Source organism: Streptomyces sp. NBRC 110028, from assembly GCF_001417735.1.
Taxonomy (GTDB): domain Bacteria; phylum Actinomycetota; class Actinomycetes; order Streptomycetales; family Streptomycetaceae; genus Streptomyces.
In genome coordinates, this window is the sequence record NZ_BBUZ01000037.1 from 1 (window position 1) to 55,535 (window position 55,535).

59 protein-coding genes and 1 riboswitch (1 of these 60 running past the window's edge) are annotated in these 55,535 nt (G+C 70.5%); of the genes, 34 read left to right on the forward strand and 25 right to left on the reverse strand.

Going from position 1 to position 55,535, the window contains the following annotated elements; translation table 11 throughout:
- The first annotated feature begins 431 nt into the window (after nt 1–431).
- The 4 genes from coxB to ASC60_RS29365 all read left to right on the forward strand — a co-directional run bounded on the left by coxB (nt 432) and on the right by ASC60_RS29365 (nt 4,890).
- The gene (gene coxB / locus ASC60_RS29350; RefSeq protein ID WP_055556191.1) at nt 432–1,394 is read left to right on the forward strand and encodes a cytochrome c oxidase subunit II; all 963 of its coding nucleotides are present in this window, start codon (nt 432–434) and stop codon (nt 1,392–1,394) included.
- Nucleotides 1,391–3,130 (forward strand): cytochrome c oxidase subunit I, encoded by a 1,740-nt coding sequence (gene ctaD / locus ASC60_RS29355; protein WP_055556193.1) that lies wholly within the window; start codon nt 1,391–1,393, stop codon nt 3,128–3,130. Before coxB ends, ctaD begins: the two co-directional genes overlap by 4 nt.
- Nucleotides 3,127–3,525 carry a cytochrome c oxidase subunit 4 gene (locus ASC60_RS29360; protein ID WP_055556195.1) on the forward strand — a complete coding sequence of 133 codons (399 nt, stop codon included), beginning with the start codon at nt 3,127–3,129 and terminating at the stop codon, nt 3,523–3,525. Before ctaD ends, ASC60_RS29360 begins: the two co-directional genes overlap by 4 nt.
- Nucleotides 3,526–3,636: 111 nt before the next feature.
- Complete coding sequence (locus tag ASC60_RS29365; RefSeq protein WP_055556197.1) at nt 3,637–4,890, forward strand: Ig-like domain-containing protein; 1,254 nt, start codon at nt 3,637–3,639, stop codon at nt 4,888–4,890.
- A gap of 25 nt (nt 4,891–4,915) precedes the next feature.
- Here the strand turns inward: ASC60_RS29365 and ASC60_RS29370 are convergent, their stop codons facing one another.
- The gene (locus tag ASC60_RS29370) at nt 4,916–5,317 is read right to left on the reverse strand and encodes a hypothetical protein (RefSeq protein ID WP_055556199.1); all 402 of its coding nucleotides are present in this window, start codon (nt 5,315–5,317) and stop codon (nt 4,916–4,918) included.
- A gap of 211 nt (nt 5,318–5,528) precedes the next feature.
- On the opposite strand from ASC60_RS29370, the gene ASC60_RS29375 reads away from it, so the two are divergent.
- The 6 genes from ASC60_RS29375 (at nt 5,529) to ASC60_RS29400 (ending at nt 13,187) form a co-directional block, all read left to right on the forward strand.
- Nucleotides 5,529–6,149, forward strand: coding sequence for a heme-copper oxidase subunit III (locus ASC60_RS29375; RefSeq protein WP_055556201.1), 621 nt, complete (start codon nt 5,529–5,531; stop codon nt 6,147–6,149).
- Nucleotides 6,150–6,218: 69 nt separating this feature from the next.
- Nucleotides 6,219–7,028 carry a c-type cytochrome gene (locus ASC60_RS29380; RefSeq protein WP_055556203.1) on the forward strand — a complete coding sequence of 270 codons (810 nt, stop codon included), beginning with the start codon at nt 6,219–6,221 and terminating at the stop codon, nt 7,026–7,028.
- Nucleotides 7,025–8,080 (forward strand): ubiquinol-cytochrome c reductase iron-sulfur subunit, encoded by a 1,056-nt coding sequence (locus ASC60_RS29385; RefSeq protein WP_055556205.1) that lies wholly within the window; start codon nt 7,025–7,027, stop codon nt 8,078–8,080. The genes ASC60_RS29380 and ASC60_RS29385 overlap by 4 nt, the downstream gene beginning before the upstream one ends.
- On the forward strand, nt 8,077–9,714 hold the full coding sequence (locus tag ASC60_RS29390; protein ID WP_055556207.1) for a cytochrome bc complex cytochrome b subunit: 1,638 nt from the start codon (nt 8,077–8,079) through the stop codon (nt 9,712–9,714). The genes ASC60_RS29385 and ASC60_RS29390 overlap by 4 nt, the downstream gene beginning before the upstream one ends.
- A gap of 157 nt (nt 9,715–9,871) precedes the next feature.
- Nucleotides 9,872–10,951 (forward strand): anthranilate phosphoribosyltransferase, encoded by a 1,080-nt coding sequence (gene trpD / locus ASC60_RS29395; RefSeq protein WP_055556209.1) that lies wholly within the window; start codon nt 9,872–9,874, stop codon nt 10,949–10,951.
- Between the two features lie 591 nt (nt 10,952–11,542).
- Nucleotides 11,543–11,660: riboswitch (SAM riboswitch) on the forward strand.
- A 153-nt stretch (nt 11,661–11,813) separates the two neighbouring features.
- The gene (locus tag ASC60_RS29400) at nt 11,814–13,187 is read left to right on the forward strand and encodes an aminotransferase class V-fold PLP-dependent enzyme (RefSeq protein WP_055556211.1); all 1,374 of its coding nucleotides are present in this window, start codon (nt 11,814–11,816) and stop codon (nt 13,185–13,187) included.
- 163 nt (nt 13,188–13,350) lie between these two features.
- On the opposite strand, the gene ASC60_RS29405 is transcribed toward ASC60_RS29400, so the two are convergent.
- Complete coding sequence (locus ASC60_RS29405) at nt 13,351–13,632, reverse strand: Lrp/AsnC family transcriptional regulator (protein ID WP_055556213.1); 282 nt, start codon at nt 13,630–13,632, stop codon at nt 13,351–13,353.
- Entirely contained in the window at nt 13,629–14,339 is a 711-nt protein-coding gene (locus tag ASC60_RS29410; protein ID WP_055556215.1) for a rhomboid family intramembrane serine protease, read from the reverse strand. Before ASC60_RS29410 ends, ASC60_RS29405 begins: the two co-directional genes overlap by 4 nt.
- A gap of 141 nt (nt 14,340–14,480) precedes the next feature.
- Between ASC60_RS29410 and ASC60_RS29415 the strand changes: the two genes are divergently transcribed.
- The 6 genes from ASC60_RS29415 to ASC60_RS29440 all read left to right on the forward strand — a co-directional run bounded on the left by ASC60_RS29415 (nt 14,481) and on the right by ASC60_RS29440 (nt 21,346).
- A complete protein-coding gene (locus ASC60_RS29415) occupies nt 14,481–14,726 on the forward strand; it encodes a hypothetical protein (protein ID WP_055556217.1) in 246 nt (81 codons plus the stop codon).
- Between the two features lie 19 nt (nt 14,727–14,745).
- Complete coding sequence (locus tag ASC60_RS29420; protein ID WP_055556218.1) at nt 14,746–16,107, forward strand: NYN domain-containing protein; 1,362 nt, start codon at nt 14,746–14,748, stop codon at nt 16,105–16,107.
- A 262-nt stretch (nt 16,108–16,369) separates the two neighbouring features.
- Nucleotides 16,370–17,395 (forward strand): NlpC/P60 family protein, encoded by a 1,026-nt coding sequence (locus ASC60_RS29425; RefSeq protein ID WP_055556220.1) that lies wholly within the window; start codon nt 16,370–16,372, stop codon nt 17,393–17,395.
- A 179-nt stretch (nt 17,396–17,574) separates the two neighbouring features.
- Nucleotides 17,575–18,693 carry a C40 family peptidase gene (locus ASC60_RS29430; protein WP_055556222.1) on the forward strand — a complete coding sequence of 373 codons (1,119 nt, stop codon included), beginning with the start codon at nt 17,575–17,577 and terminating at the stop codon, nt 18,691–18,693.
- Between the two features lie 81 nt (nt 18,694–18,774).
- A complete protein-coding gene (locus ASC60_RS29435; RefSeq protein WP_055556224.1) occupies nt 18,775–19,998 on the forward strand; it encodes a hypothetical protein in 1,224 nt (407 codons plus the stop codon).
- A gap of 205 nt (nt 19,999–20,203) precedes the next feature.
- A complete protein-coding gene (locus ASC60_RS29440) occupies nt 20,204–21,346 on the forward strand; it encodes a glycosyltransferase family 4 protein (RefSeq protein WP_055556226.1) in 1,143 nt (380 codons plus the stop codon).
- 51 nt (nt 21,347–21,397) lie between these two features.
- Here ASC60_RS29440 and ASC60_RS29445 read toward each other — a convergent pair whose 3' ends face one another.
- Nucleotides 21,398–23,194, reverse strand: a complete 1,797-nt coding sequence (locus ASC60_RS29445; protein ID WP_055556228.1) for a long-chain fatty acid--CoA ligase — start codon at nt 23,192–23,194, stop codon at nt 21,398–21,400.
- A 249-nt stretch (nt 23,195–23,443) separates the two neighbouring features.
- Between ASC60_RS29445 and ASC60_RS29450 the strand changes: the two genes are divergently transcribed.
- The 6 genes from ASC60_RS29450 to ASC60_RS29475 all read left to right on the forward strand — a co-directional run bounded on the left by ASC60_RS29450 (nt 23,444) and on the right by ASC60_RS29475 (nt 28,809).
- The gene (locus tag ASC60_RS29450; protein ID WP_055556230.1) at nt 23,444–24,214 is read left to right on the forward strand and encodes a metallophosphoesterase; all 771 of its coding nucleotides are present in this window, start codon (nt 23,444–23,446) and stop codon (nt 24,212–24,214) included.
- A 66-nt stretch (nt 24,215–24,280) separates the two neighbouring features.
- Entirely contained in the window at nt 24,281–24,718 is a 438-nt protein-coding gene (locus tag ASC60_RS29455) for an SRPBCC family protein (RefSeq protein ID WP_055556232.1), read from the forward strand.
- A gap of 127 nt (nt 24,719–24,845) precedes the next feature.
- Nucleotides 24,846–26,213, forward strand: a complete 1,368-nt coding sequence (locus tag ASC60_RS29460; RefSeq protein ID WP_055556234.1) for an ArsA family ATPase — start codon at nt 24,846–24,848, stop codon at nt 26,211–26,213.
- Between the two features lie 106 nt (nt 26,214–26,319).
- Entirely contained in the window at nt 26,320–26,793 is a 474-nt protein-coding gene (locus tag ASC60_RS29465) for a DUF5304 domain-containing protein (RefSeq protein ID WP_055556236.1), read from the forward strand.
- A gap of 57 nt (nt 26,794–26,850) precedes the next feature.
- A complete protein-coding gene (locus ASC60_RS29470) occupies nt 26,851–27,792 on the forward strand; it encodes an ROK family glucokinase (protein WP_055556238.1) in 942 nt (313 codons plus the stop codon).
- Between the two features lie 171 nt (nt 27,793–27,963).
- A complete protein-coding gene (locus tag ASC60_RS29475) occupies nt 27,964–28,809 on the forward strand; it encodes an endonuclease/exonuclease/phosphatase family protein (protein ID WP_234357192.1) in 846 nt (281 codons plus the stop codon).
- A gap of 17 nt (nt 28,810–28,826) precedes the next feature.
- Here ASC60_RS29475 and ASC60_RS29480 read toward each other — a convergent pair whose 3' ends face one another.
- Nucleotides 28,827–29,501: a hypothetical protein gene (locus ASC60_RS29480; protein ID WP_055556241.1), complete on the reverse strand. Its 675-nt coding sequence runs from the start codon at nt 29,499–29,501 to the stop codon at nt 28,827–28,829.
- Nucleotides 29,494–30,309, reverse strand: a complete 816-nt coding sequence (locus tag ASC60_RS29485; protein ID WP_055556405.1) for a carboxylesterase — start codon at nt 30,307–30,309, stop codon at nt 29,494–29,496. The genes ASC60_RS29480 and ASC60_RS29485 overlap by 8 nt, the downstream gene beginning before the upstream one ends.
- Before the next feature lie 111 nt (nt 30,310–30,420).
- On the opposite strand from ASC60_RS29485, the gene ASC60_RS29490 reads away from it, so the two are divergent.
- The 5 genes from ASC60_RS29490 (at nt 30,421) to ASC60_RS29510 (ending at nt 34,946) form a co-directional block, all read left to right on the forward strand.
- Nucleotides 30,421–31,191 carry a lysophospholipid acyltransferase family protein gene (locus tag ASC60_RS29490; RefSeq protein ID WP_370592977.1) on the forward strand — a complete coding sequence of 257 codons (771 nt, stop codon included), beginning with the start codon at nt 30,421–30,423 and terminating at the stop codon, nt 31,189–31,191.
- A 65-nt stretch (nt 31,192–31,256) separates the two neighbouring features.
- On the forward strand, nt 31,257–32,504 hold the full coding sequence (gene macS, locus ASC60_RS29495) for a MacS family sensor histidine kinase (RefSeq protein ID WP_055556244.1): 1,248 nt from the start codon (nt 31,257–31,259) through the stop codon (nt 32,502–32,504).
- Nucleotides 32,501–33,184, forward strand: a complete 684-nt coding sequence (locus ASC60_RS29500) for a response regulator transcription factor (RefSeq protein ID WP_055556246.1) — start codon at nt 32,501–32,503, stop codon at nt 33,182–33,184. The genes macS and ASC60_RS29500 overlap by 4 nt, the downstream gene beginning before the upstream one ends.
- 154 nt (nt 33,185–33,338) lie before the next feature.
- The gene (locus tag ASC60_RS29505; RefSeq protein WP_055556248.1) at nt 33,339–34,367 is read left to right on the forward strand and encodes a 6-phosphofructokinase; all 1,029 of its coding nucleotides are present in this window, start codon (nt 33,339–33,341) and stop codon (nt 34,365–34,367) included.
- Between the two features lie 192 nt (nt 34,368–34,559).
- Entirely contained in the window at nt 34,560–34,946 is a 387-nt protein-coding gene (locus ASC60_RS29510; protein ID WP_055556250.1) for a DUF4267 domain-containing protein, read from the forward strand.
- A gap of 81 nt (nt 34,947–35,027) precedes the next feature.
- Here ASC60_RS29510 and ASC60_RS29515 read toward each other — a convergent pair whose 3' ends face one another.
- The 4 genes from ASC60_RS29515 to ASC60_RS29525 form a co-directional block, all read right to left on the reverse strand.
- Nucleotides 35,028–36,944: an anthranilate synthase family protein gene (locus tag ASC60_RS29515; RefSeq protein WP_055556252.1), complete on the reverse strand. Its 1,917-nt coding sequence runs from the start codon at nt 36,942–36,944 to the stop codon at nt 35,028–35,030.
- A gap of 101 nt (nt 36,945–37,045) precedes the next feature.
- Entirely contained in the window at nt 37,046–37,102 is a 57-nt protein-coding gene (locus ASC60_RS44200; RefSeq protein ID WP_106516695.1) for a trp operon leader peptide, read from the reverse strand.
- A gap of 141 nt (nt 37,103–37,243) precedes the next feature.
- Nucleotides 37,244–37,777: a hypothetical protein gene (locus ASC60_RS29520; RefSeq protein ID WP_055556254.1), complete on the reverse strand. Its 534-nt coding sequence runs from the start codon at nt 37,775–37,777 to the stop codon at nt 37,244–37,246.
- 177 nt (nt 37,778–37,954) lie between these two features.
- Entirely contained in the window at nt 37,955–38,521 is a 567-nt protein-coding gene (locus tag ASC60_RS29525) for a Uma2 family endonuclease (RefSeq protein ID WP_055556256.1), read from the reverse strand.
- 146 nt (nt 38,522–38,667) lie between these two features.
- Between ASC60_RS29525 and ASC60_RS29530 the strand changes: the two genes are divergently transcribed.
- Nucleotides 38,668–39,174 carry a hypothetical protein gene (locus ASC60_RS29530; RefSeq protein WP_055556257.1) on the forward strand — a complete coding sequence of 169 codons (507 nt, stop codon included), beginning with the start codon at nt 38,668–38,670 and terminating at the stop codon, nt 39,172–39,174.
- Here ASC60_RS29530 and ASC60_RS29535 read toward each other — a convergent pair.
- Complete coding sequence (locus ASC60_RS29535) at nt 39,164–39,355, reverse strand: DUF397 domain-containing protein (RefSeq protein ID WP_055556260.1); 192 nt, start codon at nt 39,353–39,355, stop codon at nt 39,164–39,166. The genes ASC60_RS29530 and ASC60_RS29535 overlap by 11 nt on opposite strands.
- Nucleotides 39,339–40,163: a helix-turn-helix transcriptional regulator gene (locus ASC60_RS29540; RefSeq protein WP_055556407.1), complete on the reverse strand. Its 825-nt coding sequence runs from the start codon at nt 40,161–40,163 to the stop codon at nt 39,339–39,341. Before ASC60_RS29540 ends, ASC60_RS29535 begins: the two co-directional genes overlap by 17 nt.
- Nucleotides 40,164–40,236: 73 nt before the next feature.
- On the opposite strand from ASC60_RS29540, the gene ASC60_RS29545 reads away from it, so the two are divergent.
- From ASC60_RS29545 to ASC60_RS29555, 3 genes are all read left to right on the forward strand, one after another.
- Nucleotides 40,237–40,641 carry an ATP-binding protein gene (locus tag ASC60_RS29545; RefSeq protein WP_055556262.1) on the forward strand — a complete coding sequence of 135 codons (405 nt, stop codon included), beginning with the start codon at nt 40,237–40,239 and terminating at the stop codon, nt 40,639–40,641.
- 65 nt (nt 40,642–40,706) lie between these two features.
- Nucleotides 40,707–42,056 carry a class II 3-deoxy-7-phosphoheptulonate synthase gene (locus ASC60_RS29550; RefSeq protein ID WP_055556264.1) on the forward strand — a complete coding sequence of 450 codons (1,350 nt, stop codon included), beginning with the start codon at nt 40,707–40,709 and terminating at the stop codon, nt 42,054–42,056.
- 121 nt (nt 42,057–42,177) lie between these two features.
- Entirely contained in the window at nt 42,178–42,453 is a 276-nt protein-coding gene (locus tag ASC60_RS29555; RefSeq protein WP_055556266.1) for a bacterioferritin-associated ferredoxin, read from the forward strand.
- A 13-nt stretch (nt 42,454–42,466) separates the two neighbouring features.
- Here ASC60_RS29555 and bfr read toward each other — a convergent pair whose 3' ends face one another.
- Nucleotides 42,467–42,949 (reverse strand): bacterioferritin, encoded by a 483-nt coding sequence (bfr, locus tag ASC60_RS29560; RefSeq protein ID WP_055556268.1) that lies wholly within the window; start codon nt 42,947–42,949, stop codon nt 42,467–42,469.
- Between the two features lie 158 nt (nt 42,950–43,107).
- Between bfr and ASC60_RS29565 the strand changes: the two genes are divergently transcribed.
- Nucleotides 43,108–43,731, forward strand: coding sequence for a sulfite oxidase-like oxidoreductase (locus ASC60_RS29565; protein ID WP_055556270.1), 624 nt, complete (start codon nt 43,108–43,110; stop codon nt 43,729–43,731).
- Nucleotides 43,732–43,744: 13 nt separating this feature from the next.
- On the opposite strand, the gene ASC60_RS29570 is transcribed toward ASC60_RS29565, so the two are convergent.
- On the reverse strand, nt 43,745–44,263 hold the full coding sequence (locus ASC60_RS29570; protein WP_055556271.1) for a phenolic acid decarboxylase: 519 nt from the start codon (nt 44,261–44,263) through the stop codon (nt 43,745–43,747).
- A gap of 99 nt (nt 44,264–44,362) precedes the next feature.
- On the opposite strand from ASC60_RS29570, the gene ASC60_RS29575 reads away from it, so the two are divergent.
- Together ASC60_RS29575 and ASC60_RS29580 are read left to right on the forward strand one after the other, a co-directional pair.
- Entirely contained in the window at nt 44,363–44,806 is a 444-nt protein-coding gene (locus ASC60_RS29575) for a MarR family winged helix-turn-helix transcriptional regulator (RefSeq protein ID WP_055556273.1), read from the forward strand.
- A gap of 120 nt (nt 44,807–44,926) precedes the next feature.
- On the forward strand, nt 44,927–46,165 hold the full coding sequence (locus ASC60_RS29580; RefSeq protein WP_055556409.1) for an RNA-guided endonuclease TnpB family protein: 1,239 nt from the start codon (nt 44,927–44,929) through the stop codon (nt 46,163–46,165).
- Here the strand turns inward: ASC60_RS29580 and ASC60_RS29585 are convergent.
- The 11 genes from ASC60_RS29585 to thiO form a co-directional block, all read right to left on the reverse strand.
- Nucleotides 46,162–46,689, reverse strand: coding sequence for a DUF4396 domain-containing protein (locus tag ASC60_RS29585; protein WP_055556275.1), 528 nt, complete (start codon nt 46,687–46,689; stop codon nt 46,162–46,164). The two genes, ASC60_RS29580 and ASC60_RS29585, sit on opposite strands and share 4 nt — an antisense overlap.
- Before the next feature lie 68 nt (nt 46,690–46,757).
- Nucleotides 46,758–47,627: a deoxyribonuclease IV gene (locus ASC60_RS29590; RefSeq protein WP_055556277.1), complete on the reverse strand. Its 870-nt coding sequence runs from the start codon at nt 47,625–47,627 to the stop codon at nt 46,758–46,760.
- Between the two features lie 35 nt (nt 47,628–47,662).
- Complete coding sequence (locus tag ASC60_RS29595; protein ID WP_159043336.1) at nt 47,663–48,205, reverse strand: hypothetical protein; 543 nt, start codon at nt 48,203–48,205, stop codon at nt 47,663–47,665.
- A complete protein-coding gene (locus ASC60_RS29600; RefSeq protein WP_055556280.1) occupies nt 48,202–50,091 on the reverse strand; it encodes an alpha/beta hydrolase in 1,890 nt (629 codons plus the stop codon). Before ASC60_RS29600 ends, ASC60_RS29595 begins: the two co-directional genes overlap by 4 nt.
- 9 nt (nt 50,092–50,100) lie before the next feature.
- Nucleotides 50,101–50,505, reverse strand: a complete 405-nt coding sequence (locus ASC60_RS29605; RefSeq protein WP_055556282.1) for a hypothetical protein — start codon at nt 50,503–50,505, stop codon at nt 50,101–50,103.
- An 89-nt stretch (nt 50,506–50,594) separates the two neighbouring features.
- Nucleotides 50,595–51,815 carry a cytochrome P450 gene (locus ASC60_RS29610; protein ID WP_055556284.1) on the reverse strand — a complete coding sequence of 407 codons (1,221 nt, stop codon included), beginning with the start codon at nt 51,813–51,815 and terminating at the stop codon, nt 50,595–50,597.
- Nucleotides 51,816–51,909: 94 nt separating this feature from the next.
- Entirely contained in the window at nt 51,910–53,835 is a 1,926-nt protein-coding gene (gene pknB, locus ASC60_RS29615) for a Stk1 family PASTA domain-containing Ser/Thr kinase (RefSeq protein ID WP_055556286.1), read from the reverse strand.
- A gap of 87 nt (nt 53,836–53,922) precedes the next feature.
- Nucleotides 53,923–54,375, reverse strand: coding sequence for an SRPBCC domain-containing protein (locus ASC60_RS29620; protein WP_234357193.1), 453 nt, complete (start codon nt 54,373–54,375; stop codon nt 53,923–53,925).
- 46 nt (nt 54,376–54,421) lie between these two features.
- Nucleotides 54,422–55,264 (reverse strand): thiazole synthase, encoded by an 843-nt coding sequence (locus ASC60_RS29625; RefSeq protein WP_063787231.1) that lies wholly within the window; start codon nt 55,262–55,264, stop codon nt 54,422–54,424.
- A gap of 5 nt (nt 55,265–55,269) precedes the next feature.
- On the reverse strand, nt 55,270–55,470 hold the full coding sequence (gene thiS / locus ASC60_RS29630; RefSeq protein WP_055556290.1) for a sulfur carrier protein ThiS: 201 nt from the start codon (nt 55,468–55,470) through the stop codon (nt 55,270–55,272).
- Nucleotides 55,467–55,535: the final stretch of a glycine oxidase ThiO gene (gene thiO, locus ASC60_RS29635; RefSeq protein ID WP_055556292.1), read on the reverse strand. 1,137 nt of this gene lie beyond the right edge of the window; only the last 69 of its 1,206 coding nucleotides appear in the window; its start codon lies beyond the right edge, outside the window; the stop codon is at nt 55,467–55,469. The genes thiS and thiO overlap by 4 nt, the downstream gene beginning before the upstream one ends.

Genomic DNA, 55,535 nt, shown 5'->3' on the forward strand with positions numbered 1-55,535 from the left:
AGCCGCTGCGCCCGGCGCACGGCTCAGGAGAAAGCCCGCGAAGAAAGTACGCGCCACAAGGACGCGATAGGCGATGCGCACATGGCACGCACGGGCGTACGGCGCCGCCGACGCGAGGCATCACACGAACGGGGCGGTGCCCGCACCACCTGTACCCCGGCCGCCCTCCGGTCACACCCCGCGCCGTCCCCGGGCCCGGAAAACGTTCGCGGAGCAGGTCATTCCGCTGGAATTTCGCGGTGTTCCAGCGGCGATGCCACCCCTTCGGGGAGGGGCCCGGCGCGTTGGGCACCCTCCCCGCGCAGCGCCAAATGGCGTCCAGTAGGGTTTGGTCCGCATAAACATCCAAACCCCTGCCCGCACCGGGCCGGCGACCGACCAGATGACGGCCGCGGCCGACCGCGCGGGCGAGACTCTCGGGAAGGCGCTACGTGAGTCCCAACGGCTCCGACCGCTCGTCGCGGCGCCCGGTGCGGCGGAAGCTGCTGCAGGCGCTTGCCGCGGGCGCGGTCCTGGCGACCGCCACCGGTTGCACATCCAAGGACTTCCCCCGCCTCGGAATGCCCACTCCCGCCACGGAGGAGGCGCCGCGGATCCTCTCCCTGTGGCAGGGCTCGTGGGCGGCCGCACTCGCCGTGGGCGTGCTGGTCTGGGGCCTGATCCTGTGGGCGGTGGTGTTCCACCGCCGGACCAGGACCAAGATCGACGTCCCGGTGCAGACCCGGTACAACATGCCCCTTGAGGCGCTGTACACCGTGGTCCCGATCATCATCGTCTCGGTGTTGTTCTACTTCACCGCGCGCGATGAGAACGCGCTCCTCAAGACCTCCAAGAAGCCCGACCACGTAGTCAACGTCGTTGGCTACCAGTGGAGCTGGGGCTTCAACTACATGGAGAACGTGGACGGGAACCCGGCCAGCCCCAAGGCGACCCCCAAGGAGGTGTCGTCCATCCCGAACAAGATGCTCGACACCGTCCCCAAGGGCGCCGAGGGCGTCTACGACACCGGCACCCCCGGCGAGCGGAATCCGCAGAACGGCAACCCGGGTCCGACCCTGTGGCTGCCCAAGGGTGAGTCCGTCGAGTTCATCCTGACCTCCCGCGATGTCATCCACTCGTTCTGGGTGGTCCCCTTCCTGATGAAGATGGACGTCATCCCGGGCCACGCCAACCGGTTCGAGGTCACCCCGAACCGCGAGGGCACCTTCAAGGGCAAGTGTGCCGAGCTGTGCGGCGTCGACCACTCCCGGATGCTCTTCAACGTCAAGGTCGTTTCCCCGGAGCGCTACCAGCAGCACCTGAAGGACCTGGCGAAGAAGGGCCAGACGGGATACATCCCGGCCGGCATCGCGCAGACGGACCCCGCCAAGAACGCGGAGACCAAGACACAGTGAGCATCCTCAACGAACCCCAGGGTGCCGACGCAACCGCCTCGTACGAGGATGAGTTGCCGGTGCGCCGCAAGCAGCCCGGCAATGTCGTCGTCAAGTGGCTGACCACCACGGACCACAAGACGATCGGCACGCTCTACCTGGTCACGTCGTTCGCGTTCTTCTGCATCGGCGGACTGATGGCGCTCTTCATGCGCGCCGAGCTGGCTCGTCCCGGCACCCAGATCATGTCGAACGAGCAGTTCAACCAGGCGTTCACCATGCATGGCACGATCATGCTGCTGATGTTCGCCACCCCGCTCTTCGCGGGCTTCACGAACTGGATCATGCCGCTGCAGATCGGCGCGCCCGATGTGGCGTTCCCGCGGCTGAACATGTTCGCGTACTGGCTGTACCTCTTCGGCTCGCTCATCGCGGTGGGTGGCTTCCTGACCCCGCAGGGCGCGGCCGACTTCGGCTGGTTCGCGTACTCGCCGCTGTCGGACGCGGTCCGCTCGCCGGGCGTCGGTGCCGACATGTGGATCATGGGTCTGGCCTTCTCCGGCTTCGGCACGATCCTCGGTGCGGTCAACTTCATCACCACGATCATCTGCATGCGCGCTCCGGGCATGACCATGTTCCGCATGCCGATCTTCACCTGGAACGTGCTGCTGACCGCGGTGCTGGTCCTGCTGGCCTTCCCGGTGCTGGCCGCCGCGCTGTTCGCCCTGGAGGCGGACCGTAAATTCGGGGCGCATGTCTTCGACGCGGCCAATGGCGGGGCGTTGTTGTGGCAACACCTCTTCTGGTTCTTCGGACACCCAGAGGTGTACATCATCGCGCTGCCGTTCTTCGGGATCATTTCCGAGGTCATCCCGGTCTTCTCGCGCAAGCCGATGTTCGGTTACTTCACCCTGATCGCCGCGACGATCTCCATCGCGGGTCTGTCGGTGACCGTGTGGGCGCACCACATGTACGTCACCGGCGGGGTGCTGCTGCCGTTCTTCTCCTTCATGACGTTCCTGATCGCGGTTCCGACCGGTATCAAGTTCTTCAACTGGATCGGCACGATGTGGAAGGGCTCGCTGAGCTTCGAAACCCCGATGCTCTGGGCGATCGGCTTCCTCATCACCTTCACCTTCGGTGGACTCACCGGCGTCATCCTGGCGTCGCCGCCGATGGACTTCCACGTGTCCGACTCGTACTTCGTGGTGGCCCACTTCCACTACGTGGTCTTCGGCACCGTGGTCTTCGCGATGTTCTCCGGCTTCCACTTCTGGTGGCCGAAGATGACCGGCAAGATGCTGGACGAGAAGCTCGGCAAGATCACCTTCTGGACGCTGTTCATCGGCTTCCACGGCACCTTCCTGGTGCAGCACTGGCTGGGTGCCGAGGGCATGCCGCGCCGGTACGCCGACTACCTGGCGGCCGACGGCTTCACCGCGCTGAACACGATCTCCACGATCAGCTCGTTCCTGCTCGGCCTGTCGATCCTGCCGTTCCTCTACAACGTCTGGAAGACGGCCAAGTACGGCAAGAAGGTCGAGGTCGACGACCCGTGGGGCTACGGCCGCTCGCTGGAGTGGGCCACCTCCTGCCCGCCGCCGCGGCACAACTTCCTCACCCTGCCGCGGATCCGTTCCGAATCCCCGGCGTTCGACCTGCACCACCCCGAGATCGCGGCGCTCGACCAGCTCGAGCACCAGGGTGCGGCCGACGAAGACAAGGCCCTCGCGGGTGGTAAGGAGGCCGGCAAGTGAAGGTCCAAGGCCGGATGTTCCTCTGGCTCGCCGTCTTCATCCTGCTGATGGCGATCGTCTACGGCGTGTGGTCGAAGGAGCCCGCCGGTACCACGGCGCTGTTCCTCGCCTTCGGGCTGAGCATCATGATCGGCTTCTACCTGGCGTTCACCGCGCGCCGGGTGGATGTCGGGGCGCAGGACAACCAGGACGCCGACGTCGCCGACGACGCCGGTGAGCTGGGCTTCTTCTCCCCGCACAGCTGGCAGCCGCTGTCCCTGGCCGTCGGCGGCGCCCTGGCCTTCATGGGCGTGGTCTTCGGCTGGTGGCTGCTGTTCTTCTCGGCCCCGATCATCATGGTCGGCCTCTTCGGGTGGGTCTTCGAGTACTACCGCGGCGAGAACCAGAACCAGTAGCGATACCGCACAAGGGGCCCGGCACCGTACAGGTGCCGGGCCCCTTGTGCGGTATCACCCTGGTGCCTCGCTCGGCGCGCCGTCCGCCGGGGGCGTCCATAGCGTGATCGCATGAACCACACACCTCGATCTCCTCGAACCCGGGTGGTGCTCTCCAGTGCCCTGCTGGTGGCCTCGCTGATAGCGGGTCTCAGCGGATGCGGGGGCCCCTCCTCGGACCCGCTGTCCGCCAAGCCGTACGACGCCGCCGACCAGATCTCGTTCAGCGGTGAGAGCGGCGCACACAACGCCGATCCGGACCGGCCGCTCCAAGTCACCGCCAAGGGCGACGACGGCCGGATCACGGACGTCACCGCCACCGACGCGGCAGGCAGATACGTACGGGGCAAGCTGACGCCGGACGGCAGCCGGTGGCGCTCCACCGTGCCGCTGGCGGCGGGCGCCCATTACACGCTGCGGGTGTCCACGGAGGACTCGGGCGGCGCGCCGGGCCGCCGTACGATCAACTTCACCACCAGCTCCGCCCACAAGCTGCTGAAGGTCACCTTCGGGCCGAAGGCGGGGGAGTACGGGGTGGGCCAGCCGATCACCGCCAAGCTGAGCCGCGCGGTCAAGGACCCCTCGGCCCGGGCCGTCATCGAGCGGGGCCTGAAGGTCGACTCACAGCCCGCCGTGGACGGAGTCTGGCACTGGGTGGACAGCAAGACGCTGCACTACCGCCCGGCCGAGTACTGGCCCGCACACGCCACCGTCAACGTGCGCTCCAACCTCAAGGGCATCAGGATCGGCGGCGGGCTCTACGGCGACCGGGCCAAGTCGCTGCGGATCACCACCGGCGACCGGATCGAGGCCCTGACCGACTCCGGGACCCACCAGATGACGGTGCGGCGGAACGGAGAGGTGATCCGGACCATCCCGATCACGACCGGTATGCCCGGGTTCGACACCCGTAACGGCACCAAGGTGATCCTCGCCAAGGAGTCGGCGGTGCGGATGACGGGCGCCAGCATCGGCCTGGGTGCCGGTTCCTACGACCTGATGGTCTACTGGGCGGCCCGGGTCACCGAGAGCGGCGAATACGTCCACGCCGCGCCCTGGTCGACCGGCTCGCAGGGGTACGCCAACGTCAGCCACGGCTGCACCGGCATGTCCACCGAGAACGCCCGGTGGTTCTTCAACACCGTGCACCTCGGCGACATCGTCAAGGTCATCAACAGCAACGGGGACGACATGGCCCCGTTCGGCAACGGCTACGGCGACTGGAACATGGCCTGGGCCGACTGGCGCCAGGGCAGTGCCCTCGCCGCCGGCCAGCGGGACGGCAGCACCCCGGCCGACTCGGCCCGGCTCCGCCCCATGGCATGACCGCGTGAGACCGCGCGGAATGCGGTCAGGCACCCACCGCGAGCCGCTTGCGGAGCAGCCCGGCCAGCGCGTCCGTCAGGGCCACCGGGTCCACCGGATGGGTCACCGCGGCCTCCGCGCGGCTCCAGGTGGCCAGCCAGGCGTCCTGCGGGCGGCCGATGAGCAGCACCACCGGCGGGCACTGGAAGATCTCGTCCTTGATCTGCCGGCAGACGCCCATCCCGCCCGCGGGGACCGCCTCCCCGTCCAGGACGCACACGTCGATCCCGCCGTCCTCCAGCGCCGCCAGGACGGCGGGGAGGGTCGCGCACTCCACGAACTCCACCGGAGGCACATCGGCGGCGGGCCGGCGACCGGTCGCGAGCCGCACCTGTTCGCGGGTGTTCGCGTCGTCGCTGTAGACCAGCACCGTGGCGGTCGGCCGCATCGTTTCCTCCGCATCAGCCAAGGGGACTACCGGACTCCTGTGGCGGATGTTACTCCCGTACAGCCTTCCGGAGGAGGGGGCGAACCGATCTCTCCCTCCTTCGGGGGACCGGCCGGAACAGCGTCGACGAGCAGCATCGATGCCCTTGACACGGCCCTGGACACTCCGAACGGCACCCCCGGGAGTGAGGGCCGGATAAGCGACCGACATAATGTCGGTCGTGGCGACAGCAACAGCAACAGATACCGGGCACGCGCACCCGTCGGTCAACCGGCCGAACCTCACCAGCGTCGGGACCATCATCTGGTTGAGTTCCGAGCTGATGTTCTTCGCGGCCCTCTTCGCGATGTACTTCACCCTGCGATCGGTGACCGGAGCCGAGCACTGGAAGGAAATGGCGTCTTCGCTGAACTTCCCGTTCTCGGCGACGAACACCACGATCCTCGTGCTCTCCTCCCTCACCTGCCAGCTCGGTGTCTTCGCCGCCGAGCGTGGCGACGTGAGGAAGCTGCGCTCCTGGTTCGTGATCACCTTCATCATGGGCGCGATCTTCATCGGCGGTCAGATCTTCGAGTACACCGAACTGGTCAAGAAGGACGGGCTCTCGCTCTCCTCCGACCCGTACGGTTCGGTGTTCTACCTGACCACCGGGTTCCACGGACTGCATGTGACGGGCGGACTCATCGCCTTCCTGCTGGTCCTGGGGAGGACGTACGCGGCCAAGAGGTTCACCCACCAGCAGGCGACGGCGGCCATCGTCGTGTCCTACTACTGGCACTTCGTCGATGTCGTCTGGATCGGCCTCTTCGCCACGATCTACATGATCAAGTAAGCCGGTCTCCGCGACCGGAAGCACGTCCTTAAAGCATCGACGCAGAAGATCCTGACACCGGGGTAATCCGTGAAAAAGCTCTCCGCACGACGGCGCCATCCGCTGGCTGCGTTCGTCGTCCTACTCTTCGCGCTGGCGGTCACTGGGGGGCTGTACGCCGCGTTCTCGCCGAGCGAGGCGAAGGCCGATGACAGCTCCGCCCAGTCCCTCGCCATCGAGGAGGGCAAGAAGCTCTATTCCGTCGGCTGCGCCAGCTGCCACGGTACGGGCGGTCAGGGGACCTCCGACGGCCCGAGCCTGGTCGGCGTCGGTTCGGCCGCCGTCGACTTCCAGGTCGGTTCCGGCCGGATGCCCGCCCAGCAGCCGGGCGCACAGGTGCCGAAGAAGAAGAACATCTACTCGGACGCCGAGATCGAGCAGCTGGCCGCGTACGTCTCCTCGCTCGGCGCGGGGCCGGTGACGCCCACCAAGAGCCAGTACAGCACCGACAACGCGGATGTCGCGAAGGGCGGCGAGCTCTTCCGCACGAACTGCGCGCAGTGCCACAACTTCGCCGGCAAGGGCGGTGCCCTCACCAACGGCAAGTACGCGCCGTCCCTCGAGGGCGTGAGCAAGAAGCATCTGTACGAGGCCATGCAGACCGGCCCGCAGAACATGCCCTCCTTCCCCGACACCACGATGCCGGAGAAGAACAAGCAGGACATCATCGCGTACCTCGACACGGTCAACAGCGACAAGTCCAAGACCCCCGGTGGCCTTGAGCTCGGCGGGCTCGGCCCGGTCAGTGAGGGCCTCTTCGCCTGGGTCTTCGGCATGGGCGCGCTGATCGTCCTCACCATCTGGGTCGCCGCCCGGACCGCAAAGGCCAAGAAGTCATGAGTAGCCACGAGATTTCACAAGCAGAAGAGAAGCTGCCCGAGGAGCGGGCGGAGGGCGGCGCGACCGCGGTCGCGGAAGACCCGTTCGCCGACCCGGGGCTGCCCCCGCACGAGCACCGTCAGCAGGACATCGACGAGCGGGCCGCCAAGCGGTCCGAGCGCACCGTCGCCCTGCTCTTCACGGTCTCGATGCTGGCGACCATCGCCTTCATCGCCTCCTACGTGGCGCTGCCGGTCGACCAGTACATCTACGTCTTCCCGATCGGTCACATCAGCGCGCTGAACTTCGCGCTGGGCCTCACCCTCGGCATCGCGCTGTTCGCCATCGGCGCCGGCGCGGTCCACTGGGCCCGCACCCTGATGTCCGACGTGGAGATCGCCGACGACCGGCACGCCATCGAGGCCAGCCCCGAGGTCAAGGCCAAGGTCCTCGAGGACTTCCGCGACGGCGCCAAGGAGTCCGGCTTCGGCCGCCGCAAGCTCGCCCGCAACACCCTCTTCGGCGCGCTCGCCCTGGTGCCGCTCTCCGGCGTGGTGCTGCTGCGCGACCTCGGCCCGCTGCCGGGCACCAAGCTCCGGCACACCAAGTGGGCCAAGGGCAAGCGGCTCATGAACTACAACACCATGCAGCCGCTGCGGCCCGAGGACATCTCCGTGGGCTCCCTGACCTTCGCCATGCCCGAGGGCATGAGCGAGGACCAGCACGACTTCCAGACCGAGATCGCCAAGGCCGCCCTGATGCTCGTCCGGCTCCAGCCGGAGAACATCAAGGACAAGCGCGAGCTGGACTGGTCGCACGAGGGCATCGTCGCCTTCTCGAAGATCTGCACCCACGTCGGCTGCCCGATCAACCTGTACGAGCAGCAGACGCACCACGTCCTGTGCCCCTGCCACCAGTCGACGTTCGACCTCTCCGACGGTGGCCGAGTGATCTTCGGTCCGGCCGGTCACGCGCTGCCCCAGCTGCGGATCAAGGCCAATGACCAGGGGTACCTCGAAGCCATGGGCGACTTCTCGGAGCCCGTCGGTCCTGCTTACTGGGAGCGCGGATGAGTACTGCAACAGATACGGGCACGCAGCGGCGCGGCAAAGCGCCCGCGGGCGAGCGCGTCGCCGACTGGGCCGATGGCCGGCTGGGCATCTACAGCCTCGCGCGGGCCAACATGCGCAAGATCTTCCCGGACCACTGGTCCTTCATGCTGGGCGAGGTCGCGCTCTACAGCTTCATCATCATCATCCTCACGGGTGTGTACCTGACGCTGTTCTTCCACCCCAGCATGGAAGAGGTCGTCTACCACGGCCCGTACGTCCCGATGCAGGGCGTGCGGATGTCCGAGGCGTTCGCCTCGACGCTCGACATCAGCTTCGAGGTGCGCGGCGGTCTGCTGATCCGGCAGATCCACCACTGGGCCGCGCTGGTCTTCCTCGCCGCGATGTTCGTGCACATGATGCGCGTCTTCTTCACCGGCGCGTTCCGCAAGCCGCGTGAGATCAACTGGCTGTTCGGCTTCCTGCTGTTCTTCCTCGGCATGCTGACCGGTTTCACCGGCTACTCGCTCCCCGACGACCTGCTCTCCGGCACCGGTCTGCGGTTCATCGAGGGCGTGTTCCTGTCGATCCCGGTCGTCGGCACCTACATCTCGATGTTCGTCTTCGGCGGCGAGTTCCCGGGCATGGACCTCATCCCGAGGCTCTACCCGGTCCACGTCCTGCTGCTGCCGGGCATCATGCTCGGCCTGCTGGTGGCGCACCTGATCCTGGTCTTCTACCACAAGCACACGCAGTACCCCGGGGCCGGCAAGACCAACAAGAACGTCGTCGGCATGCCCCTGCTGCCGGTCTACATGGCCAAGGCGGGCGGCTTCTTCTTCCTGGTCTTCGGCGTCATCGCGGCCATCTCCGCGATCGCCACGATCAACCCGATCTGGACCATCGGCCCCTACCGGCCCGACCAGGTCTCCACCGGCGCCCAGCCCGACTGGTACATGGGCTTCGCCGAGGGTCTGGTCCGCGTGATGCCCGGCTGGGAGATCACCGCCTGGGGTCACACGCTCGTCCTGGGCGTGTTCATCCCGATCGTGCTCTTCCCGCTGGTCCTCTTCGCGATCGGCCTCTACCCCTTCATCGAGGGCTGGATCACCGGCGACAAGCGCGAGCACCACATCCTGGACCGCCCGCGCAACGCCCCGACGCGTACGGCCTTCGGCGTCGCCTGGCTGACCGTGTACTTCGTGATGCTCGTCGGCGGCGGCAACGACCTGTGGGCCACCCACTTCCACCTGTCGATCAACTCGATCACGTGGTTCGTGCGGATCGCCTTCTTCGTCGGCCCGGTCATCGCCTTCGTCGCCACCCGCCGGATCTGCATGGGCCTCCAGCGGCGCGACAAGGAGAAGGTGCTGCACGGTCGCGAGACCGGCATCATCAAGCGCCTGCCGCACGGCGAGTTCATCGAGGTGCACGAGCCGCTCACGCAGGACCAGCTGCACGTGCTCACCCAGCACGAGCAGCCGAAGCCGTACGAGATCGGCCCCGAGGTCGACGAGAACGGCGTCCGCCGCAAGGTCGGCGCGTCGCAGAAGCTGCGGGCCAGGCTCTCCAAGAGCTACTACGGCAAGGACGCCTTCATCCCGAAGCCGACCTCCGAGGAGTACAAGGAGATCACCAGCGGCCACGGCCACCACTGATCCCTTCCGTCATCTGACGCCACAGACCAGGGCCCCGGCCCGGACCTCACCGTCCGGCCCGGGGCCCTGGCCGTGGTCAGGCCGATAGGCTTGCCCTGATCGAGCGCTGATCCAGCCGTGTGGGCTGTGCGGCCCAGGCATCATTCAGGAGCGGACCATGGACGTTGTGACCCCAGCCGGAGGCGACAGCACCGCGACGGCCCGCACCTGGCCGGACGTGCTCAGCTCCCTCCTCGGCGGCCAGGACCTCAGCGCGGACGACACCGCCTGGGCCATGGACCGCATCATGCGCGGCGAGGCCACCGACGCCCAGATCGCCGGGTTCGCGGTCGCGCTGCGGGCCAAGGGCGAGACCGTCGCCGAACTCTCCGGCCTCGTCCGCGCCATGTACGGGCACGCCAAGACGATCGAGGTGCCAGGGCCGACCGTCGACATCGTCGGCACCGGCGGCGACCGCGCCAGGACCGTCAACATCTCGACCATGTCCGCCCTGGTGGCCGCCGGCGCGGGCGCGCGCGTCGTCAAGCACGGCAACCGCGCCTCGTCCTCCGCCAGCGGCGCCTCCGACGTCCTGGAGAAGCTCGGCGTCAACCTCGACCTCAGCCCGGCCCGGGTGGCCGAGATCGCCGAGGAAGCGGGCATCACCATGTGCTTCGCGGTCAAGTTCCACCCCTCGCTGCGGCACGTCGCCGCGGCCCGCCGCGAACTGGGCATCGCCACCCCGTTCAACTGGCTCGGCCCGCTCACCAACCCGGCCCGGGTCCGCTGCCAGGTGACGGGCGTCGCCGACGCCCGGATGGCGCCGATCATGGCCGGGGTGCTGGCCGAGCGCGGCTCCTCGGCGCTGGTCTTCCGGGGCGACGACGGACTGGACGAACTCACCGTGACCGCGACCTCCCAGGTGTGGGTGGTACGGGACGGCACGGTCCGCCAGGAGTCCTTCGACCCGCGTGACATCGGCTTCGACCTGGCCCCGGTGGAGGCCCTGCGTGGCGCCGACGCCTCGTACAACGCGGATGTGGCACGCCGGCTGCTGGCGGGCGAGACGGGCCCGGTACGGGACGCGGTCCTGCTGAACGCGGGCGCGGCCCTGGCGACCCTGGACTGGCACCGCGACCCGGCGGACGCCCCGCTCCCGGCCCGCATCGCGACGGGCGTCGCGCGAGCCGCCGAGTCCATCGACTCGGGCGCGGCGAGGGACGCCCTGGAACGCTGGGTGCACGCGAGCAACGCGTAGGGGCACGCGGCCGCGGCCTCTTCCCCACCCCGCCCCTTCCCGAACCCGGGAGCCGCGCCCCGGGCGCCCCGGCACCCGGGGCGCCCGGCCCCGAGGCCGGCGCCTGCCAGCGGTAGCCGGGGACGTTCGAGGAGCGGGAGCCCGAGGGGCGGAGTCGCCATTTCGGGGTGGGGGTGGTGATGCTCGGCCACCCAGCGCCGTTCCGGTGTGTGTGGAGCGGGGACCGAGGGGCGGAGCCCCGTCCCGGGTCGTGGCGGTGGTGCCCCGCTCCCCAGCCGCTCCGACGCTTGAGGAGCGGGGTCCAGGGGCGGAGTCGCCACTCCGAGGTTGGGGTGGCGATGCCCGGCTTCTCAGCGTCGTTCCGGTGTGTGTGGAGCGGAAGCCCGGGGGCGGAGTCGCCATCTCGGGGTCGTGGCGGTGATGTCCGGCTTCCCAGCCGCTCCGGCGTTTGAGGAGCGGGGTCCAGGGGCGGAGCCCCGCAGTGGGGGGTCGGGGGCTTGCCCCCGGTTCGGGAAGGGGCGGGGTGGGGGACAGGTCCACTATGCGGACGAGGGGATGGGCACCGCGCGGCGCCGTGGCATAATCGCGCCAGGTCACGAGCGACAGCGACTTCGGCCCCGGCCCGCTGTCCGGCAACCCTCCGTCCGTGGCGGGGTGCCCCGGGTGATGACCAGGCCGCTCGCAGCGAGGCGCGCGGCAAGCGCGGACCCCTCGCACTAGGGGTCCTGGTGGTCGAGGGAGTTCTTCCGTGACGCAGCGAATGCGCTAGGGCCGCAGCGCCCGTTTTCCCACCCGCTCCGCGCGGATCCGCCGTGCGTTGAGCCATGTTCCGCATGCCTGCGACCCATCGGGAGAATTCGCCATGTCCGTGTGCCCTTCTGCAGTCGAGACCTCCGCCCCGCTCGCCGTCCTCGGCAGTGACGTCACCGTGCCCCTGGTCACCGGCGGCGAGGTGACGTACGCCGCGCTCGACTACGCGGCCAGCGCGCCCGCCCTGCGGCGGGTGTGGGACGACGTCGCCGCGTACGCCCCGTACTACGGGAGCGTTCACCGGGGGGCGGGCTACCTGTCGCAGCTGTCGACGGACCTGTTCGAGACGAGCCGCAAGGAGGTCGCGGCGTTCCTGGGGTGCCGGGCGGACGACCAGGTGGTCTTCACCCGTTCGACCACGGACTCGCTGAACCTGCTGGCCGCCGTAACTCCGACCGGTGCGGAGGTGTTCGTGTTCGAGACCGAGCACCACGCCTCGCTGCTGCCGTGGGAGCAGCGGGAGGACGTGCGGGTGCGCTACCTGAGCGCGCCGCGCTCGCCGCGCGAGGCGGTGGAGACGCTGGAGAGGGCGCTGGCGGAGCGGGACGGGGGCCCGGCGCTGGTGTGCGTGACGGGCGCGTCGAACGTGACGGGTGAGCTGTGGCCGGTGGAGGCGCTGGCCGCGGCGGCGCACGCGCACGGCGCCCGTATCGTCCTGGACGCCGCACAGCTGGCCCCGCACCACCCGGTGGACATCGCGGAGGCGGACGTGGACTGGGTGGCGTTCTCGGGGCACAAGCTGTACGCGCCGTTCGGGGCGGGGGTCCTGGCGGGCCGGGCCGACTGGCTGCGCGAGGCGCGGCCGTATCTGGCGGGCGGCGGCGCGAGCCGCAAGGTCGCGCGGCGGGACGACGGCGGGGTGGACGTCGAGTGGCACACCACCGCGGCGCGGCACGAGGCGGGCTCGCCGAACGTGATCGGGGTGTACGCGATCGCCTCGGCGTGCAAGGCGCTGTCCGAGGCCGGGTTCGACGGTCTGGTGGCCCGGGAGCGGCAGCTGATCGCGAAGGTGCGGGAGGGGCTTGCGGAGGTGCCCCAGGTGCGGCTGCTGTCGCTGTTCGGCGACGACGCGCCGCGCGTGGGGGTGCTGTCGTTCGTGGTGGAGGGCTGGAACAGCTCCCACTTCGCGGCGGCGCTGTCCGCGGAGTACGGGATCGGCGTACGGGACGGGCTGTTCTGCGCGCATCCGCTGCTGCGGACCCTGCTGGACAGCGAGCCGGGTGAGCAGGGGGAGTGCGGGGCGCCCGAGGCCGCCCCGGGGGAGCGCTCTCTGAACGCGATCCGCGTCAGCTTCGGCGCGGGCACCCCGGACGAGCACGTGGAGCGCTTCATCCGGGCGGTGAAGGAGCTGGTCCGGGACGGCGCGCGGTGGGACTACCGCACGGAGGACGGCCGCTGCGTGCCGGCGCGCCAGGCCGTGCGCTAGCTAGTGCCGCGTCAGCCAAGGTTCACCCCGCTCGCCGCCCTGGCACGGCCATCTGCGGCGTTGCCGAATCGACCGAGTAGGCCCACTACGAGGCCGATCCGGCGCCTTGCATCTGACCGCACCAGGACGCCTCGCTACCGGGCAAACCTTGACTGACGCGGCACTAGCTGTCGAGGCCGATCGCGAAGGCGGCCTCCAGGTCGTGCTGGGAGTAGGTGCGGAACGCGATGTGCGTCTCGGTGGAGGCCACACCGGGGACCTTGGAGATCTGGCCCGGAATGATGTCCGCGAGGTCGTCGTGCCGGGCCACCCGCACCATGGCGATCAGATCGTGCGCCCCGGTGACCGAGTAGACCTCGCTCACGCCCTCGATCGCGGCGATCTTCTCGGCGATCTCCGGGATCCGGTCCACGCTGGTCTTGATGAGCACGATCGAAGTGATCACGGCTGGCTTTCTCCCTCGCTGGACCTGGCTGCGCCGCCCACTCTATCCGGCCGCCCGAACCGGGCCCACGCGTAGAGAAAACCCAGGGTGAAGCCCACGAGATGGGCGAGGTAGGCCACTCCGGGGCGGGCGTCGGCCTGGCGGGCGGCGAGCCACTGGAGGGTGACCCAGAAGATCAGCACGACCCAGGCGGGGAAGCGCAGCGGGAGGAAGAAGAGGAACGGGAACAGGCTGGTCACCCGGGCGCGCGGGAAGAGCCACAGGAAGGCGCCGAGGACGCCGGAGATGGCGCCCGAGGCGCCGACCAGCGTCTGCGGGGAGTCGGCGTGGGCGGCGGCGTAACCGAGCAGCGCGAGATAGCCGGTGACGAGATAGAAGAGGGCGAAGTGCATGCGTCCCATGCGCTCCTCGGCCATCGCCCCGAAGACGTAGAGGAACAGCATGTTGCCGAGGAGATGCAGCCAGTTGCCGTGGACGAAGAGCGCGGTCAGCGGGGTCAGCGGCGCGGCGGGGGTGCCGTTCCACAGGGCGGCGGGGACGACTCCCCAGCGCTCGAAGTACGAGGTCTGGGCCTGGAGAAGGTGTCCGCCGGAGCCGTAGCGGGGGTCGAGCCCGGAGGCCGGTCCGAGGACGAAGATCAGGCAGCAGGTGACGATGAGGGCGTACGTCATCACGGGACGGCCGGACCCCGCCGACTTCTCGATCATGGGCAGATCATCGCGTACCCGGCACAACCTGCACAGAGCGCCTCGCCGCCGCCCGGTGGTGGGTACGGGCCCGGCATGGCCGAGTGCTCAGGCCGTAGGGTGACAGCACGCCGATGAGCCGAGAAGCGAGGACGCGACACCATGGCCGTTCCCACGCCGACAGCCGGGACCCGCTGGCGCTGCACGCTGTGCGGCAACCTCACCCGTTTCGATGTGACCCGCTCGACGAAGGCGGTCGAGTTCGTCCACCTGGATCTGGCCGGGGAGCCACGGGTCGAGGAGCGCGATGTGGTCAGTGAGACCATTGAGTCAGTGCGTTGTCGCTGGTGCAACGCGGTCGACCAGATCGAGCTGGTGGACCGCCCGAGTACGAACGCGAGCGCCTGAGAAGCGAAGCGAGGAGAAGGTGGTGGACCGGACGGGCGGCCGCGAGGCGGCCGGTGACGCCGAGGGCGTCGCCGAGGCGCTGGACCGCCCCCTGCCGGAAGGGGTGCGGCGGCGCGTGGTGGCGCTGGTCGCGGACGCGTTCGGTGGTCTGACGGTCGCCGAACTGCCACCTCAGCTGCGGCAGTACGCCCGCTTCACCCCGAACCGGCGCGCCAAGTTCGCGGGGAACGCGATGGCCGCCGCGGTGGAGAGCGACCCCGTCTTCCGGCAGCGGATCGCACAGCGGCTGCGTGAGACCCAGGCGGAGCTGGCCGAGGCCATAGAGGGCGGTTCGCCGCCCGCGGCCGCGGATCCGGTGGACGTGGCGGCGGTGGCGTACGTGCTGCGCCCGGCGGGCTGGGTGAAGCTCGTCGAGGCGGCGGGCGAGGAGGCCCAGCGGGCGTCGGCGGAGCGGGCCGGCGAGGAGGCGGAGCGCGAGCTGCAGCGGCTGCGCGAGGAGCTGGCGGAGGCCCGGGCGGCGGCGCGCAAGGACGCGGACCGGGCCCGCTCGGAGCTGGACGCGGCCCGCAAGGAGACGGACGCGGTGCAGCGCAAGCTGCGCAGCGCGCAGAGCGATGTCAAGCGCGGTGCGGCGGCGCTGCGCAAGGCCGAGGGCGAGCTGGAGGCCGTACGGTCGGAGGCCGCGTCGCGGCAGGCGGCCGCCGACGGCGAGGCGCGGCGGCTGCGGGCCCGGCTGGCGGAGGCGGAGTCGGCGCTGGAGGCGAGCCGCCGGGCGGTGCGCGAGGGCCGAAGCGTGGAGGACATGCGGCTGCGGCTGCTGCTGGACACCGTACTGGACGCGGCCCAGGGGCTGCGCCGCGAACTGGCGCTGCCGCCCGCGTCGACGCATCCGGCGGACTCGGTGGACGCGGTCGAGCCGGGGAAGATGACGCCGAAGGACATAAGCACCAGGGCGCTGTCGGAGATGGACCCGGCGCTGCTGGACCAGTTGCTGGCGCTGCCGCAGGCGCATCTGGTGGTGGACGGCTACAACGTCACCAAGACCGGTTATCCGACGATGCCGTTGGAGAAGCAGCGGCTGCGGCTGCTGGGCGGGCTCGCGGTGCTCGCGGCGCAGACGGGCGCGGAGATGACGTGTGTCTTCGACGGCGCGGAGCTGGCGGCTCCGGTGCTGCTGGCGCCGCCGCGCGGGGTGCGGGTGCTGTTCAGCAAGCCCGGGGTGACGGCGGACGAGCTGATCCGGCAGCTGGTGCGGGCCGAGCCGCCGGGCCGTCCGGTGGTCGTGGTGTCGACCGACCGGGAGGTCGCGGACGGGGTCGCGCGCGCCGGAGCGCGCCCCGTGGCATCCGCCTTGTTGCTGAAACGACTTGCGCGTACCTGACGGCGGCTAAGCATCAGCGCAGCGTCAATTGACCGTCACTGCCCGTGCGATGTTTGTAAAAGATGCGCCTGTGGCCGATTTTTTTGCCGCCGGGATTTGAACGGATCACGGCAGGGTCACTAATGTCGGCTCGAACCTTCGCGCGGTTGATCACCCATCCGGGGTGACAGCGGGGGTACCGCCGAGTCCGCGGCGTATCCGCGGAGCCGGGGTCGCACCTCAACCCCTGGTAGGCGGCCGGAGGAAGAAGGAGCTCGCCTTCGTGGCGTCCCACCGTCGACCCAAGCAGCCGAGCCGCACTCGGGTATCCGTTCTGACGGCGACCGCCGCTGCCGCCGTCGCCCTCACGTCCCAGGCCGCCCAGGCCGCTCCGAAGCAGGACAAGAAGGACGTCAAGGAGCAGGTCGACAGGCTCTACGAAGAGGCGGAGCAGGCGACCGAGAAGTACAACGGCGCCAAGGAGAAGCAGGAGAAGCTGGAGAAGCAGGTCGGCGACCTCCAGGACAACGTGGCGCGCGGCCAGGAGGACCTGAACAAGCTGCGCGACAGCCTGGGTTCGATGGCCACCGCCCAGTACCGCACCGGCGGTATCGACCCCTCCGTGCAGCTGCTCCTCTCCTCCGACCCGGACACCTACCTCGACAAGGCGTCCACCCTCGACCAGGTGACCGGCAAGCAGGCCGAGGCCCTGCGGAAGATCGCCGACAAGCAGCGCACGCTCAAGCAGCAGCGCGAGGAGGCGTCCACCAAGCTGCAGGACCTGGCGGACACCCGGAAGGCCCTGGGCGAGAAGAAGAAGGACATCCAGGGCAAGCTCACCAAGGCCCGCAACCTCCTCAACACCCTCACCGCGCAGGAGCGCGCCAAGATGGCGCAGCAGGAGAAGGAGCGCGCCAACCGCTCCAGCAGCCGGGTCGACCTGGGCAGCGAGGTGCCCGACTCGCAGCGGGCCGCCGCCGCGCTGGCCGCCGCCAAGACCAAGATCGGCTCCCCGTACGTGTGGGGCGCCACCGGCCCGTCCTCCTTCGACTGCTCCGGCCTCACCGGCTGGGCGTACCAGCAGGCCGGGGTCCAGCTGCCGCGCATCTCCCAGGACCAGGCCAACGCCGGTACCCGCATCGGCCGCGGCGAGCTGAAGCCCGGCGACCTGGTGCTGTTCTACGGCGACCTGCACCACATAGGCCTGTACGCGGGCAACGGGCAGGTGCTGCACGCGCCCAAGCCCGGTGCCGGTGTGCGCTTCGAGTCGATGGACAACATGCCGTTCCAGTTCGGCGTGCGGGTCTGACGTCCGTCCGTTCGGGCGAATCGGTACAACTCCCCACGACTCCCGCCCCGTCGGTGACCTGCGGTCTCCGGCGGGGCGTCATTTTGTGTGCCCGCGATCGGCTTTGGACCCCGGGTAGTCGCACCGCTACTGTCTGCCCGCAGTTCCTCACCGACACCGCGGAAGGGAGTGCGGCTCCCATGGCGTCCTCTCGTCGCCACTCGAAGCCCGGGCCCGTCCGGGCCACCGCCGTCTGGACCGCCGCCTCGGCGGCCGCCGCCACCGGCGTCGCGCTGGCCGTCCCGGCCGGGGCCGAACCCCACGACACCACGACGGGCCACCCCGCGGCCCGGACCGCCGCCCCGGCGGCCGCCCCGGCCTTCGCCGACCGGACCGACATCGACCGGGTCGACCGGCTCTACGAGCAGGCGGAGCGGGCCACCGAGCGCTACAACGCCGCCGGCACCCGCGCCCACCGGCTGCGCCGCCAGGTGGACCGCCTCCAGAACCGGGCGGCCCGCGGCCAGGAGCGGGTCAACCGGATGCGGATGGCGCTCGGCGCGATCGCGGGCGGGCAGTACCGCACCGGCGGCTTCGACCCGGGCCTCGCCCTCCTGCTCTCCTCCGACCCCGCCCACTACCTCGACCAGGCCGCCATGCTGGACCGCATCACCAGCCGCCAGGCCGGTCAGCTGCGGGCCCTGGCACGCGCCCGGCGCACCCTGCTGCAGCAGCGCACCGAGGCCGCGGCCCAGCTGGTGAAGCTGGAGCGCAGCCGCCGGGCCGTCGCCCGCCACAAGCGCGAGATCCGGCGCAAGCTGGCCACCGCGCGACGGCTGCTGGGCGCGCTGCGCCCGGGGGAGTGGGAGGCGTACGCACGCGCCTCGCGTGCCGGGGACGGGCACGGGGCGTACGCCGTACCCGGCGCGCCCCCCGGCGCCCCCTACGCGACGACTGATCTGCCGCCGTCCTCACCGCGCGCCGCCGCCGCGTTCGGCGCGGCGCGGGCCGCGCTCGGCCTGCCGTACGCCTGGGGCCAGGCCGGGCCCACCGCCTTCGACTGCTCCGGGCTGACCCAGTGGGCCTACCGCCGGGCCGGGGTGGCGATCCCGCGCACCTCCCAGGCCCAGGCGCACACCGGGCAGCCGGTGCCGCTGTCCCAGGCCCGCCCCGGCGACCTGGTCGTCTACCGCTCCGACGCCGGGCACGTCGCCATGTACGCCGGGGGCGGACGGGTCATCCACGCGCCCTACCCGGGGGCGACGGTCCGCTACGACCCCGTCGGCATGATGCCGATCTTTTCCGTCACCCGTCTCTGAGGCGCTGCGGCGGCTCGTACGATCTATGGCGTGACGGGTCGGTGGAGATCGGGGCGATGGCGGACGGCACTCTGTCTGCCGATGGTGTGGGCGCTGCCGCTGGCCGCGCTCACCGCGTGCGGCACGACCGTTCCGCCCGACGACCCCGCGGGGCGCGACGGGCGCGCCGTCCAGCGCCTGCTCGACCAGCGGGCCGCCGCGGTGCGCGGCCGGGACGCGGCCGCCTTCCTCGCCACCGTCGACCGCGGCTCGGCCGGCTACCGGGCCGAACAGCGGCGGGTGTTCCGCCGGCTGTCCGCCGTACCGCTGCGCTCCTGGACGTACCGGCTGGTGCACACCGGCGGCTTCCGGCCCGCCGTGGGCACCGGCCGCCGCCTGGCCGCCCAGGTCGAACTCCGCTACCGGCTCGCCGGATACGACACCGCCCCCGTCGTCGCCCCCCAGTACCTGACCCTCGCCCAGCGCGACGGGCGGTGGTTCATCGCCGACGACGACGGCCGGGTGGACGGCAAACGCGGCGTGGACCAGCTGTGGGACCAGGGCCGGGTCGATGTCGTGCGCGGCAAGCGCAGCCTCGTCCTCGGCGTCGGCCAGAACCGCGGGCTGCTGCGCGGGGTCGCCGCCACCGCCGACCGGGCCGTGCCCGCCCTCGACCGGGTCTGGCCCGGCGACTGGGCCCGGCGGGTCGTCGTCGAGGTGCCCGCCTCGCTGGACCGGATGGCCGCCCTCCTGGGTGCCTCGGCGAGCGGCTACCGGGGCATCGCGGCCGTCACCACCGGCGAGGTCGGCGGCGCGAGCGACTCCTCGCCCGCCGACCGCGTGATCGTCAACCCCGACGCGTACCGGGCGCTGGGCGACTTCGGCCGCCAGGTCGTGATCACCCACGAGACGGCGCATGTCGCCACCCGGGCCGCGACCACCGCCGCCACCCCGCTGTGGCTCTCCGAGGGCTTCGCCGACTGGACCGGCTACCGCGCCCCCGGCCGTATCCCGAGCCAAGTCGCCCCCGAACTCACCGAGTCCGTGGCCTCCGGCCGCCTCCCCGCGTCCCTCCCGCCCGACGACGCCTTCCGCTTCGGCAGCCGCCCCGACCGCCTCTCCGAGGCCTACGAGGAGGGCTGGCTCGCCTGCCGCCTGATCGCCGACCGCTGGGGCGAACGCAAGCTGGTCGCCCTCTACCGCGCGGTCGGCGCGGCCCCGCGCCGGGAGGGGGCGGTGGAGGACGCGCTGCGGAAGGTACTGCACGTGAGCCTGCCGGACTTCACGGCCCAGTGGCGCACGTACGTGGCCCGGACCCTGCGCTGAGCCCCCGGCCGGCGGCCGGGTTGTGCCCACCCGTTCCGCCAGGGGGCACCTCCCAGCGGTCGGGTCACATCCCGGCCCCTCCGGCGATTGAGGAGCGGGGGCGTGGGGGCGGAGCCCCCCGTGGCCGGGGCGGAGCCCCGGGCCGGGTAGCGGCGGCGTGGGGGACGGGACCCCCGGCCCCAGCCACCCGGTACTGTCGGCTCCGATGGACAAGACCCTGCTCGTGACCAACGACTTCCCGCCCCGCCCCGGCGGTATCCAGGCGTTCCTGCACAACATCGCCCTCCGCCTCGACCCGGAGCGGGTCGTCGTCTACGCGTCCACCTGGAAGCGCGGCGAGGAGGGCGCCGAGGCCACCGCCCGGTTCGACGCCGAGCAGCCGTACCCCGTCATCCGCGACCGCACGACGATGCTGCTGCCCACGCCCCGCGTCACCCGCCGCGCCACCGAGCTGCTGCGCGAGCACGGCTGCCGCTCGGTGTGGTTCGGCGCGGCGGCGCCGCTCGGGCTGATGGCGCCCGCGCTGCGCGGGGCGGGCGCCGAACGGGCGGTGGCGACCACGCACGGGCACGAGGCTGCCTGGGCCCAGCTCCCCGCGTCCCGGGCCCTGCTGCGCCGGATCGGCGAGGGGACGGACACCCTCACCTACCTCGGCGAGTACACCCGCTCCCGCATCGCGGCCGCCCTCACCCCCGAGGCCGCCGGCCGCATGGTCCAACTGCCGCCGGGGGTGGACGAGAAGACGTTCCACCCCGGCTCGGGCGGGGACGAGGTCCGGGCCCGGCTGGGGCTCGCGGAGCGGCCCGTCGTGGTCTGCGTATCGCGGCTGGTGCCGCGCAAGGGGCAGGACACGCTGATCGAGGCCATGCCGCGGATCCTCAAGCGGGTGCCGGACGCGGTGCTGCTGATCGTCGGGGGCGGCCCGTACGCCGCGGATCTGCGCCGCCTCGCGGAGACGACGGGCGTGGCCGGCAGCGTACGGTTCACCGGCCCGGTGCCCTGGGAGGAGCTGCCCGCCCACTACGGCGCGGGTGACGTCTTCGCCATGCCGTGCCGTACGCGGCGGGGCGGGCTGGACGTCGAGGGCCTGGGCATCGTCTACCTGGAGGCGTCCGCGACCGGGCTCCCCGTCGTCGCCGGGGACTCCGGCGGCGCGCCGGACGCGGTGCTGGAGGGCGAGACGGGGTGGGTGGTGCCGGGCGGCTCCGCCGGGCAGAGCGCGGAGCGGATCACGGCCCTGCTGGAGGACGAGGCGCTGCGCCGCCGGATGGGCGAGCGGGGCCGCGCCTGGGTCGAGGAGCGCTGGCGCTGGGATCTGCTGGCCGACCGCCTGCGCTCTCTTCTTTAGGACGAAGAGCCCGGGGCGCGGCCCGCCCCGGGCTTACGCGGACGGCGCGGCTCAGCGCCCGTACAGCGCCTCGATCTCCGCCGCGAAGTCCTTCGCCACCACATTCCGCTTCAGCTTCAGCGAGGGCGTCACATGCCCCGAGTCCTCGGTGAACTGCTGCGTCAGGACCCGGAACTTCCGCACCGACTCCGCCTTCGAGACCGCCGCGTTGCCGTCGTCCACCGCCGTCTGGATCTCGGCCAGCAGCTCGGCGTCCTCGCACAGGTCGGCCACCGTCGCGTCGGCGGGTTTGCCGTGCTCGGCGGCCCAGCGGGGCAGGAACTCCTCGTCCAGGGTGATCAGCGCGCCCACGAACGGGCGGCCGTCGCCGACGACCATGCACTCGGCGATCAGGGCGTGCGCCCGGATGCGGTCCTCGATCACCGCGGGGGCGACGTTCTTGCCGCCCGCGGTGATGATGATCTCCTTCTTGCGGCCGGTGATGGTGAGGTAGCCGTCCTCGTCGAGGGTGCCGACGTCCCCGGTGTGGAACCAGCCGTCGGACAGCGCCTCCGCCGTCGCCGCCTCGTTGTTCCAGTACTCCGTGAACAGATGGTCCCCGTGCAGCAGCACCTCGCCGTCGTCGGCGATGCGGACCACCGTGCCGGGCATCGGCTGGCCGACCGAGCCGATCTTCTGCCGGTCCCACGGGTTGAAGGTGGTGGCCGCGCAGGACTCGGTCAGGCCGTACCCCTCCAGCACCGTGAAGCCGATGCCCCGGTAGAAGTGGCCGAGCCGCTCGCCCAGTGGGGCGCCGCCGGAGATGGCGTGGGTGGCGCGGCCGCCGAGGGCGGCGCGCAGCTTGCCGAAGACCAGCCGGTCGAAGACCCGGTGCTTGAGCCGGAGCCCGAAGGACGGCCCGCCCGGGGTGTCCAGCGCCTTGCTGTAGGCGATGGCGGCGTCGGCGGCCTTGTCGAAGATCTTTCCCTTGCCCTCGGCCTGGGCCTTGGCCCGCGCCGAGTTGTAGACCTTCTCGAAGACGCGCGGCACGCCCAGCACCAAGGTCGGCTGAAACGCGACGAGTTCGTCGGTCAGCGTCTTGATGTCCGAAACGTGGCCGAGTTTGATCGGTGCCAGGACCGCGCAGATTTCCACCAGCCGCCCGAAGACATGCGCTTCCGGGAGGAACAGCAGCACGGAGGACTCGCCGGTGGCGAAGATGGGCTTGAGCCGGGCCACCGCGTTGCCGCATTCGGCGAAGAAGCTGCGGTGCGAGAGGACGCAGCCCTTGGGGCGGCCGGTGGTGCCCGAGGTGTAGACGATGGTGGCGGGGGAGTCCGCGGTGGCGAGCGAGGAGCGCTCGTCCACCGTCTCGTCCGTGACGTCCGACCCCAGCGTCCGCAGCGTCCCGATCGCGTCGTCCTCGATCTGCCAGATGTGCTTGAGGTCGGGCAGGGTGTCCCGTACGGACTCCACGGCCGCCTCGTGCACCCCGGTCTCGACGAGGGCCGCGACCGCGCCCGAGTCGCTGAGGATCCACCGCACCTGCTCCGGTGAACTCGTCTCGTACACCGGCACGGTGATGGCGCCCGCGCTCCAGACGGCGAAGTCCAGGAGCGTCCACTCGTAGCGGGTGCGCGACATCAGACCGACCCGGTCGCCCGGCGACACCCCGGCCGCGATCAGGCCCTTGGCGGCCGCGCGCACCTCGGCCAGGAAGTCCGCCGCGGTGACGTCCTCCCACCGGCCGCCGACCTTGCGGCCGACCACCGCCACATCCGGGTGCTGCGCCGCGTTGCGTTGGATGAGGTCCGTCAGATTGCCGTCGGCCGGAACCTCGTACAGGGCCGGAAGGCTGAACTCGCGCAAGACTGCTGCTCCTCATGGGCGCCGGCGCCGCTGCAGGGCAATGGGGGTTGGACTGCCCGGACGTTACCCATCGGTATGGCTCCGGGATAGGGGTTTCCGTACAGATGTTTGATGCGTCACACACCGCCTTCATGCTGCCCGCAGACTAGTCGACGGCCACCGTGGCCGGTAAGGAACCGCAGGTGGACGCGGGTCACGGCGGACGGAACACCTTACGGACGGATGGTCACAGGTCTTAGGGTGACACGCATGCGAGTCCACGTGGTGAGTGACGTGCACGGGAACAGCCAGGATCTGGAGAAGGCGGCGGACGGGGCGGACGCCCTGATCTGTCTCGGCGACCTCGTCCTCTTCCTCGACTACGCCGACCACTCCCGCGGCATCTTTCCCGACCTCTTCGGCGTCGAGAACGCCGACCGCCTGGTCGACCTCCGCACCGCCCGCCGCTTCGAGGAGGCCCGCGAGCTGGGCAACCGGCTGTGGGAGGGGATCGACCGCGACGCGGCCATCGAGTCCGCCGTACGCAGGCAATACGCCGAGCTGTTCGCGGCCTTCCCCACCCCGACGTACGCCACCTACGGCAATGTCGACATCCCCGCACTCTGGCCGGAATACGTCGAATCCGGCACCACGGTCCTCGACGGCGAGCGGGTCGAGATCGGCGGCCTCGTCTTCGGCTTCGTCGGCGGCGGCTTGCGCACGCCGATGCGCACCCCGTACGAGATCGACGACGAGACGTACGCCGAGAAGATCGCGGCGCTCGGCGGCCGGGGCGAGGTGGACGTGCTGTGCACCCACATACCGCCCGAGGTGCCGGACCTCTGCTACGACACCGTCGCCCGCCGCTTCGAGCGCGGCAGCGACGCGCTGCTGGACGCGATCCACACCCTTCGTCCCCGTTACTCGCTTTTCGGCCATGTCCACCAGCCGCTCGTCCGCCGCATGCGGATCGGCGCCACCGAATGCGTCAACGTCGGACACTTCGCCTCCACCGGCACCCCCTGGACCCTGGAGTGGTGACCCGCGCGCGATAGCCTTCACCGGCAGACACCCCATGCGGCGGACCGGTACGGAGGAGCCACGGCGATGGCGGAACACACCAGCTCGAGCATCACGATCGAGGCGGCACCGGCCGACGTGATGGAGGTGATCGCCGACTTCGACCGTTACCCGGAGTGGTCCGGTGAGGTGAAGGAGGCCGACGTCCTCACCAAGGACGAGCAGGGCCGCGGCGAGCAGGTGCGGATGGTGCTCGACGCCGGGGCCATCAAGGACGACTACACGCTCCAGTACACCTGGGGCGGCGACCAGGTCAGCTGGTCCCTGCTCAAGTCCCAGATGCTGCGCACCCTGGACGGCTCCTACCGGCTGGCCGCGCGGGACGGCGGCACGCGCACCGAGGTGACGTACCAGCTCACCGTCGACGTCAAGATCCCCATGCTCGGCATGATCAAGCGCAAGGCGGAGAAGGTCATCATCGACCGCGCGCTCGCGGGTCTGAAGAAGCGGGTCGAGGCCGCGTAGTTCCGCCTCGGCGCGCGGCCGCCACCATGGGGCGAGGAGCGGGCCGGTGGCGGGGTACGCTCCGGCGGGGGCGGCCACCGGGAGCCGCACCGCACACCGACGAAACACCCCGCCGGAGGCTCCTTTCATGCGTACGGTCCTCGTCACCGGTACGGGCGGCGCGGGCCGCACCACCGTGGCCGCCGCGACCGCCCTCGCCGCCGCCCGCGAGGGACAGCGCACCCTGCTGCTCACCGCGGACCGCGACGGCACGCCCGAGGCGCTGCTCGGCATCGGCCCGCTGCGCGGCGGACCCGGTCGCAGCGCCGACCGGCTGCCGTGGTCCGTACCCGTCGCGCTGACGCCGGGGCTGTGGGCCGCCCGGGTCGTCACCGAGGAGTGGTTCCGCGACGAGCTGACCGCCCTCCAGGACCGTGGCCGCGGCATGCTCGACATGCTGGGCTCGACCCCGCTGGACGGCGAGGAGGCCACCGCGCTCCCCGGGGCGGAGTCGGTCGCGCTGTTGCGCGCCCTGCGCGCCGCGCAGACCGCGCCGCCCGGCACCGGCTGGGACGTCCTCGTGGTCGACCTGCCGCCCGCGCCGGAGACCGTCGCCCTGCTCGCCCTGCCCGAACAGCTGCGCCGCTATCTGCGGCGGCTGCTGCCCGCCGAGCGGCAGGCGGCCCGCGCGCTGCGGCCGATGCTGGCCCAGCTGGCCGGGATGCCGATGCCCGCGCAGAAGCTGTACGAGATGGCCGAGCGCTGGGAGCGCGAGCTGGCCGCCGTCCAGGACGTCCTGGAGTCGGAGGCCACGACCGTACGGGTGGTGGTGGACCCCGGGCCGCTCACCGACCGCGCGCTGCGCACCGCCCGCGCCGGGCTGGCGCTGCACGGCTGCCGGGTGGAGTCGGTCGTCGCCAACCGGCTGCTGCCCACCGGCACCCCCGACCCGTGGCTCGGGGCGCTGTCCGGTCAGCAGCAGGCCGCGCTGAAGGAGCTGTACGAGCAGTGGACGCCGGACGTGCCGATCCGCGAGCTGCCGCATCTGGGCCGCGATCCGCAAGGGCTCGGCGACGCCGCCGACAGCGGCCCCGGTGACGCGTCCGGCGACGGCCTCGGTGACGGCCCCCGCGATGTCTCCGGAGTCGTCTCCGGAGTGGTGGTCTCCGGCGGGGGCGGCCCCCGCCCGGCCGCCGGACTCGCCGCGCTGGCCGGGCCCGTCGGGGCGCCCGACCCACGCCCCGACCGCCCGGCGGCCGACCCGTGGAGCGTCGAGGACCGGCTGGCCGACGAGGGGGCGCTGCTGTGGCGGCTGCCGCTGCCCGGCGCCGACCGGGACGGGCTGGGCCTGGTCCGGCGCGGCGACGAACTGATCGTCACGGTCGGGCCGTTCCACCGCGTGCTGCCGCTGCCGTCCGCGCTGCGCCGCTGCACGGTCTCCGGGGCCGGGCTGCGCGACGGCCATCTGCAGGTCCGCTTCACCCCGGACCCCGACCTGTGGCCGAAGCGGCCCTGACCGTTTCCGGCGGAAGGACCCTCGCCCGTCGTTCCGGTAACGTCGAGAGCAAGCCCGGTTGAACGAACGGACCGGGCAGCCAGCCTCCCCGCCGCAGGAGTTCGCCATGAGCGATGCCACCGAGCGCCCCGCAGACGCCCCGGGCACCGACGTACCGGTCACCGAGATCGACCCCGACGCCTGGGAGCGCGCCTGCGCCGAGGACCTCGCCGCCGAGAAGGCCCGGCGGCAGGCCCGCGAGGGCGGCGAGGAGCCGGGCAGCGCCGCCGAGGAGCTGCGCAAGCTGGCCGACGCCGTCGCGGAGAAGCTGGCCGGGCTGCAGACCCCGCTCGCCGGTACGGCGGTGGAGGGGGCCGTACAACAGTTGATCGCAGGAGCGAAGGCGGCCGTCGAACCGGTCATCGAGCGCAATCCCGACGTATTCGAGCATCTCGCCAGCGCCGGAAGCGAACTGCTCGCCGCCTACCGGGCCGCCGTGACCGGCCAGGAGCAGCGTTGGACCCGGAGCGGCGACAGCGGGCGGACGTCCGGCGGGGACGAAGGTCAGACTTCGAGTAGTGAACACATCGACCTCGATTGAGCGCTCCCTCCGGTACCGTTAGCCGTGGCGGGGTTCGACCAAATAACTGAGGGACTCATGGGACTCACCATCGGCGTCGACATCGGCGGCACGAAGATCGCGGCCGGCGTGGTCGACGAAGAGGGCTCGATTCTCGAGACGAGCCAGGTTGCGACCCCGCCGACCCCCGAGGGAGTCGTCGACGCCATCGCGGACGCCGTGCGCGACGTCAGCACCGGTCATGACGTCGAGGCCGTCGGTATCGGCGCGGCCGGTTATGTGGACGACAAGCGCGCCACCGTGCTCTTCGCGCCCAACATCAACTGGCGGCACGAGGCGCTGAAGGACAAGGTCGAGCAGCGCGTCGGCCTGCCCGTCGTCGTGGAGAACGACGCGAACGCGGCCGCGTGGGGCGAGTACCGGTTCGGCGCCGGCGCGGGCCACGACGACGTCGTGTGCATCACGCTCGGCACCGGCCTCGGGGGCGGCATCATCATCGGCGGCAAGCTGCACCGCGGCCGCTTCGGCGTCGCGGCCGAGTTCGGCCACATAAGAGTCGTCCCCGACGGTCTGCTGTGCGGCTGCGGCAGCCAGGGCTGCTGGGAGCAGTACGCCTCCGGCCGCGCGCTGGTGCGTTACGCCAAGCAGCGCGCCAACGCGACCCCGGAGAACGCGGAGATCCTGCTCGGCCTCGGCGACGGCACCCCCGAGGGCATCGAGGGCAAGCACATCAGCGACGCCGCCCGCCAGGGCGATCCGGTCGCCATCGACTCCTTCCGCGAGCTGGCCCGCTGGGCGGGGGCCGGGCTCGCCGACCTCGCCTCGCTCTTCGACCCCTCGGCGTTCATTGTCGGCGGCGGGGTCTCCGACGAGGGCGATCTCGTCCTGGAGCCGATCCGCAAGTCGTTCCGCCGCTGGCTGGTCGGCAATCAGTGGCGACCGCACGCCCAGGTCCTCGCCGCCCAGCTCGGCGGCAAGGCCGGGCTCGTCGGCGCCGCCGACCTCGCACGCCAGGGCTGAGCTTCGAGGGGGTGCCTTGTCGATCAGGCCGGATCAGCGAGCGGCGTCTGGTGCGGTGCGTCGCCACCCGCGTGAGGAGTGCGCAGCGGCGCTGCGTGCCACGAGCGCGGGGCCGCGAGGTGCCGCCCGCCGCGGCAGCGGCTGATGTCACAGCGGCGTCGGGAGCCCGGCATGATCGAGGAGACACCCCCTGGGGGGAGCGTGGCGCTCGCGGATCTGCCCGCCTCCACCACCGGCCCGGACGCGGCCGTGGTGCGGGTGCTCAGCTACAACATCCGCTCGCTGCGTGACGACCGCGAGGCGCTGGCCCGGGTGATCCGGGCCTGCGCCCCCGATGTCGTCTGCGTCCAGGAGGCGCCGCGCTTCTTCCGCTGGCGCAAGGCCGCCGCCTGGCTGGCCCGGGAGACCGGCCTGGTCTACGCCACGGGCGGGGCCACCGCCGCCGGACCCATGATCCTCACCTCACTGCGCGCCCACGTCGAGCGGTCCGAGGACATCCTGCTGCCCCGCGTCCCCGGCCTGCACCGGCGTGGCTTCGCCACCGCCGTGCTGCGCTTCGGCGGCGGCCACCGGGACCCCGACGGCACGGGCGGTGCCATCCGGCTCGGCGTCGTCAGCTGCCATCTGAGCCTGGCCGCGGCCGAGCGCTACGACCAGGCCGGGATGCTGCTGGACCGCGTCGCCGCGCTCGGCGTGCCGTACGCCGTCGCCGCCGGTGACATCAACGAGCAGCCCGACGGCCGTGCCTTCCGCCGTATCGCCGGAACGCTGCGGGACGGCTGGGCCACCGAGCCGTGGGGGAGCGAGGCGACCTTCGACCCGGGCGATCCGCGCCGCCGCATCGACGCGCTGTTCGCGACCGACGGCATCGAGATCATCGGCTGCGGGGTGCCGTCCGGGCTGCCCGGCGTCGACGACGCCGACCTGCGGGCGGCCACGGACCACCTCCCGGTCCTGGCCGCGCTCCGGGTGCCCCGCGCGCCCGCGTCGTCCGTGTCGTCCGCGTCGTCCGCGTAAACGTCAGCCGAGGGGTTTCAGACGACGGCACCCCGGCCGGGGTCGTCGTCCTCCTCGTCGTCGCTGTCCTTCATCCGCATCACCAGCGTGACGAAGCCGCCCAGGAAGCCGCCGACGCCCAGCGTCGTGATCCACCAGGTCAGCTCCACCCGGAACAGCACCACGCCGAGCAGCAGCAGCGGCCCGCCCAGCACGCCCAGCCAGGCGAACCGGGACGTGGTGTCGGACTCCGGGAGCGGCGGCGGCTCGGGCGGGACGAAATGGCCCTCGTCGGTCTCGTCGAAGTCGCTCTCGGAGGGCTCCGGGGCGTCCCAGTCGCGCGGGCCCACGCCCGGCGCGTACACGATGAAGCTGCCGACGGGCTTGTCGTCCTTCGTGTCGGGCTTCTCCGTCTTGGTGAGGGCGTCCGGCGCCGCCGCGCCCGGACGGTCGTCCTCGACGTCGGGGTCGAAGTCGTCCTCGAACCGGTCCTCGAACCGGTCTTCCAGCCCGTCGTCCAGCTCGCCCAGCGGCTCCTCACGCCGGGAGTCCTCGCGGCCCCACTTCTCGGTCAGATTCTCGGCCGCGGGCCACCGCTCCGCGCCCGGCGGGTCCGGGGGCTCCTCCCCGTACGCGGCGACGATCGCCGCGAAGGCGGCATCGTCGTCCCGGCGCGCCCCCGCCTCGTTCTCGTTCGGATCACGCTCAGCCACTGGCCGCCGCCCCCTCCCTCCCGCTGACGTCCCCGGGATGTCCCCCGTTGTCCTGTCCCATACCCGCGGTCAACCGGGTGATGAACGTGTCCGTCTCCTCGAAGATGAACTCGGCGTCGTAGTCCAGCGTCGCCACGTGGTAGCTGCGCTCCAGCAGCCGTTCGGTGACGTCCCGGGACGAGACCTGGCTGAGGATGCGCTCGGAGTCGGCCGACGGCACCACATGGTCCTGCGGGCTGTGCATCACCAGCAGCGGCTGGGTCACCTGCGGCAGTTCGGCGTCGACCACCCGGTAGAAGCGGCGCATCGAGTGCACGGCGTGCAGCGGCATCCGGTCGTATCCCCATTCCTGGGAACCCGGCTTGGCGATGTCGCTCACGATCCCCTTGACGGAGGGCACCAGATGACGCAGCACCGGAAGAGCCACGGCCAGCGGATCGTGGATCCGGTTGGCCGGATTCACGACGGCGACACCGCTGATCCCCGCGCCGTGCTGGGCGGCCAGCCGCAGCGCCAGCGCGCCGCCCATCGACAGCCCGCAGACGAAGACCCGGGCGCACCGCTCGCGCAGCGCCCGCAGCTCCCGGTCGACCTCGGCGTACCAGTCCTGCCACCCGGTGACCGCGAGATCCTGCCAGCGGGTCCCGTGGCCGGGCAGCAGCGGAAGCGAGACGGTCAGCCCGCGCCGCGCCAGGTGCTCGGCCCAGGGGCGCACCGACTGCGGGGAACCGGTGAAGCCGTGACAGACGAGGACGCCGATCTCTCCGCCGTCGTGGCGGAACGGCTCGGCTCCGGGGAGGAGCGGCACCACGGATCTCCGTTCGGTGGTGAAGCGGTCAACGGGACCTCAGCGTACGCGGCGCGCCGCACCGGGGGTAGGCAGGTTAAGGTCTCCTCGTCGGATACAGGAGGTTCTCGGTTGTTCTACGGTGCAATGAAGCTGTCGGTGGGTGGGACGTTGAAGCTCGCCTTCCGGCCCTGGGTCGAGGGGCTGGAGAACGTCCCCGACGAGGGGCCGGCCATTCTCGCGAGCAACCATCTCTCCTTCTCCGACTCCTTCTTCCTGCCCGCGATGCTCGACCGGAAGGTCACCTTCATCGCCAAGCAGGAGTACTTCACCACTCCGGGGATCAAGGGCAGGCTGACGGCCGCGTTCTTCAAGGGCGTCGGCCAGCTGCCGGTGGACCGCTCGGGAACCCGGGGCGCGGGAGAGGCCGCGATCAAGGCCGGGATCGAGGTCATCAAGCGCGGTGAGCTGTTCGGTATCTATCCGGAGGGCACGCGCTCCCCGGACGGCCGGCTCTACCGAGGCAAGCCCGGCGGTCTGGCGCGGGTCGCGCTGGCGACGGGCGCGCCGGTGATCCCGGTCGCGATGATCGACACCGAGAAGATCCAGCCGCCGGGCAAGGTGATGCCCAAGCTGATGCGTCCCGGCATCAAGATCGGCAAGCCCCTGGACTTCAGCCGCTACCACGGCATGGACGGGGACCGCTTCATCCTGCGCTCGGTGACCGACGAGGTCATGTACGAGATCATGAAGCTGTCCGGCCAGGAGTACGTCGACATCTACGCGACCGCGGCCAAGCGGCAGATCGCGGAGGTGGAGGCGGCCCGGAAGCAGGCCGAGAAGGCGGAGAAGACCGAGAAGGCTGCGGAGCAGGACAAGGGCAAGGACAAGACCGGGGCGTAAAGCGCGCCGGACCCGGGGGTGGGGGGAAGTTGGCGCCGCAGCCCAAGCGCGAGCGTGTCGTACGCATGTCCGTGGAGCAGCCGCTGTGGCAGGCGCTGACCGCCTACCGGGTGCTCACGCTGATCTACGCGCTCTGTCTCTTCGTCTACTCCTTCTCCGACTACGACCGTCCGAGGGGCGCCGCCGCCTATATGGCGGTGCTCACCCTGTGGACGGCGCTGACGTTCCGTATGGTCTCCTCGGCCGAGCGCTGCACCCGGCGCTTCCTGATCGGCGACCTCGTGGTCGCGATCACCGGCATCCTGCTCACCCCGCTGGTCGACACCCACGACCGGATCGCCGAGGGCACGCCCACGCTGCCGTCCATATGGACGGCGGGCGCGGTCCTCGGCTTCGCCATCAAGGGCGGCTGGCGGTGGGCCGCGTGGGCGTCGACGATCGTGTGCACGGCGAACATCATCGAGCGCGGCGGGTTCGCCCAGGACACCGTCCACATGCTGATGCTGGTGTGGGTGGCGAGCGTGGCCATCGGGTACGTCGTGGAGGTCGCCCGCGCCAGTGAGCGCACCCTGGCCCGCGCGCTGCGCATCGAGGCGGCGACCCGCGAACGCGAGCGGCTGGCCCGGGACATCCACGACAGCGTCCTCCAGGTGCTGGCCATGGTGCAGCGGCGGGGCGCCGCGATCGGCGGCGAGGCGGCCGAACTGGGCCGGATGGCGGGGGAGCAGGAGATCGCGCTGCGCTCGCTGGTGGCCACCGGTCTGGTCACCCCGCCGCGCGGCGCGGCCGACGACCGTACGGACGCCGCGGACCCGCGGCCACCGTCCGCTCCCGTCGCCGCCGCCCTTCGGCCCGAGCCGCCCGAGGACGCCGAGGAGCCCTGCGATCTGCGGGCCCTGCTCGCCCCGCACGCCGGATCGCAGGTCACCTTCTCCGAACCGGGCGCCCCGGTGATCCTCCCGGCGGCCGCGGCGGGGGAGTTGGCGGCCGCTGTCGGTGCCGCGCTGGACAATGTACGGGTGCACGCGGGCGAGGGGGCCCGGGCCTGGATCCTGCTGGAGGACGAGCCGGGAGCGGTCATGGTCACCGTCCGGGACGACGGGCCCGGCATCCCGGAGGGCAGGCTCGCCGACGCCGAGCGGGAGGGGCGGCTCGGGGTCGCCCTGTCGATCCGGGGGCGGCTGCGCGACCTCGGCGGCACCGCCGAGTGGATCTCGGCGCCGGGCCAGGGCACCGAGGTGGAGCTGACGGTTCCGAAGCTCGCGGCGAGCGGGAAGAAGGCGAGTGGGAAGAAAGGGACGGCTGGACGATGACCGAAGACCGGGAAGCCGCACGGCCGGTGACCGTGATGGTGGTGGACGACCACCCGATGTGGCGCGACGCCGTCGCCCGGGACCTGGCCGAGGCCGGGTTCGACGTGGTGGCCACCGCCGGGGACGGGCCGCAGGCGGTCCGCCGGGCCAAGGCCGCCGGGCCCGACGTCCTGGTGCTCGACCTCAACCTGCCCGGGCTGCCCGGCGTCGAGGTCTGCAAGGAGGTCGTCGCCGCCCACCCCGCGCTGCGGGTGCTGGTGCTCTCCGCGAGCGGTGAGCACGCGGACGTCCTGGAGGCGGTCAAGTCCGGCGCCACCGGCTATCTGGTGAAGTCGGCCAGCACCGAGGAGTTGCTGGACGCGGTGCGCCGTACCGCCGTCGGTGACGCCGTCTTCACCCCGGGCCTCGCCGGTCTGGTGCTCGGCGAGTACCGGCGGCTGGCGAGCGAGCCCGCCCCCGTCACCGCCGGCCAGCCGGTCGCTCCGCAGCTCACCGAGCGGGAGACGGAGGTGCTGCGGCTGGTGGCCAAGGGGCTTTCGTACAAGCAGATCGCCGAGCGCCTGGTGATCTCCCACCGCACCGTGCAGAACCACGTCCAGAACACCCTGGGCAAGCTCCAGTTGCACAACCGGGTGGAGCTGGTCCGGTACGCCATCGAGGCCGGGCTCGACGACGCCTGAGCCCCACCCGCTCGAACGGGTGAAGTTCACAACCAACTCCCTTGGGCGGAGCGGGAATCGCTTTCCGCCCCATCCCCTGTGACCTGGATCACCGTTAGCGTGGCTCCGTACCGGGCCCAATCTCGGGATTTCGGCGACAGAAGGGATGAAAAGGATGCGGGTCGGAGTGCTGACCGGCGGCGGTGACTGCCCCGGGCTCAACGCGGTCATCCGCGCCGTCGTGCGCAAGGGCGTGAAGGAATACGGCTACGACTTCGTCGGCTTCCGGGACGGCTGGCGCGGTCCCCTCCAGAACGACACCGTTCCCCTCGACATCCGCGCGGTACGCGGCATCCTGCCGCGCGGGGGCACCATCCTCGGCTCGTCCCGCACCAACCCCTTCAACAGCGAGGACGGCATCCGCCGGGTCAAGGAGACCCTGGCCAAGCAGGAGGTCGACGCGCTCATCGCGATCGGCGGCGAGGACACCCTCGGCGTCGCCTCCCGGCTCTCCGGCGACTACGGCATTGCCTGCGTCGGCGTTCCCAAGACCATCGACAACGACCTGTCCGCCACGGATTACACCTTCGGCTTCGACACCGCCGTCAACATCGCCACGGAGGCCATCGACCGCCTCCACACCACCGCCGAATCCCATATGCGGGTCCTGGTGGTGGAGGTGATGGGCCGCCACGCCGGCTGGATCGCCCTCCACGCCGGGCTCGCCGGCGGGGCCAACGTCATCCTCATCCCCGAGCAGCGCTTCGACGTCGACCGCATCTGCGCCTGGGTCGAATCCCGCTTCAAGATCCGCTACGCCCCGATCGTCGTCGTCGCGGAGGGCGCGATGCCGAAGGGGGGCGACGCGGTACTCAAGGACGAATCCCTGGACTCCTTCGGTCATGTGCGGCTCTCCGGCATCGGGGAGTGGCTGGCCAAGGAGATCGAGAAGCGCACCGGCAAGGAGGCCCGTACGACCGTCCTGGGGCATGTGCAGCGCGGCGGCACCCCCAGTGCCTTCGACCGCTGGCTGGCCACCCGCTTCGGCCTCCACGCGATCGATGCCGTACAGGACCAGGACTTCGGCAAGATGGTCGCCTTGCGCGGCACCGACATCGTCCGCGTCCCCCTGGCCGAGGCGACGGCCCGCCTCAAGACGGTGGACCCGTCGCTGTACGCGGAGGCGGAGGTTTTCTTCGGCTGACGGTCCCTTGAATCCGCTGCTCCCGCCGGTGCGCCGCCCGGCGGGAGCAGTGCTTGTCGGTGGTCGCGCTGGGCGCGCCTGAGGGAAATTCTGTCAGCGCTAGACATCGGGCTCCTGCTACGTCTAGCATCGCTAGCAGATTGAGCGGTGCTCGACAGGGGGTCGGCGCCGCGACGAGAGGGGACACCTGCCATGCCTGCCGTCGCCACCACCGCCGCCACCGTGATCACCTGGGCGATCGCCGTCGGGATCATCCTCATCGGCGCCCGCAGCCTGTGGACCCCGGAGGTCGCGGCGGACTTCGGTATACCCGGCACCCGCACCGAGGACCCCAGCGTCCGCGCCTGGCTGTCCGTCCTGGCCGTCCGCGACATCGGCTACGGCCTCTTCCTGCTGATCGTGCTGCTCGGCGCGGGCACGCACCTGCGCGGCTGGATGATGCTGGCCGGCTCGCTCGTCACGCTCGGGGACACGCTCATCACGAAGCTCAGCGGCGGACCCGCCAAGGCGTACCTCGGCATCCACGCCACCACCACCGTGGTCATGGCCGCCGCCGGCGCGGTGCTGCTGCTGTCCTGACGGCAGGCACCGACACTCCCCCGCGAGGGGATGCCCGCCGAGGGGAGCACTCCGGTGCTCCCCTCGGCGGGCGCCTCGGTGTCAGACCCGCACAGCCGCCAGCAGCTCCGCCACCAGCACCGCCCCGTTCCGCGACAGCACCGACTCCGGGTGGAACTGCACCCCGGCGAAGCCCGGCCCCCGCAGCGCGTGCACCTCCCCGTTCCCCGCGTCCCGGCTCAGCTCCACCCGGTGCATCGCCAGCTCCGTCTCCACGCCCTCATCGCACCGCGCGGTGAACGTGTTGTAGAAGCCCACCGTCTCCTGGCGCCCGAAGAAGTCGATCCGCTCCTGCGCCCCCTGGAACGGCACGTCCTTCCGCACGATCTCCAGCCCCAGCTCCGCCGCGATCAGCTCGTGCCCCAGACACACCCCGAGCAGCCCGTGCCGGTGCCCGGCCACCAACTCCGCCGTGAGCCCCCGCAGGAACCGCATCTTCGGGTCCGTGGAGTCGCCGGGGTCCCCCGGCCCGGGGCCGAGCACGACGGGCCCCTCGTGCGCCAGCGCGGCGCCCCGCACGCCCGGCTCGTCATACCGCCGCACCGTCACCGTCAGCCCCGCCATCCGCAGCAGATGGGCGAGCATCGCCGTGAAGGTGTCCTCGGCGTCGATCACCAGCGCGTGCCCGGACAGCAGCCCCTCCGCGGCCTGCATCCGCAGCCAGAACGGCGCCAGGTCCGCCCGCCGCGCGTCCAGCGCCGCCCGCACCCGCGGATCGTCCGCGAGCCGGGGGCGCGGGCCCGCCCCGGCCCGTGCGGGCGCCTCCCGCACACCCAGCGCGGTCAGCACGCCGGCCGCCTTGGCGTGGGTCTCGGCGACCTCCCCGCGCGGGTCGGAGTGGCGCACCAGCGTCGCCCCGACCGGCACCCGCAGCACGCCGTCGCCGTCGATGTCGGCGGTGCGGATGAGGATCGGCGAGTCGAGGGTCTGGGCGCCGCCGCCGTCGCGCCCGATGAGCGCCAGCGCGCCCGCGTAGTAGCCCCGGCCGCCCGGTTCGTAGCGCTCGATCACGCGGCACGCGTTCTGCACGGGCGAGCCGGTGACGGTCGCCGCGAACATCGTCTCCCGCAGCACGTCCCGTACGTCCAGCGAGGACCGCCCGCGCAGTTCGTACTCGGTGTGCGCGAGGTGCGCCATCTCCTTGAGCCGTGGCCCGACGACGACGCCGCCCATGTCGCCGACGGTGCACATCATCTTCAGCTCCTCGTCCACGACCATGGACAGCTCCTCCACCTCCTTGGGGTCGTGCAGGAACTCCAGCAGCCCTTCCGCCGTCGCGCCGCCCGCCGGATAGCGGTACGTCCCGCTGATCGGGTTCATCACGACCGTGCCCCCGGACATCCGCACGTGCACCTCCGGGCTGGCCCCCACCAGCGTCCGCCCGCCGCCCAGCCGTACGACGTACGTCCAGTACGCGCCCCGCTCACCGGCGAGCAGCCGCCGGAAGAGCGCGAGCGCGTCGGTACTCGCGAAGCCCGGGATCTCGCCCTCGAAGGTCCGTCGAATGACGAAGTTCGCCCCCTCGCCGGCGCCGATCTCGTCCTCGATGACCCGGCTCACGATCTGCGCGTACGCGTCGTCGCCGACGTCGAAGCGCCCGCCCTCGACCCGCACGTCGTGCGCGGGCAGCGCGTCCAGCAGCTCGGCGAGCGGCAGCGCGTACGTGGTCTCGGGCCGCAGCACGGCCAGCGGCGTCCCGTCGTCCCGGACGTCGAACCCCCGCTCCCGGATCTGCCGGAACGGCACCAGCGCGAGCGCGTCGCTCACCGGACCGCCGCCCTCCGGCACCCCGGTCGGCAGGGGGATGTCGGTCAGCCGCTCCACCTCACCGGCCGGGCCGATGAGCACGTCGACGGTGTCGGGCGCATGGCCGGGCGTACGGCGGTGCAGCAGGGCGAAGGGCGGGCAGTCGTCGGCGAGCAGCCGGGCGACGACGGCCTGGGCGTCTGCGTTGTGCATGGCGGATCGTTGTTCCTTCCGGAGAGGAGGAACGACCCGCGGAAACGCCGAAGGCCGCCCCTCGGGCGGCCTTCGCGGGAGTCTGTCTCAGTGCGCGCGATTCAGTGGGCCGCCGGATGAGCGGTCCACCACCAGGTCATGGTCAGTCGCGCGAACATGGTCCGGACTCTACCTCAGATCTTCACGAGTGCCCGCCCCTCCAGACTGGAGCCAGTGGTGCCCTTCCGCGACTCTGCAGAGCAGGAGGCCGGGCCTAAGCGTCCGGATACAGGCTTGCCGGAGGAGGAGAGCACTTCAACTCAGTTCCACGGGTTCGCAGGCTGGTCGTTGATCGCCGCCCAGAAGCGGGTGCCTTCGGGTACGTAGCCGTACGCCCAGAAGGACCAGCCACCGCTGGCCTCCAGGTTGGCGCCGTAGCGGCCGTCGTGGAACTCGGCCATCCGCCAGTCCGAGCCGTAGTACTGCGCGCAGACCGCGTCCGCCGTCGCCCGGCTGGTCAGCGACCTGCCCAGCACGGGCGGCGTCGCGGCGACGGTGCCGCGCGCCCAGCCCGCGTAGAAGTCCGGCGTGATCCCGGCGGGTACGGCGCTGCCGTTGACTCTCAGGCACAGCATGGGCAGCGTCGCGGTGGCGGCGGTGTCGCCGTTGTACGCGTCGGTCGCGGAGTCGGCGCCGACACGGACCGTGCCGTTGCCCTTGGCAAGCACGGTCCACGTCATGCCGGACGGGATGGCGGACGAGTCCGCCTGGGCGGGTGTGGCGCCCAGCGACATCAGTGCGAGCGAGGCGGCGGCCGCGAAGGCGGCGGTACCGCGGCGGAGCAACTTCCTCATGGGACTACTCCTTCGGATGGGAACCGGCCACGGGGGCGTGCCGGTCACCCGAACAGCGTCCGAGGAGCGCACGGTTCCATCACGTCTTCTCCGTGGCATGTCCATAAACGGCCGAGGGATGCCCGAACGCCCGTCCTTGCGCGACGCGTCCCGCGTGTGCTTGGTACGAACCTTTCGTTACGCGGAGCGCCTGCCGACGGAGGTGAGGTCGATGTCGAGAGTGAAGGGGGTCGTGACCTTGAGCTGGTTGTGATGGATGCCGGTCAAGGAGAAGCCCTCCGTGGCCGGGTCGCCCTCGTTAACGTAGACCACGGTGCGCCCCTCGTCGTTCTCCACCCGCCAGTAGTGCCGGATGCCCGCCTTCGCGTACTTCCGGGGCTTGGTGTCGCGGTCCCGCTTCTCCGAGTCCGGCGACACGGCCTCGACGGCCAGCGCGACGTCCTCCGGGAGGTAGTACGTGGACGGCTCGTCGCGCTCGTACGCCTCGCTGGTCACCACGACGACATCCGGCTCGGGAGCCTGGCGCTTGGCCAGTCGCACGGTCATCTCACGATCGGCCTGCAACCCGCCCGGTGCCTGCCGATTTAGCTCCGCGACCAGCAGATTGATCACCCGACTGTGCCATTTTTCTTGCGGGCTGCGGAAGACCAGGCCCCCGTCGATGAGCTCGGTGTGCGAGGGAAGTCCGGGCAGCCGCAGAAGGTCCTCGGCGGTGAAGCCACCGGGCGGCGGCGCGGTGCTCATGGCTGCGACACGGTTTCCTTCCCTGTGTGTGGGCGGTGTGGAGGCCGCTACCCCGAGCGCCGGGTTGTCGGCGCCGGTCGCTACGTTGACGGACCGCGCAATTGCTCTGATGCGCGGCTTCACTTCGTGCACTACGGGGGAAAGTTTTGTCCACGTCCGCGCCGCCGCCCGGCGGCTACAGCCCCTACCCGCCGCAGCAGGGCCAGCCCCAGTACGGTCAGCAGCCGTACGGCCAGCCGCAGTACGGCCAGCCCTACCCGGGCGCGCCCGCTCCGCCGCCTCCGCCCCGGCGGCCCAGCTTCTTCAGCCGGTTCAACCTCAAGACCAAGATCCAGATGATCACCGGTGTCGTGGTCGTGATCTTCTGCGGTGTCTGGTACGGGGTGCTGGGCCACGACACCCCCGACACCGGTCCGGCCAACACGGACAGCACGAGCGCGTCCGCCGCCGACGTCGGTGACTGCCTGCAGAACAAGGGCTCCGAGAGCGACCCGGACCTCACGATCGTGGACTGCGGTGGCGCCGCCGCCGACTACAAGGTGAAGCAGCGTGAGGTGATGGATTACACCTGCGATCCGCAGTACGCCACGTACCAGTTGACCCGCAACGGCAGGCCGCAGTTCACGCTGTGCATGGAGCACATCAGCAAGTAAGGGTGCCGTTCGCTGTCGCGGTGACGAAGTCGCCGAAGGCGGCGGGGGAGAGGAGCAGGACGGGGCCGTCGGGGTGCTTGGAGTCGCGGACGGCGACGCGGCCGGGTATCTCGGCGACCTCCACGCAATTGCCTTGGTCACTGCTGTGGCTGGACTTACGCCACTCAGGGCTGCGATCCATAGCGTTCCTCCATTACGTGAGCGATCAGATCGGCCGAGTCCTGGATGGACAGAGCGGCGGCCTGAAGGTGAGCGTAACGGAGCGTGCGGGCGGTGACGTCCTGCGGATTTGCGGTCAAGTAACCGGCCTCGTAGTCCTCGTTGAAGGCGAGATCCGGTCCCTTCTCGAAGCGGAACAACGTGAACGCGCCCTGGAAGCCGACGTGCGCTCCGGCCGAGTAGGGCAGCACCTGGATGTTCACCCAGTCCTGGTCGCGGAAGGTCAACAGGTGGGCCAGTTGGTTCCACATCACTTCTGGGCCGCCGACCGCTTGGTGCAGTGCTGCCTCGCCTAGAATCACCCACGTCAGCAGCGGGTTCTCGCGCAGCAGGACACGCTGTCGGTCCATTCGGTGCGCCAGCCGGTAGTCAAGGCTGTCCTTGTCGAGCACGCCGATCACCGCTCGTGCGTAGTCCGGGGTCTGTAGCAGGCCGTTCACCACGTTCGGCTCGAAGAAGTACGCCTGGGCTGCCTCGGCTTCCAGGTCCGCGTACTGCTGGTCCTGCAGAGGTACCCGAAAGCACAACGCCATCTCCAGCAGCCGCAACAACGCCCCACCGGTGCCCAACACCTCGTCCAGCTGCATCGTGAACCGCCGGGTAGGGATCTTCCTGGCGGTCTCGTACTGACCGATGAGCGAGCCCGTGCAGTACACCTTCGCGCCCAACTGATCCTGCGTAAGCCCGGCGGCCTCCCGGTACCGGCGTAACTCCGCGCCGAGGTGATGCATCGGAGACGTAGTCGGGTCCAGCTTTCGGATGTTCGGCATGACGGCCCCCAACAACCAGCACGTTGTGTTCGTGAGGTAGCCCACGGTAATCGTCCGAATCCATCCTTGTGGCGTGAACGAAGACATTGCTTACCCACCGCCCCACTACCACCTGACCTTCACCGCGCTGTCCGCGCACGCGGCCTGCCACATCCGCCGTATCGTCCGTACGTACCTCGCCATGTGGGACATGCCGCACCTGGCCGAGCCCGCCGGGCTCGCCGTGACCGAACTCCTCGCCAACGTGATCAAGCACGTACCGGACCGGAGCTGCACCGTGGCGCTGCTGGCGCAGGAGGGGAAGCTGCGGGTCGAGGTGGGGGACGGCTCGGCCGCCGTACCCGCGAAGCGCGCCGCCGGGCCGTGGGACGAGAACGGGCGGGGGCTGGCGATGGTGGAGCTGGTCACGGACGCGTGGGGCGTGGAGCGAACCCCGGGGGCGCCGGGGAAGACGGTGTGGTTCGAGATCAAAGCGTGAGGCGGGGCGTCTCACACCGTGGGCGGCGGGCTGGACGCGAATGAAGACCCCGTACCCTTGTCCGGGTGACCGTGAACGCTGAATCCCACGCCGGTGGCCACACCTGGCAGTCCCTTCCCGCGGCGCAGCAGCCTGACTGGCCGGACCAAGCGGCTCTGCGCGATGTGATCGCTGAGCTCGAGGCCTATCCGCCGCTCGTCTTCGCGGGCGAGTGCGACCAGCTGCGGCACCGTCTGGGGGCCGTGGCCCGGGGCGAGGCGTTTCTGCTGCAGGGCGGTGACTGTGCCGAGGCCTTCGACGGTGTGAGCGCCGACCACATCCGTAACAAGCTGAAGACGCTCCTGCAGATGGGCGCCGTGCTGACCTACGCCGGGTCCGTCCCGGTGGTGAAGGTCGGCCGGATCGCCGGCCAGTACAGCAAGCCGCGCTCGAAGCCGACCGAGACCCGCGACGGGGTGACCCTGCCCACGTACCGCGGGGACTCGGTCAACGGCTTCGAGTTCACGGAGGCGGCGCGGATCCCGGATCCGCAGCGGCTGAAGCGGATGTACCAGGCGTCGGCCTCGACGCTGAACCTGGTCCGCGCCTTCACCACCGGTGGCTACGCCGATCTGCGGCAGGTGCACGCCTGGAACCAGGACTTCGTGAAGTCGTCCCCCTCGGGGCAGCGCTACGAGGCGCTGGCGCGCGAGATCGACCGGGCGCTGAACTTCATGAACGCCTGCGGGGTGGACCCGGAGGAGTTCAAGACCGTCGAGTTCTTCTCGTCGCACGAGGCGCTGATCCTGGACTACGAGTCGGCGATGACCCGCACCGACTCGCGGACCGGCGACCTGTACGACGTGTCCGGCCACATGGTGTGGATCGGTGAGCGCACCCGGCAGCTGGACGGGGCGCACGTCGAATTCGCGTCGAAGATCCGTAACCCGGTGGGTGTGAAGCTCGGCCCGACGACCACGCCCGAAGAGGCGCTGACGCTGATCGAGAAGATCGACCCGGACCGGGAGCCGGGCCGCCTCACCTTCATCACGCGGATGGGCGCGGACAAGGTCCGCGACAAGCTGCCGCACCTGGTGGAGAAGGTCACCGCGTCCGGTGCGCAGGTGGCGTGGATCTGCGACCCGATGCACGGCAACACCTTCGAGGCCGCGTCGGGCCACAAGACGCGCCGCTTCGACGACGTGCTGGACGAGGTCAAGGGCTTCTTCGAGGTCCACAAGGAGCTGGGCACCCACCCGGGTGGCATCCATGTGGAGCTGACCGGTGACGATGTCACCGAGTGCGTGGGCGGCGGCGACGAGATCTTCGTCGACGATCTGCACCAGCGCTACGAGACGGCCTGCGACCCGCGGCTGAACCGCAGCCAGTCGCTGGACCTGGCGTTCCTGGTCGCGGAGATGTACCGGGACCAGTAGAGATCATTCGTATGCCGGTGGGGCGCGGATCACATCGATCCGCGCCCCGCGGCGTTGTAAGGCTCCGGCGGGACAGGTAAGGTAAGGGTTACCTTATTGATCAACGCTGGAGAGTCTGCCCGTGTACGTCTGCTCATGCTTCGGCATCACCGAGAAGCAGGTGCGCGAGCACGCCGCCACGGGCGCGTGCACCCCGCGCCAGATCGCCGGTGCCTGCAAGGCGGGCACGGACTGCGGTTCCTGCGTACGCAAGATCCAGGCGCTGCTGGGCCGGGGCGCGTGCCCGCGCCGTGACGCTCCGCTCGAACCCGTCACGCTGCCTGCTGCCGCCGCCGTGGCGGTCGAGGCCGCCGCGACGGTCGAGGCCGCCGCGACGGTCGAGGCCGAAGCCGCCTAGCCGCCCAGCCGCGTCAGCTGCCGCTCGGCTGCTCGATCTGCTGGGCGATGTAGAGCGGCTCGCCCAGCTTCTCGATCAGTTCGAGCTGGGTGTCGAGGTAGTCGATGTGCTCCTCCTCGTCGGCGAGGATGCTTTCGAAGATGTTGGCCGAGGTGATGTCGCTCTTGGACCGCATCAGCTCGATGCCGCGCTTGAGCCGGTCGATGGCCTCGACCTCCACCTGGCGGTCGGCCTCGAACATCTCGGTGACCGTCTGGCCCACCCGGACGTGGAAGAGCCGCTGATAATTGGGGAGACCATCCAGGAGGAGGATGCGGTCGGTGAGCATCTCCGCGTGCTTCATCTCATCGAACGACTCCGACCGGGTGTATGCGGCCAGTCGTGTCCAGCCATTGTTGTCCTGCATCTTCGAATGCAGGAAATACTGATTGATGGCCGTCAGCTCGCCGGTCAGCTGCTCGTTGAGGAATTCCAGAACCTCGGGGTCGCCCTGCATCGAAGGGGCTCCTTCCCATCAGAAGGGGGAATGCCAGGTTCCGGCATCGTTACATCGTCGCAGCTGGGGCGTCCAGCAAGGGCACGCTTAGTGCGAGTTGCCCCGGCGCCGCATGCCCTGGTCCCGACCACCCCCGGCGGTCTGAGAGCATGGAGTCCATGGGTCAGCCGGAGCACCGTGAGGGAGAGCTCGCGCAGCTGCCTCCGGGTCAGCGACTGCAGCGCGGGTGGCCGGTTACGCACTATGGACCGGTCCCGAAATTCCGGCCGGACCGCTGGGAGTTCCGGGTCTTCGGCGCGACGGCGGACGGGGAGAAGCACCGCTGGACGCATGAGGAGTTCTCCGCCCTGCCCTACTCGACGGTCGTCGCCGATCTGCACTGTGTCACCAAGTTCTCCATGCTGGGCGCGGAATGGGGCGGCGTCGCGGTGAGCGAGATCATCAAGCTCGCGCCGCCGGCGCCCGGCGTCACGCACGTCATGGTGTGGGCGGAGTACGGCTTCAGCTCGAACCTGCGGCTGTCGGACTTCAAGGCCGAGGCGACCATGTTCGCCACCCACAAGGACGGCGAGCTGCTGACCGCCGAGCACGGCTTCCCGCTGCGGCTGATCGTCCCGCACCTCTACGCGTGGAAGGGCCCGAAGTGGGTCCGCGGTGTCGAGTACATGACCGCCGACCGGCGGGGCTTCTGGGAAGAGCGCGGCTACCACAACATCGGCGACCCCTGGCGCGAGCAGCGCTACACGTACCAGGAGGAGCCGGGCGACGGGCCCGAGCTGTAGGGCGCCGCCCCGTTCAGTTGGTGCGGCTGGACCAGCCCTCGGGGAGGGCGCCGGGTGCCGTCGCGATGACCGATTCGTCGTCCGCGCCGACGTGCTCGAAGAGGGTGATCCTGGCGAACTCGGGGACGACGTACACCGGGTACGTCGGGCCCTGGTCGCGGTAGGCGCGCATCGCGTCGAGGTGGTCGTTCTGGTAGCAGACGGTCCGCTCGCCGTGCTCCTCGACCCAGTGCGGGAAGAAGATCACGCCGTGCAGACGGCGCTTGCGCGGCATCACGTTCACCGAGACGGAGGTGCCGGTGGGCTCGTTCCAGGAGACCTTGAAGCTGTCGTCGTCCAGCTGGACCAGATCCACGTGCTGGTCCTTGACCCAGCGGCCGCCGACCATGCCGGAGTGGATGCGGTAGTCGATGGTGTGGTCGTTCTTCACGTACATCTCGTACTGCCAGCCGTTGGCGTAGGTGTAGATGAAGCGGTGTCCGACGATCCCGGAGAGGTCCTGCGGGGGGACGGGGTTGGCGACGGTGGTCATGGTCTGTACTGCCTCCTCGGGGTGGGATCCAGGGTCGCCCTCCATTTTGCAACAAAACTGTTTTGTTGCAAAACCAATGGCCCCGGCAGAATGGGGTCCATGGACACCGCGACCGAGTTCGGCCGACTTCTCGGCCCCCTGCGCAGGGCCGTCCTGCGCACCCGCCACACCGCAGGGCTCCCCGAACTGCCGGAGGCCCAGATCGAGCTGTTGCGGGTGCTCGCCGCGGGGGACGCGACCCCGCGCGAGGTGGCGTCCCGCCTGCGCGTCGCGCCGTCCACCGTGAGCAATCTGGTCCGTACGATGACCGCCGCCGGCCTGGTCGAGCGCATCCCCTCCACCGTCGACCTGCGCACCGTCCGGCTGACCGCCTCACCCAAGGCGCTGGACATGCTCGACGCCTACGACCGCACCAGCACCGCCGCCCTGCGCCGGGCCCTGGACGGCCTCGACCCGGCGGGCCGTGAGGCGCTGGAGCGGGCGCTGCCCGTGCTGGACGACCTGCTCGTCGCCCTGGAGGCGGAGGCGCCGGGGGAGAGGTGACCGGGCCGGTCGTAACCGGCGGAGCCGGTGCTGCGTCCCTGTGGTAGCGGATTCACTCGGTCGAGTGATGTGCGGTGAACATGCGGCGGGTAGTCGTACGTCTATGTAGGTTTGCTGATCGTGAAGCTGGTAATGCAGGTCAGGCTGCTGCCGACGTCCGAGCAGGCGGTGGCGCTGGAGGCGACCCTGCGCGCCTGCAACGAAGCGGCCACCTGGGCCAGCGGCGTGGCGTTCGAGAAGAATGTGAAGAACAATTTCGCGCTGCGCGAGCACACCTATCATCAGATCAAGGCTCGCTGGGGACTGGGGGCGCAGGCCGCCCAGCGCGTCATCAAGAAGGCCTGCGACGCCTACGCCACGCTGAAGTCCGCCCTGAAGGCCGGGAACCTGGGCAGACCGGGTTCCAAGCGGTACCGCAGGGCGGTGGAGAAGCCCGTCGCCTTCCGCCCGCAGGGTGCGCAGCCCTACGACGACCGGATGCTGTCCTGGCAGATCGACCAGCGCCGCATCTCGATCTGGACCACCGCAGGGCGGATGAGGGACGTGGCATTCACCGCCGCGCCGGAGCAACTTGCCACCCTGGCACTCCACCGCAAGGGCGAGTCCGACCTCGTGTGTCGGGATGGCATGTGGTTCCTCAATGCCACCTGTGACGTGCCCGATGCCGCGCCGAACAACGAGCCGGTGGACTTCCTGGGCGTCGACCTGGGCATCATCAACATCGCCACCACCTCCGACGGCCAGATCATGGCCGGGCGGGAACTCAACCGCATCCGCGCCCGAGAACGCACGCTGCGCACCAAGCTGCAGAAGAAGAACACCCCCTCCGCCAGACGCCGCCTGAAGAAACGGCGGCGCAAAGAGGCACGGCGGGCGCGGGACATCAACCACAAGATCGCGAAACATGTGGTGGTCGAGGCGGAACGCACCGCTCGCGGAATCGCCCTGGAAGACCTGACGGGCATCCGCGAGCGGGTACGGCTTCGCAAGCCCCAACGGGCCACCCATTCAAGCTGGTCCTTCGCCCAGCTGGGGCAGTTCATCGCGTGCAAGGCCCGCAGGGCAGGGGTGCCGGTGGTGCATGTCGATCCGGCGTACACCTCCCGTACCTGCGCCGAGTGTGGGCACATTGACAAAGCGAACCGGGTCTCGCAGGCCCGGTTCGCGTGCCGGAGCTGCGGATTCGTTGATCACGCAGACCGGAACAGCTCCCGCAACATCCGCGCGAAAGCGTGGGTGTTGTGGCGACGCGGGGCGCACTCGACCGCCCCAGCCCCACTGCTCGAACCCGCGTGTGGGGCAGGACGCAAGCGCAGCACCACAGCCAGTGGCGCCCGTTGTGCAAGCCTGGGACTTTAGTCCCGGGTCGTCGAGTGGTATTGGTGCACCACCGCATGGCCCTTCCCCCGCCCGATCATCCACTTGTTGACCGGCGTGGTGATGGCGAAGGCGACCGCGAAGGACAGGGCCAGGCTCAGCCAGAACAGGGCGTCGGAGAGGGTCGCGTCCATCGCGCCCGGGAACAGCAGGATCGTTCCGTTGTCCGCCAGCTCCATCACGATGATCGATACGGTGTCCGCCGCCAGCGCGACCCGTAGCGCGCTCCGCGGGTCCAGCCCCGCGCGCAGGACGCCGCGCATCGTGAGGGAGTAGCCGAAGACGAAGGCCAGCACGATCGCCAGGATCATGGTCGGGACGTTGTGCCAGGCCAGTGCTGTGCCGATGGCCATGCCCAGGATCTCGCCGATGGCGCAGCCGGTGAGGCAGTGCAGGGTGGCCTGGGCGGCCATGGGCCAGCCGGCGGGTGCGGGGCCGTGGTGGTGGTCGTGGCCGGTTTCGCTGTGCGCGTGGTGCTCCACGTGATCCATGTCGGGTGCCCCCATGGGGTAGTAGCGATCCTTCGACGGAAGGAACGCTATACCCCTGGGGGGTATTCCTCAATGGTGTGCCGTCATCCGTCCCGCAGGGCCTTGAGCCGTGCGACGTCCGCCGCGTGCCCCTCGGTCCCGCCCGGGGTCTCGATCACCAGCGGCACCCCCTGCGTCGCCGGATGCGTGAACAGCTCCCGGAACGGCTCCTCGCCGATGTGCCCGGCGCCGATGTTCGCGTGCCGGTCCTTGTGCGCGCCGACTATGTCCTTGGAGTCGTTCGCGTGGATCAGCTTCAGCCGCCCCGCGCCGGTGACGTCCACCAGCTCGTCCAGCGTCTGCTTCATCCCGCCGGGGGCGGCCAGGTCGTGACCGGCGGCGAAGACATGGCAGGTGTCGAGGCAGACGCCCAGCTTCGGATGCCGGTCCAGCGCCTCGAAGTACGGGCCGAGATCCTCCACCAGCGCGCACAGCGACGTCCCCTGCCCCGCGGTCGGCTCCAGCAGCAGGGGCGGGTCGTCGTCATGCGTCAGCTCGTCCAGCAATGGCAGCACCCGCTCCCGCACCTGCGCCATCGCCGTCTCCCGCGCCCGCCCGCCGGTCGCCGAACCGGTGTGCACGACGACCCCGAGCGCCCCGATGTCCCGGCCGCGGCGGAGCGAATGCCGCAGCGAATCGACGGAGCGCTCGGCGGTGGCCTCGGTGTGCGAACCGAAGTTGATCAGGTACGGGGCGTGGATGTACACCGGCACCGCCCCCTCGGCGCACCCGGCGCGGAACGCCTCGTCCTGGGCCGGGGTGCCGGCCGGGGTGGCCCAGCCGCGCGGATTGGCGACGAAGACCTGCACGGCCTCGGCGCCGATGTCCCGCGCGTGCGGAAGGCCGGTGGTGGCGAGGCCACCGGCGACACGGATGTGGCCGCCGATGGGGTTGCGGCTGCGTTTCGTACTCACCCCTCCAGCATCCCAGCCCGCCCAGGGGGGGTCGGTCAGGAGGAGTGACCGGGGTCGCGGAAGCACCGGGAGTACACGGCGAACGAAATCATTGGTTCATGTCCGTCGAGCCCCTTCATCCACGTGGCTTCCATCTGGGTGTGCGTTTTGGTGTGAACAGCCAGAATCTCCCGGTTTCGATTCTTGCTCGAGTCGGGCCCGTCCTTCACGACTCGCCATCCCTGCTGCGGCAATTTGTCTGCGAGGTTGTTCATGCCCTTCTCGAGGGCCTTGTTGTCCACGTCGTAAATGGACCAGGGGTGTCGAACGCTGCGATACTTTTTCGTGTCGTCATCCCCTACCTGGCAGGAACTGGCCATGGGGGCGAGGTCGGTTACCTTTCCCTTGATTTTCAGCATTTCGAGCAGCCTGCTGGAGAGCGTGCCGACTTCCTCTTCCACTGCTCGACTTTTGCGAACCTGTGGCTCGTATTCCAGGCCGCTCGACTTCTCATTCATCGAGGAACACCCTACTGTCAGCATCAGGGCGCTCAGTAGCGCCAGACTTGCACAGACCTTACTTCCGCCAAGCAGCGTCACTCGTGAGCCTCCTGCTTCAGTTTGACGTCGCCGTACCTGCCCACAATGACGTTTGCTTGATTCTTCAGGCTGTCTGAGGCCTCATTGTCTTTGTAATCCCAGTATCCGCTGTGTCCCTCGGTGTCTGTCGTCATGATATTGGCGCCGAACTCCGAATCCGAGGGAACGATCCTGTCCTCGCCGAGCCCGGCCGACTTACCCCAGCCCGGTACGGTGTCGTCCGGGGAGGCCATCGCCCAGAAGTGCTGGGGGTCGATGCCCATGTCGCCGGGCGACTTCGCCTGCACGCCAGGGCTGGCCACCGTCATGACGTCATCCACCGGCAGGGGGTCGTGGGTCCGATCCCCATGATAAGGAGGATCGACCTTGGCGGCGTCGCCTATGACCGTGGTGCCGTAACTGTGGCCCATGAGTGTGCTGTGGCCCTTTTCTCCCGTGGCCGCCTCGTGTGCCGCCGCATTGCCGTCGAGGAACTGTCGGAGGCGGGGCGCCCCTTCGGCCGCGTATTTATCGGACATGGCTTCGGGGAGAACGTCGTGTTCAATCATAGGTTTCACTGAGCGTGGAGCGTTGTAGTCGAACCACGTGATCGTCGACACAGACTCATTGGCTGACCGGGAACTACTCTCACGCCACAACGTTTCACTCTTGTCCAGCTCGTCTTCGATATTTGTCTGGTCCGTCTTCGAGCCCGGTACATACGTTGCGGTGTGGTCGGCGGTGTCCGGATTACCGTTGGCGATGATGACCCTTCCGTCGGTATTCGCAAAGGGGTCGAATCCCAGGAGATACGCCTCGGGAAGGTTCTTCGTCCCCGTCCTCTCGAAGCGCTTCTCGATGTTGTCCATGCCGGCCAGCGCCTTGTCCAGCTGCTTGGCTCGATTCTCGTACTTGTGGTGCCAGGCGAGCCATTCGTCGGTGTACGCCTCGACGTTGGGGCCGAGAGACCTGAATTTCGTGGGCTCGGGCGGGATCGCGTCCCGCTCCGTCCGGTACTGGGCGCGTGCCTCGCTCAGCACGGTGCGGTTCGCCTCGTCACGTACCTCGGCGGGAAGCCCGTCCGTCTTGCCCAGGCCGGCCGGGTCCAGGGCGATCAGGGCTTCCTGCTGATCCTTGGACAGGCCCTTCCACCACCGGGCGGTCAACTGGGGATCGCCGTTCTTGGGCCGGTCCTTGATGGCGTCCAGATAGTCCTTCGCGCCGCTGCGGACGCCGCCGGTGTCCTTCTTGGTGTCGATCCAGTCGTCGTCGGAGACCGTCAGATCGTCATCGGCCCTCAGCGACCGCAGCTTCGGGGCCCACAACTCGTCGGCCTCCGCCGCCTCCTGGATCGCCTGGGCGATGCGGTCGGCGCACTCCAGGGCCCGGGCGTGGTTCGGGTTGGGATCGAGGTTGGCTGCCTGCCGGGCAATGGACCTGGCCGTATCCGACGAATCACCGGCGTCCGGGAGCGGCCCCTTCGACGAAGCCTTTGCGATGCCGGAGACCTTTCCGCCCTCCGGAGTCTTGCCGTCCTCTCCCTTCTCGCCCCCTGCCGGATAGCTCACCGAGCCATCCGCGTTCACCGTGAGCTTCTGCTCCTGCGCATCCGCCACAGCGGAGTCGAGCTTGTTCTTCGCTTCCCGGAAGTCGCTCGCCATGGCGTTCAGCGCCGTACTGACGAGACCGCACTCCACCTGGATGTAATGGAAGTTCTGCCCCAATTTCCGTAACTGAGTGAGGGCCGCCGAAGCGGCCTCGCCCTCAAGAGCCGCCTGCATTTTGCCGGCGATCCGCCGCTCAACCGTCTCCCTGGCGTGGTCGGCCATGTTGCTGACGGACTGGTAGCCATCGGCGGCGTCCTCGAACTCCGACGGCTTGAGGGACGTGAGAGTCGCGTAATCCACTGCTCCCCGTCACCTGCCCCGGCTCTCGCCGCCGACCGGCTTCGTGTCCTTGTACACGCCGTCCAGCCGATCGAACGTGTGCTTGGTGGCCTCGTCGTTCTTGCGGTGTTCCTCCCCGGCCTTCTCAAGCCGGTCCTGGAGGGTGCCGCATTTGCCGCTCACGCCCTTCAGGTAGCGCGACCAGGAGTGGTACAGCTCCCGCTGGGCCGCCCCGCTCTTGGTGCCGCCCCCGGTCTTGCCGCCCGCGCCGAGGCCCGTCTGTTTCTCCTCCAACTTCGTGAGCGCGGTCCTGATGTTCCCCCGGAGTTTGCCGACATCCCTGCCCGCCGTGGTCCACGCGGACTTGCTGGACTTCAGCTTTCCCGAGCCGCCCTGTCCCCAGGTGGGCATGCCGTCGGCGCTTGCAAGGTTCATGCGCTCCCCCTCTGTCGCGACTCGCGACTCACCGTGATCGAGGGCTCAGTGTAGGGAACCGGGCGGGACGCCTCCATGAGTGTGCGTACTCAGGCGCCGGTCCAGGTGACCGGGAGGGCGTGGACGCCGTAGACGTTCATGTCGGTCCTGAGCCTCACCTCGTCCGCGGGGATGGCGAGCCGGAGGGTCGGGAAGCGGCGCAGCAGCCCGTCGAAACCGGCGCGCATCTCGATGCGGGCCAGTTGCTGCCCGAGGCATTGGTGGACGCCGTGGCCGAAGGACAGGTGGCCGCGGGCCTTGCGGTGGATGTCCAGGGTGTCGGGGTTGTCGAAGCGCTGGGGGTCGCGGTTGGCGGCCAGCAGCGAGACAACGACGGTCGATCCCTTACGGATTGTTTCCCCGCCGAGTTCGATGTCCTCCGTGGCGTAGCGATAGAAGATGTCGGCAACGGACAGGTAGCGCAGGAGTTCCTCGACGGCGTCGGGGAGCAGATCCGGGGCGGCGCGCAGTTCCGCCAGCTGCTCGGGGTGCTCCAGGAGCGCGAAGGTGCCAAGACCCAGCATGTTGGCGGTGGTCTCGTGGCCCGCGAGCAGCAGCAGGAAGGCGACCCCGGCCAGCTCCTCGATGGTCAGGTCGTCATCCCGGGCCAGGTCGGACAGCAGGTCCTCGCTGGGTTCGGCGCGCTTGCGCGTGACCAGTTCGGACAGGTACGCGGTCATCGCGCCGAACGCGGCCATCTTCTTCTCGAGCGTCTGGTCCTTGACCATGATCTTGGCGGAGTTGACCTGGAAGGTGTCGCGGTCCGCGTAGGGGACACCGAGCATTTCGCAGATCACCAGCGAGGGCACCGGCAGCGCGAACTCCTTGACCAGGTCGACCGGTGGGGTCAGGCGCGCCAGCTCGTCCAGTTGCCGCTCGGTGATCTCGATGATGTGCTCTTCGAGCATTTTCATGCGTTTGACGGTGAAGGCGCCGGTGAGCTTGCGCCGCAGCCGGGTGTGGTCCGGCGGGTCCATGGAGATGAACAGGCCCGGCGACTGCGGGACGGGCTCGGTGGGGACGGGCATGCCGGAGATCTCGTACGGCACGTGGGGGATGCCGATGTCCCGGCGGGAGCTGAACCGGGTGTCGGCCATGAGCCGGCGGACCGCGTCGTAGCCGGTGACGAGCCAGCCCTCATGTCCGTCGGGGAAGATCATGGGACTGACGGGGCGAGCCTCGCGCAGCCGGGTGATCCGGCGGGGCGGGGCGAAGGGGCCCGCGTCGCGCTCCAGGGGGAGGCCCTGCGGGATGGGAACCGTTCGGCTCATCGGAATCCTTCCGTGGCGGTCGTTGTGGCCACATTCCCCGACGGGCCTGACAAACGACTGACACGGCTCTGATATCGGCCACGGCGTGGCGGTTCTAGAAGACGCCGCCCTTCACCGTGATCGTGATCTCGCTCCCCTTCGGCGCCTTGTCGCCGCCGGACACCGACTGGTCCTTCACCGTGTCGCCCGGGAACAGCAGCGGCTTGTCGACGTTCACCGTGAAACCCGCGTCCTCCAGCTTCCGCTTCGCGTCGTCGACCTTGTCGCCCTCGACGTCCGGGACCTCGATCATCTGCTGCCCCTTGGAGAGGGTGAGGGTCACCGTGTCGCCCTTGGCGCCCTTGGTGCCCTCGCCCGGGGACTGTGCGGCGACGGTGCCCCTGTCCTCGTCCGAGAACGCCCGGCGCTCGGCGAACTCGACCTTGAAGCCCGCGTCGCGCAGCTCGGACCGGGCGTCGGCGGGGTCGTCGCCGATGAGGTCGGGGATGTCGATGGGCTCGCCCTTGCTGACCACGATGTTCACGGCCGTGTCGGGGCGGCGGACCGCGTCCGGCCCCGGGGTGGTGGAGAGCACCGCGTTCCGCGGGGTCTCGGTGCTGAAGCTGCGGGTGACGGTGCCCACCCTCAGCCCGGCGTCGGCGATCTTCTGCTTGGCCTCGGTGAGCGGCCGGCCGACCACGTTGGGCACCTCGGCCCGCGGCGGGCCCTGGGAGACGTGGATGGTGACGGTGCCGGTGGAGCGGATGCGCTCGCCGACGCCGGGCTTGGTGCTGATGACCTTGTTCTTGTCCACGACGTCGCTGTAGTCCTGGACGACCTTGACGTCCAGGCCGGCGCTGTGGAGCTTCTTCTCCGCGTCCGACCGGGTCATCTTCAGCACGGACGGCACGTTGGTGAACTGCCCGGCGCTGATGTACCAGACCCCGGCGCCGATGCCCAGGGCCAGCAGCACGGCGGCGACGATCGTCACCACACCGCGGCGCGGCATCCGGCGGCGCGGCCGCGGACCGGGCGGGTCCGCGGGGAGGTCGAGGCGGCTGGTGTGGTGCAGCTCGTCCCGGGCGGACGCGGCGGCGGCCCCGGCGGGGCGGGGGATCACCGCCGTACGGTCCTCGGAGCCGTCGCCGGGGGCGTCCTCGTGGGCCTGCGGCGGTACGGCGTCCAGCTGGGCGTCGGTGAGGGCGGCCCGCGCCGTCCGCACCTGGCCGAGGAGCGCGACGGCGTCGGCGGGGCGCAGGGACACGTCGCGCGCGGCGGCGGAGGCGACCAGCGCGTCCAGCTCCGGCGCGACCTCGGGCGCGGCGACGGACGGGGGCGGGACGTCCTCGTGCAGATGCTGGTAGAGGACCTGCGCGGGAGTGCTGCCGCCGTGCGGCTTGGAGCCGGTGAGCATCTCGTACAGGACGACGCCGCACGCGTAGACGTCGGCGCGGGTGTCGGCCGTGCCGTGCTCGATCTGCTCGGGCGCGAGGTAGGACACGGTGCCCAGGACGGACCCTGTGGAGGCGCTGGTGTTGGTGTCCACCGCCCTGACCAGGCCGAAGTCGGCGACCTTGACCCGGCCGTCGTCGCCGATCAGGACGTTCTCCGGCTTCATGTCGCGGTGGACGAAGCCCGCGCGGTGAGCGGCGCCGAGGGCGGCCAGGACCGGTTCCAGGATGTCCAGGGCGGCGCGGGGCTGCAGGGCGCCGCGCTCGCGCAGCACATCACGCAGGGTGCACCCGGCGACGTACTCCATGGCCAGGTAGACGTGCGCGCCGTCGGTGCCCTGGTCGTAGACGCCGACCACATTGGCGTGCGCGAGTCTGGCGACGGACTTGGCCTCGCGGATGAAGCGGTCCACGAAGGCGGCGTCCGAGGCGAGGCTCTGGTGCATCACCTTCAGGGCGAGGACGCGGTCGAGCCGCGTGTCGACGGCCCGGTAGACCGTCGCCATCCCGCCCACGGCGATGCGCGCCTCGACGCGGTAGCGGCCGTCGAGCACCTGCCCGACAAGGGGGTCCTGGAGCGTCGTATCCACGAGAGTGCAGTCTACGAGCCGTCACCGCCGCGTTGGACCGCTGCCCGCATGTCCGGTACGTGCTGCGACAGAACGGTGACCTCGGCCTCAGTTGTGCGAGGCGGCGGCCAGGGCGGCCAGCTCCTCACACGCGGAGGTCCAGGCCAGGGCGGCGTACTCGGCGTGCTTGGCCTTGGCCTCGTCCGGGAGGTCGAGCGCGCGGATACCGGTCTCGGCGAGGCGGAGGCGGGTGCCCGCGCCCTCCGGGGAGAGCGTGAACTCGACCACGGTGGACTGGCCGGGCCCGAGCGGGGCGCGGTCGGGCGCGTGGGCCAGCCGGAAGCGGAAGAGGGCGTCGGGGACCGCCCGCTCGACCCGGCCGTGGAACTCCCCGTGCTCGTCCCAGCGGAAGCGGACGGTGCCGCCGGGGCGCGGTTCGATCTCGCAGCCGCCGGGGGCGTACCAGGTGCGGATGTGCTCCGGCGTGGTCAGCACCCGCCAGACGCGGTCGACGGGGGCGGCGACGTAGGTCTCGCGCTCGATCCGGTCGGCCACGGTCACGGCGACCACCTCCGCTTCCCACGGTAGGTCGCCCCGTCGCCGTCCGTTACGCGAACGCGGGCCGCTCCGGGTCGAGGGCGGCCAGGCCCTCGGCCGGGGACGACGCCTCGGCGAAGTGGCGGCGCGGGATGCGGCCCGCCCGGTGCGCGAGCCGCCCCGCGGCCACCGCGTGCCGCATCGCCCCCGCCATCAGCACCGGCTCCTGGGCGCGCGTCACGGCCGAGGCCAGCATGACGGCCGCGCAGCCCAGCTCCATGGCCAGCGCGGCGTCGGACGCCGTGCCCGCGCCCGCGTCGAGGATCACCGGCACCCCGGCGCGCTCGGTGATGAGCTGGAAGTTGTGCGGGTTGCGGATGCCCAGACCGGAGCCGATCGGCGAGCCCAGCGGCATGATCGCGGCGCAGCCGACGTCCTCCAGCTTCCGGGCCAGCACCGGATCGTCGTTGGTGTACGGCAGGACCGTGAAGCCGTCGTCCACCAGGGTCTCGGCGGCCTCCAGCGTCTCGATGGGGTCGGGGAGCAGGGTGCGCTCGTCGGCGACGACCTCCAGCTTCACCCAGTCGGTGCCCAGCGCCTCGCGGGCGAGCCGGGCGGTCAGCACGGCCTCCCCGGCGGTGAAGCAGCCCGCGGTGTTGGGCAGCGGGCGGATGCCGTGGCGCTTCAGTACGGACAGCACCGAGCCCTGCACCGTGGGGTCCAGGCGGCGCATGGCGACCGTGGTCAGCTCGGTGCCGGAGGCGAGCAGCGAGCGCTCCAGGACGTCCAGGCTGGGCGCGCCCCCGGTGCCCATGATCAGGCGGGAGCCGAAGGTCGTATCGGCGATGGTGAGGGGATCGGCGGCGGTGAGGACCTCGTCGAGCGTCGTCGCCTGTGGTGTGGGGTGAGACATGGGGTTCAGCCTCCTTGGACCGCGGTGAGGACCTCGACGCGGTCGCCGTCGCCGAGCGGGGTCGTGGGCCACTGGCCGCGCGGGACGACCGTCTCGTTGACGGCCGCGGCGACGCCCGAGGGCGCCTGGGTGAGGGTCGCGACGACCCCGTCGAGGGTGGTGCCGTCGGGCAGCTCGCGGGGCTCGCCGTTCACGGTGACGGTCATGCGGTGTGCTCCTGTACTGCTGCGGGGTGGCGCGTGAAGCGGCGCGGGGAGAACGGCCGTGCGTC

Excerpts from the sequence above, each read along its gene's own strand:
- ASC60_RS29400 (WP_055556211.1), top strand. The coding sequence starts at position 11,814 with ATGTCCGTGTGCCCTTCTGCAGTCGAGACCTCCGCCCCGCTCGCCGTC.
- ASC60_RS29605 (WP_055556282.1), bottom strand. The coding sequence starts at position 50,505 with ATGAACCTTGCAAGCGCCGACGGCATGCCCACCTGGGGACAGGGCGGC.
- ASC60_RS29465 (WP_055556236.1), top strand. The coding sequence starts at position 26,320 with ATGAGCGATGCCACCGAGCGCCCCGCAGACGCCCCGGGCACCGACGTA.
- ASC60_RS29455 (WP_055556232.1), top strand. The coding sequence starts at position 24,281 with ATGGCGGAACACACCAGCTCGAGCATCACGATCGAGGCGGCACCGGCC.
- ASC60_RS29435 (WP_055556224.1), top strand. The coding sequence starts at position 18,775 with ATGGTGTGGGCGCTGCCGCTGGCCGCGCTCACCGCGTGCGGCACGACC.
- ASC60_RS29565 (WP_055556270.1), top strand. The coding sequence starts at position 43,108 with ATGGGTCAGCCGGAGCACCGTGAGGGAGAGCTCGCGCAGCTGCCTCCG.
- ASC60_RS29440 (WP_055556226.1), top strand. The coding sequence starts at position 20,204 with ATGGACAAGACCCTGCTCGTGACCAACGACTTCCCGCCCCGCCCCGGC.
- ASC60_RS29510 (WP_055556250.1), top strand. The coding sequence starts at position 34,560 with ATGCCTGCCGTCGCCACCACCGCCGCCACCGTGATCACCTGGGCGATC.
- ASC60_RS29570 (WP_055556271.1), bottom strand. The coding sequence starts at position 44,263 with ATGACCACCGTCGCCAACCCCGTCCCCCCGCAGGACCTCTCCGGGATC.
- ASC60_RS29370 (WP_055556199.1), bottom strand. The coding sequence starts at position 5,317 with ATGCGGCCGACCGCCACGGTGCTGGTCTACAGCGACGACGCGAACACC.
- trpD (WP_055556209.1), top strand. The coding sequence starts at position 9,872 with ATGGACGTTGTGACCCCAGCCGGAGGCGACAGCACCGCGACGGCCCGC.
- ASC60_RS29540 (WP_055556407.1), bottom strand. The coding sequence starts at position 40,163 with ATGCCGAACATCCGAAAGCTGGACCCGACTACGTCTCCGATGCATCAC.
- ASC60_RS29500 (WP_055556246.1), top strand. The coding sequence starts at position 32,501 with ATGACCGAAGACCGGGAAGCCGCACGGCCGGTGACCGTGATGGTGGTG.
- ASC60_RS29585 (WP_055556275.1), bottom strand. The coding sequence starts at position 46,689 with ATGGGGGCACCCGACATGGATCACGTGGAGCACCACGCGCACAGCGAA.
- ASC60_RS29415 (WP_055556217.1), top strand. The coding sequence starts at position 14,481 with ATGGCCGTTCCCACGCCGACAGCCGGGACCCGCTGGCGCTGCACGCTG.
- ASC60_RS29410 (WP_055556215.1), bottom strand. The coding sequence starts at position 14,339 with ATGATCGAGAAGTCGGCGGGGTCCGGCCGTCCCGTGATGACGTACGCC.
- ASC60_RS29390 (WP_055556207.1), top strand. The coding sequence starts at position 8,077 with ATGAGTACTGCAACAGATACGGGCACGCAGCGGCGCGGCAAAGCGCCC.
- thiS (WP_055556290.1), bottom strand. The coding sequence starts at position 55,470 with ATGACCGTCACCGTGAACGGCGAGCCCCGCGAGCTGCCCGACGGCACC.
- bfr (WP_055556268.1), bottom strand. The coding sequence starts at position 42,949 with ATGCAGGGCGACCCCGAGGTTCTGGAATTCCTCAACGAGCAGCTGACC.
- macS (WP_055556244.1), top strand. The coding sequence starts at position 31,257 with ATGTCCGTGGAGCAGCCGCTGTGGCAGGCGCTGACCGCCTACCGGGTG.
- ASC60_RS29575 (WP_055556273.1), top strand. The coding sequence starts at position 44,363 with ATGGACACCGCGACCGAGTTCGGCCGACTTCTCGGCCCCCTGCGCAGG.
- ASC60_RS29475 (WP_234357192.1), top strand. The coding sequence starts at position 27,964 with ATGATCGAGGAGACACCCCCTGGGGGGAGCGTGGCGCTCGCGGATCTG.
- ASC60_RS29525 (WP_055556256.1), bottom strand. The coding sequence starts at position 38,521 with ATGAGCACCGCGCCGCCGCCCGGTGGCTTCACCGCCGAGGACCTTCTG.
- ASC60_RS29375 (WP_055556201.1), top strand. The coding sequence starts at position 5,529 with ATGTCGGTCGTGGCGACAGCAACAGCAACAGATACCGGGCACGCGCAC.
- ASC60_RS29535 (WP_055556260.1), bottom strand. The coding sequence starts at position 39,355 with ATGGATCGCAGCCCTGAGTGGCGTAAGTCCAGCCACAGCAGTGACCAA.
- ASC60_RS29460 (WP_055556234.1), top strand. The coding sequence starts at position 24,846 with ATGCGTACGGTCCTCGTCACCGGTACGGGCGGCGCGGGCCGCACCACC.
- ASC60_RS29610 (WP_055556284.1), bottom strand. The coding sequence starts at position 51,815 with ATGAGCCGAACGGTTCCCATCCCGCAGGGCCTCCCCCTGGAGCGCGAC.
- ASC60_RS29385 (WP_055556205.1), top strand. The coding sequence starts at position 7,025 with ATGAGTAGCCACGAGATTTCACAAGCAGAAGAGAAGCTGCCCGAGGAG.
- ASC60_RS29505 (WP_055556248.1), top strand. The coding sequence starts at position 33,339 with ATGCGGGTCGGAGTGCTGACCGGCGGCGGTGACTGCCCCGGGCTCAAC.
- ASC60_RS29450 (WP_055556230.1), top strand. The coding sequence starts at position 23,444 with ATGCGAGTCCACGTGGTGAGTGACGTGCACGGGAACAGCCAGGATCTG.
- ASC60_RS29470 (WP_055556238.1), top strand. The coding sequence starts at position 26,851 with ATGGGACTCACCATCGGCGTCGACATCGGCGGCACGAAGATCGCGGCC.
- ASC60_RS29520 (WP_055556254.1), bottom strand. The coding sequence starts at position 37,777 with ATGAGGAAGTTGCTCCGCCGCGGTACCGCCGCCTTCGCGGCCGCCGCC.
- ASC60_RS29365 (WP_055556197.1), top strand. The coding sequence starts at position 3,637 with ATGAACCACACACCTCGATCTCCTCGAACCCGGGTGGTGCTCTCCAGT.
- ASC60_RS29430 (WP_055556222.1), top strand. The coding sequence starts at position 17,575 with ATGGCGTCCTCTCGTCGCCACTCGAAGCCCGGGCCCGTCCGGGCCACC.
- ASC60_RS29515 (WP_055556252.1), bottom strand. The coding sequence starts at position 36,944 with ATGCACAACGCAGACGCCCAGGCCGTCGTCGCCCGGCTGCTCGCCGAC.
- ASC60_RS29625 (WP_063787231.1), bottom strand. The coding sequence starts at position 55,264 with ATGTCTCACCCCACACCACAGGCGACGACGCTCGACGAGGTCCTCACC.